Source organism: Allokutzneria sp. NRRL B-24872 (assembly GCF_002155965.1).
In the GTDB taxonomy this organism is placed as follows: Bacteria; Actinomycetota; Actinomycetes; order Mycobacteriales; family Pseudonocardiaceae; genus Allokutzneria.
The window spans coordinates 54,966-110,122 of the sequence record NZ_MUMH01000067.1; the positions used below are offsets into that span (position 1 = coordinate 54,966).

General features: G+C 70.4%; 51 protein-coding genes, 1 tRNA gene, 1 other RNA gene and 1 riboswitch (1 of these 54 only partly in view). Of the genes, 28 read left to right on the top strand and 25 right to left on the bottom strand.

The window, feature by feature from the left end; genetic code table 11:
- A protein-coding gene (locus tag CCN37_RS18720) for a glycosyltransferase (RefSeq protein WP_086822484.1) crosses the window boundary here: on the bottom strand, positions 1 to 458 show its start. 655 nt of this gene lie to the left of the window's left edge; only the first 458 of its 1,113 coding nucleotides appear in the window; the start codon lies at positions 456 to 458; its stop codon lies off the left edge, out of view.
- The gene (locus CCN37_RS18725; protein WP_086822487.1) at positions 455 to 1,213 is read right to left on the bottom strand and encodes a WecB/TagA/CpsF family glycosyltransferase; all 759 of its coding nucleotides are present in this window, start codon (positions 1,211 to 1,213) and stop codon (positions 455 to 457) included. The genes CCN37_RS18720 and CCN37_RS18725 overlap by 4 nt, the downstream gene beginning before the upstream one ends.
- Positions 1,214 to 1,299: 86 nt before the next feature.
- On the opposite strand from CCN37_RS18725, the gene CCN37_RS18730 reads away from it, so the two are divergent.
- Complete coding sequence (locus tag CCN37_RS18730; protein WP_168200734.1) at positions 1,300 to 1,953, top strand: GNAT family N-acetyltransferase; 654 nt, start codon at positions 1,300 to 1,302, stop codon at positions 1,951 to 1,953.
- A 32-nt stretch (positions 1,954 to 1,985) separates the two neighbouring features.
- Complete coding sequence (locus CCN37_RS18735; RefSeq protein WP_086822621.1) at positions 1,986 to 3,299, top strand: glutamate-1-semialdehyde 2,1-aminomutase; 1,314 nt, start codon at positions 1,986 to 1,988, stop codon at positions 3,297 to 3,299.
- Here CCN37_RS18735 and CCN37_RS18740 read toward each other — a convergent pair.
- On the bottom strand, positions 3,191 to 4,522 hold the full coding sequence (locus CCN37_RS18740) for an acyltransferase (protein WP_168200735.1): 1,332 nt from the start codon (positions 4,520 to 4,522) through the stop codon (positions 3,191 to 3,193). The two genes, CCN37_RS18735 and CCN37_RS18740, sit on opposite strands and share 109 nt — an antisense overlap.
- Before the next feature lie 154 nt (positions 4,523 to 4,676).
- Here CCN37_RS18740 and CCN37_RS18745 point away from each other — a divergent pair, with 154 nt between their 5' ends.
- Both CCN37_RS18745 and CCN37_RS18750 read left to right on the top strand, forming a co-directional pair.
- Positions 4,677 to 5,441, top strand: coding sequence for a thioredoxin domain-containing protein (locus CCN37_RS18745; RefSeq protein WP_168200736.1), 765 nt, complete (start codon positions 4,677 to 4,679; stop codon positions 5,439 to 5,441).
- On the top strand, positions 5,438 to 6,262 hold the full coding sequence (locus CCN37_RS18750) for a cytochrome c biogenesis CcdA family protein (protein WP_086822496.1): 825 nt from the start codon (positions 5,438 to 5,440) through the stop codon (positions 6,260 to 6,262). The genes CCN37_RS18745 and CCN37_RS18750 overlap by 4 nt, the downstream gene beginning before the upstream one ends.
- On the opposite strand, the gene CCN37_RS18755 is transcribed toward CCN37_RS18750, so the two are convergent.
- On the bottom strand, positions 6,251 to 7,516 hold the full coding sequence (locus tag CCN37_RS18755; RefSeq protein WP_086822499.1) for a hypothetical protein: 1,266 nt from the start codon (positions 7,514 to 7,516) through the stop codon (positions 6,251 to 6,253). The genes CCN37_RS18750 and CCN37_RS18755 overlap by 12 nt on opposite strands.
- A 311-nt stretch (positions 7,517 to 7,827) precedes the next feature.
- Here CCN37_RS18755 and CCN37_RS18760 point away from each other — a divergent pair, with 311 nt between their 5' ends.
- Both CCN37_RS18760 and CCN37_RS18765 read left to right on the top strand, forming a co-directional pair.
- A complete protein-coding gene (locus tag CCN37_RS18760; protein WP_086822502.1) occupies positions 7,828 to 8,328 on the top strand; it encodes a DUF3145 domain-containing protein in 501 nt (166 codons plus the stop codon).
- Between the two features lie 44 nt (positions 8,329 to 8,372).
- Positions 8,373 to 8,957, top strand: coding sequence for a hypothetical protein (locus CCN37_RS18765; protein WP_210408104.1), 585 nt, complete (start codon positions 8,373 to 8,375; stop codon positions 8,955 to 8,957).
- 552 nt (positions 8,958 to 9,509) lie between these two features.
- Here the strand turns inward: CCN37_RS18765 and CCN37_RS18770 are convergent.
- The 5 genes from CCN37_RS18770 to CCN37_RS18790 all read right to left on the bottom strand — a co-directional run bounded on the left by CCN37_RS18770 (position 9,510) and on the right by CCN37_RS18790 (position 14,407).
- The gene (locus CCN37_RS18770; protein WP_086822508.1) at positions 9,510 to 10,736 is read right to left on the bottom strand and encodes a beta-ketoacyl synthase; all 1,227 of its coding nucleotides are present in this window, start codon (positions 10,734 to 10,736) and stop codon (positions 9,510 to 9,512) included.
- Positions 10,733 to 10,975, bottom strand: coding sequence for an acyl carrier protein (locus CCN37_RS18775; protein ID WP_086822511.1), 243 nt, complete (start codon positions 10,973 to 10,975; stop codon positions 10,733 to 10,735). Before CCN37_RS18775 ends, CCN37_RS18770 begins: the two co-directional genes overlap by 4 nt.
- A gap of 76 nt (positions 10,976 to 11,051) precedes the next feature.
- The gene (locus CCN37_RS18780; protein WP_086822514.1) at positions 11,052 to 12,038 is read right to left on the bottom strand and encodes a beta-ketoacyl-ACP synthase III; all 987 of its coding nucleotides are present in this window, start codon (positions 12,036 to 12,038) and stop codon (positions 11,052 to 11,054) included.
- A complete protein-coding gene (locus CCN37_RS18785; RefSeq protein ID WP_305764715.1) occupies positions 12,035 to 12,970 on the bottom strand; it encodes an ACP S-malonyltransferase in 936 nt (311 codons plus the stop codon). The genes CCN37_RS18780 and CCN37_RS18785 overlap by 4 nt, the downstream gene beginning before the upstream one ends.
- A gap of 231 nt (positions 12,971 to 13,201) precedes the next feature.
- A complete protein-coding gene (locus tag CCN37_RS18790) occupies positions 13,202 to 14,407 on the bottom strand; it encodes a CdaR family transcriptional regulator (protein WP_246843129.1) in 1,206 nt (401 codons plus the stop codon).
- 283 nt (positions 14,408 to 14,690) lie between these two features.
- On the opposite strand from CCN37_RS18790, the gene CCN37_RS18795 reads away from it, so the two are divergent.
- The 4 genes from CCN37_RS18795 to aceB all read left to right on the top strand — a co-directional run bounded on the left by CCN37_RS18795 (position 14,691) and on the right by aceB (position 19,430).
- The gene (locus tag CCN37_RS18795; protein WP_086822517.1) at positions 14,691 to 15,491 is read left to right on the top strand and encodes a hypothetical protein; all 801 of its coding nucleotides are present in this window, start codon (positions 14,691 to 14,693) and stop codon (positions 15,489 to 15,491) included.
- A gap of 86 nt (positions 15,492 to 15,577) precedes the next feature.
- Positions 15,578 to 15,719: riboswitch (FMN riboswitch) on the top strand.
- An 81-nt stretch (positions 15,720 to 15,800) separates the two neighbouring features.
- A complete protein-coding gene (gene pnuC, locus CCN37_RS18800) occupies positions 15,801 to 16,436 on the top strand; it encodes a nicotinamide riboside transporter PnuC (RefSeq protein WP_086822520.1) in 636 nt (211 codons plus the stop codon).
- A gap of 47 nt (positions 16,437 to 16,483) precedes the next feature.
- Positions 16,484 to 17,767, top strand: a complete 1,284-nt coding sequence (locus CCN37_RS18805) for a M14 family metallocarboxypeptidase (RefSeq protein ID WP_086822522.1) — start codon at positions 16,484 to 16,486, stop codon at positions 17,765 to 17,767.
- Positions 17,768 to 17,834: 67 nt separating this feature from the next.
- Complete coding sequence (aceB, locus tag CCN37_RS18810; RefSeq protein WP_086822524.1) at positions 17,835 to 19,430, top strand: malate synthase A; 1,596 nt, start codon at positions 17,835 to 17,837, stop codon at positions 19,428 to 19,430.
- A 58-nt stretch (positions 19,431 to 19,488) separates the two neighbouring features.
- Here the strand turns inward: aceB and aceE are convergent, their stop codons facing one another.
- Entirely contained in the window at positions 19,489 to 22,260 is a 2,772-nt protein-coding gene (gene aceE, locus CCN37_RS18815; RefSeq protein ID WP_086822526.1) for a pyruvate dehydrogenase (acetyl-transferring), homodimeric type, read from the bottom strand.
- Between the two features lie 283 nt (positions 22,261 to 22,543).
- Here aceE and CCN37_RS18820 point away from each other — a divergent pair, with 283 nt between their 5' ends.
- The 3 genes from CCN37_RS18820 to CCN37_RS18830 all read left to right on the top strand — a co-directional run bounded on the left by CCN37_RS18820 (position 22,544) and on the right by CCN37_RS18830 (position 23,630).
- Positions 22,544 to 22,975 carry a DUF3052 domain-containing protein gene (locus CCN37_RS18820; protein ID WP_086822528.1) on the top strand — a complete coding sequence of 144 codons (432 nt, stop codon included), beginning with the start codon at positions 22,544 to 22,546 and terminating at the stop codon, positions 22,973 to 22,975.
- Positions 22,976 to 23,048: 73 nt separating this feature from the next.
- A complete protein-coding gene (locus tag CCN37_RS18825) occupies positions 23,049 to 23,516 on the top strand; it encodes a peroxiredoxin (RefSeq protein WP_086822530.1) in 468 nt (155 codons plus the stop codon).
- A 42-nt stretch (positions 23,517 to 23,558) separates the two neighbouring features.
- A tRNA-Val gene (locus CCN37_RS18830) sits at positions 23,559 to 23,630 on the top strand.
- Positions 23,631 to 23,680: 50 nt separating this feature from the next.
- Here CCN37_RS18830 and CCN37_RS18835 read toward each other — a convergent pair.
- Complete coding sequence (locus CCN37_RS18835) at positions 23,681 to 24,109, bottom strand: hypothetical protein (RefSeq protein WP_086822531.1); 429 nt, start codon at positions 24,107 to 24,109, stop codon at positions 23,681 to 23,683.
- Positions 24,110 to 24,317: 208 nt separating this feature from the next.
- Here CCN37_RS18835 and CCN37_RS18840 point away from each other — a divergent pair, with 208 nt between their 5' ends.
- Both CCN37_RS18840 and CCN37_RS18845 read left to right on the top strand, forming a co-directional pair.
- Complete coding sequence (locus CCN37_RS18840) at positions 24,318 to 24,851, top strand: GNAT family N-acetyltransferase (RefSeq protein ID WP_246843130.1); 534 nt, start codon at positions 24,318 to 24,320, stop codon at positions 24,849 to 24,851.
- Positions 24,852 to 25,071: 220 nt separating this feature from the next.
- On the top strand, positions 25,072 to 26,118 hold the full coding sequence (locus tag CCN37_RS18845; protein ID WP_086822533.1) for a trans-acting enoyl reductase family protein: 1,047 nt from the start codon (positions 25,072 to 25,074) through the stop codon (positions 26,116 to 26,118).
- Here the strand turns inward: CCN37_RS18845 and CCN37_RS18850 are convergent.
- The 5 genes from CCN37_RS18850 to CCN37_RS18870 all read right to left on the bottom strand — a co-directional run bounded on the left by CCN37_RS18850 (position 26,115) and on the right by CCN37_RS18870 (position 35,812).
- Positions 26,115 to 27,245: a sensor histidine kinase gene (locus CCN37_RS18850; RefSeq protein ID WP_086822536.1), complete on the bottom strand. Its 1,131-nt coding sequence runs from the start codon at positions 27,243 to 27,245 to the stop codon at positions 26,115 to 26,117. The genes CCN37_RS18845 and CCN37_RS18850 overlap by 4 nt on opposite strands.
- A gap of 122 nt (positions 27,246 to 27,367) precedes the next feature.
- Positions 27,368 to 28,765: a M14 family zinc carboxypeptidase gene (locus CCN37_RS18855; protein ID WP_086822539.1), complete on the bottom strand. Its 1,398-nt coding sequence runs from the start codon at positions 28,763 to 28,765 to the stop codon at positions 27,368 to 27,370.
- Positions 28,766 to 28,869: 104 nt separating this feature from the next.
- Positions 28,870 to 32,955, bottom strand: a complete 4,086-nt coding sequence (locus CCN37_RS18860) for a TIGR02680 family protein (RefSeq protein WP_086822542.1) — start codon at positions 32,953 to 32,955, stop codon at positions 28,870 to 28,872.
- Positions 32,952 to 34,208 carry a TIGR02678 family protein gene (locus tag CCN37_RS18865; protein WP_086822545.1) on the bottom strand — a complete coding sequence of 419 codons (1,257 nt, stop codon included), beginning with the start codon at positions 34,206 to 34,208 and terminating at the stop codon, positions 32,952 to 32,954. The genes CCN37_RS18860 and CCN37_RS18865 overlap by 4 nt, the downstream gene beginning before the upstream one ends.
- Positions 34,205 to 35,812, bottom strand: coding sequence for a DUF2397 domain-containing protein (locus CCN37_RS18870; RefSeq protein WP_246843131.1), 1,608 nt, complete (start codon positions 35,810 to 35,812; stop codon positions 34,205 to 34,207). Before CCN37_RS18870 ends, CCN37_RS18865 begins: the two co-directional genes overlap by 4 nt.
- A gap of 91 nt (positions 35,813 to 35,903) precedes the next feature.
- Between CCN37_RS18870 and CCN37_RS18875 the strand changes: the two genes are divergently transcribed.
- Complete coding sequence (locus CCN37_RS18875) at positions 35,904 to 36,854, top strand: cobalamin biosynthesis protein (protein WP_086822640.1); 951 nt, start codon at positions 35,904 to 35,906, stop codon at positions 36,852 to 36,854.
- Here CCN37_RS18875 and CCN37_RS18880 read toward each other — a convergent pair.
- From CCN37_RS18880 to CCN37_RS18910, 8 genes are all read right to left on the bottom strand, one after another.
- Entirely contained in the window at positions 36,807 to 37,607 is an 801-nt protein-coding gene (locus CCN37_RS18880; protein ID WP_086822643.1) for an SURF1 family protein, read from the bottom strand. The two genes, CCN37_RS18875 and CCN37_RS18880, sit on opposite strands and share 48 nt — an antisense overlap.
- A 21-nt stretch (positions 37,608 to 37,628) precedes the next feature.
- Entirely contained in the window at positions 37,629 to 38,399 is a 771-nt protein-coding gene (locus CCN37_RS18885; protein ID WP_246843132.1) for a fructosamine kinase family protein, read from the bottom strand.
- Positions 38,396 to 38,866, bottom strand: a complete 471-nt coding sequence (locus CCN37_RS18890; protein WP_210408108.1) for a low molecular weight protein-tyrosine-phosphatase — start codon at positions 38,864 to 38,866, stop codon at positions 38,396 to 38,398. The genes CCN37_RS18885 and CCN37_RS18890 overlap by 4 nt, the downstream gene beginning before the upstream one ends.
- 64 nt (positions 38,867 to 38,930) lie before the next feature.
- The gene (locus CCN37_RS18895) at positions 38,931 to 39,335 is read right to left on the bottom strand and encodes a hypothetical protein (protein ID WP_143261676.1); all 405 of its coding nucleotides are present in this window, start codon (positions 39,333 to 39,335) and stop codon (positions 38,931 to 38,933) included.
- Complete coding sequence (locus CCN37_RS18900; protein WP_168200737.1) at positions 39,328 to 39,732, bottom strand: helix-turn-helix transcriptional regulator; 405 nt, start codon at positions 39,730 to 39,732, stop codon at positions 39,328 to 39,330. The genes CCN37_RS18895 and CCN37_RS18900 overlap by 8 nt, the downstream gene beginning before the upstream one ends.
- A 35-nt stretch (positions 39,733 to 39,767) precedes the next feature.
- Positions 39,768 to 40,199 carry a hypothetical protein gene (locus tag CCN37_RS39980; protein WP_168200738.1) on the bottom strand — a complete coding sequence of 144 codons (432 nt, stop codon included), beginning with the start codon at positions 40,197 to 40,199 and terminating at the stop codon, positions 39,768 to 39,770.
- 10 nt (positions 40,200 to 40,209) lie between these two features.
- On the bottom strand, positions 40,210 to 41,397 hold the full coding sequence (locus tag CCN37_RS18905; RefSeq protein WP_086822565.1) for a glycosyltransferase 87 family protein: 1,188 nt from the start codon (positions 41,395 to 41,397) through the stop codon (positions 40,210 to 40,212).
- A gap of 115 nt (positions 41,398 to 41,512) precedes the next feature.
- The gene (locus CCN37_RS18910) at positions 41,513 to 42,265 is read right to left on the bottom strand and encodes a hypothetical protein (protein ID WP_086822568.1); all 753 of its coding nucleotides are present in this window, start codon (positions 42,263 to 42,265) and stop codon (positions 41,513 to 41,515) included.
- 51 nt (positions 42,266 to 42,316) lie between these two features.
- Between CCN37_RS18910 and cobC the strand changes: the two genes are divergently transcribed.
- The 6 genes from cobC (at position 42,317) to CCN37_RS18940 (ending at position 46,801) form a co-directional block, all read left to right on the top strand.
- The gene (gene cobC, locus CCN37_RS18915; protein WP_210408105.1) at positions 42,317 to 43,366 is read left to right on the top strand and encodes an Rv2231c family pyridoxal phosphate-dependent protein CobC; all 1,050 of its coding nucleotides are present in this window, start codon (positions 42,317 to 42,319) and stop codon (positions 43,364 to 43,366) included.
- The gene (locus CCN37_RS18920; RefSeq protein WP_086822575.1) at positions 43,363 to 44,178 is read left to right on the top strand and encodes a Nif3-like dinuclear metal center hexameric protein; all 816 of its coding nucleotides are present in this window, start codon (positions 43,363 to 43,365) and stop codon (positions 44,176 to 44,178) included. The genes cobC and CCN37_RS18920 overlap by 4 nt, the downstream gene beginning before the upstream one ends.
- A gap of 49 nt (positions 44,179 to 44,227) precedes the next feature.
- Complete coding sequence (locus CCN37_RS18925; RefSeq protein WP_086822578.1) at positions 44,228 to 44,962, top strand: zinc ribbon domain-containing protein; 735 nt, start codon at positions 44,228 to 44,230, stop codon at positions 44,960 to 44,962.
- Complete coding sequence (locus CCN37_RS18930; RefSeq protein WP_086822581.1) at positions 44,959 to 46,065, top strand: bifunctional RNase H/acid phosphatase; 1,107 nt, start codon at positions 44,959 to 44,961, stop codon at positions 46,063 to 46,065. Before CCN37_RS18925 ends, CCN37_RS18930 begins: the two co-directional genes overlap by 4 nt.
- Before the next feature lie 30 nt (positions 46,066 to 46,095).
- Positions 46,096 to 46,506, top strand: an RNA gene (gene rnpB / locus CCN37_RS18935) — RNase P RNA component class A.
- 40 nt (positions 46,507 to 46,546) lie between these two features.
- On the top strand, positions 46,547 to 46,801 hold the full coding sequence (locus CCN37_RS18940; protein ID WP_086822584.1) for a hypothetical protein: 255 nt from the start codon (positions 46,547 to 46,549) through the stop codon (positions 46,799 to 46,801).
- A gap of 77 nt (positions 46,802 to 46,878) precedes the next feature.
- Here the strand turns inward: CCN37_RS18940 and CCN37_RS18945 are convergent, their stop codons facing one another.
- On the bottom strand, positions 46,879 to 47,259 hold the full coding sequence (locus CCN37_RS18945) for a hypothetical protein (RefSeq protein WP_086822587.1): 381 nt from the start codon (positions 47,257 to 47,259) through the stop codon (positions 46,879 to 46,881).
- Positions 47,260 to 47,699: 440 nt separating this feature from the next.
- On the opposite strand from CCN37_RS18945, the gene CCN37_RS18950 reads away from it, so the two are divergent.
- From CCN37_RS18950 to CCN37_RS18975, 6 genes are read left to right on the top strand one after another with little or no spacing between them, the layout of a single operon-like run.
- The gene (locus CCN37_RS18950; RefSeq protein ID WP_086822590.1) at positions 47,700 to 47,972 is read left to right on the top strand and encodes a hypothetical protein; all 273 of its coding nucleotides are present in this window, start codon (positions 47,700 to 47,702) and stop codon (positions 47,970 to 47,972) included.
- Between the two features lie 6 nt (positions 47,973 to 47,978).
- Entirely contained in the window at positions 47,979 to 48,560 is a 582-nt protein-coding gene (locus CCN37_RS18955) for a hypothetical protein (RefSeq protein WP_086822592.1), read from the top strand.
- A gap of 19 nt (positions 48,561 to 48,579) precedes the next feature.
- Entirely contained in the window at positions 48,580 to 51,444 is a 2,865-nt protein-coding gene (locus CCN37_RS18960) for an ATP-binding protein (protein ID WP_086822595.1), read from the top strand.
- Positions 51,441 to 53,393: a hypothetical protein gene (locus CCN37_RS18965; protein ID WP_086822598.1), complete on the top strand. Its 1,953-nt coding sequence runs from the start codon at positions 51,441 to 51,443 to the stop codon at positions 53,391 to 53,393. Before CCN37_RS18960 ends, CCN37_RS18965 begins: the two co-directional genes overlap by 4 nt.
- 38 nt (positions 53,394 to 53,431) lie before the next feature.
- The gene (locus tag CCN37_RS18970; protein ID WP_086822601.1) at positions 53,432 to 54,022 is read left to right on the top strand and encodes a hypothetical protein; all 591 of its coding nucleotides are present in this window, start codon (positions 53,432 to 53,434) and stop codon (positions 54,020 to 54,022) included.
- A 2-nt stretch (positions 54,023 to 54,024) separates the two neighbouring features.
- The gene (locus tag CCN37_RS18975; protein ID WP_246843133.1) at positions 54,025 to 54,999 is read left to right on the top strand and encodes a C40 family peptidase; all 975 of its coding nucleotides are present in this window, start codon (positions 54,025 to 54,027) and stop codon (positions 54,997 to 54,999) included.
- Positions 55,000 to 55,157 lie beyond the last annotated feature (158 nt).

Consider the following 55,157-nt stretch of genomic DNA (forward strand, 5'->3'; position numbering starts at 1 on the left):
CGAAGCGGGCGCGGAGAGTGCTCCGCCGCGATCGTCGCCTCCACGTTGTGCGCGATGTGCGAGGCCACGGGCACTCCGGCCGCCTCGGCGAGCAGGAGGCCGGGCCAACCGCTGGTGATCACCTGACGGCCCACGGCGCGTTCCCGCAGCAGGGCCGCTGCCCGCCGCCATCCTGGGAAAACGGTGAACTTCCTGGCCAGGTAAGGCTCAGGGCTGGTCAGCATGCCCGCCGCGACGCGAAGCAGCCGAGCGCGGTCTCCGCGCACCTCCAACGGCACCGAGCCCGCGGAGTGGCACGGAACGCCCTCCTCGGTCCAGCTGCCCTCGTCGCCGGTCACGCACACCACGTCGACGTCGTGCTCCGCGCGCAGCACCGCGAGCAGGCGCCGGTCCACCCAGCCGCTGCCGCCGAGCGCGCGATTGCCCAACGGATACGTGGTCACAAAGCAGATCTTCACGCGCCCCTCCGAGGCCGAAGTCCGAGCCGCTGCGCCAGAACCCGGCCCAGGAACAGCGGGTTGCCCACGACGTAGCGCTGGAACAGCCGACGGGGTTCCCGCGAGAGCCGGTAGAGCCACTCGATCCCGGCGCGGCGCATCCACGCGGGAGCTCGCTCGACCTTGCCCGCGGTGAAGTCCAGGAAGGCGCCCACGGCAACACCCAACCTGGCGCCGGTCGCGGTGAGGTAGCGGTCCAGCCACAGTTCCTGCGCCGGGTTTCCCATCGCCACCACCAGGACCTCGGCGCCGCTGGCCCGGACGCGCCCGACGACGGCCTCCACGTCCTGCGAGAACCCGTGCTCCGCCCCCGCGATCTTCAGCCCGGGGATCGCCGCGGCCAGCTTCTCCCCGGCCGCATCCGCGATCCCGGCCTCGCCGCCGAGCAGGTACACCGAGACACCGCGATCGGCCGCCTCGCGCAGGATCTTCGGGGTGAAGTCGGTCCCGTTGAGATTGGCCGGGAAGGCATCGCCCAGCAGCTTCGCCGCGATGGCCAGGCCGGAACCGTCGTTGAGCACCAGCGCCGCGTCCTCCAGCACCCGCCGGTACCGGGCGTTCGCGCAGGCAACGTTCAGCGAGTGCGCGTTGGCGTAGGCGACGACCGAGGCCGATGGTCCCTCGAACAGCCGCTTGACTTCGGCGAGGGCCGCCTGCTCGGTCAGCTTGGCGACGCGCACACCGAGGATCGGCACGGTCGGGATGTCCGTTCGCATGTAACTATCTTGCCGCCCTCGCCGATGGGGTGAACGTCAGCACCGTCTTTGTACAACAACACATTCCGGTCTCGAGGAAGTCCTATGTGCACAGTTGGTCGACCGCGGTGAGGGCGCGCTCGCTCGTGGGTGCCGTCGCCCGCAGGCTCCGCCCCGACCACCCCGGCTGGCCCGCGGTGCTCGGCCCCGAGTTGGACCAGGGCAGGCGCCTGCGGCTGCGCCCGCCGCGCGCGGAGGACGCCGAGGAGTGGGCGCGCGTCGTCCGCGCCGACCAGGCCCTGCTGGAGCCGTGGTGGCCGAGCAGTGAGCAGCCGTGGACCGAGCGCTCCGCCGCGGCGCGCTGGCAGGAGCGCGTGTGGTCGGTCTCGCGCACCGCGCGCAAGGGGCACCTGGTGCCGATGGTGATCGAGGTGGACGGGCGCTTCGGCGGTGAGATGGTGCTGGACCGGGTCGACCGGGGGCACGGAACCGCCGAGCTGGGCGCCTGGGTGGCTTCGGACTTCCACGGGTCCAGCGTGGCGCGGCGGTCGCTGAGGCTCATGGTGCGGCACGCCTTCTCCGAGGTCGGGCTGCGGCGGATCGTCGCCCCGGTCGGCATCGGCAACCGCGCGGCGAAGCTCGTGCTGGCGCGCAACGGTTTTCGCAAGGAGGGCGTGCTGCGCGAGCACATGCACGTCGGCGGTAAGTTGCTTGACCACGAGTTGTGGTCGCTTCTGCCCGAGGACGTGGACTGGCTGTGAACCAGCACAACACCTTCGCCCGCTCGGCGAGCATGCAGGCGCGGTTGCACGAGCTGGTCCCCGGCGGGGCGCACACCTACGCGCGCGCCTCCGACCAGTACCCCGAGCACATGACACCGGTCCTGGAGCGCGGCAGCGGCGCGCACGTCTGGGACGTCGACGGCAACCGCTTCGTCGAGTACGGCATGGGGCTGCGCGCGGTGACGCTGGGGCACGGCTACGAGCCGGTGCTCGCCGCCGTCCGCGAGGCCATGGCCAACGGGATCAACTTCACCAGGCCGACCGCGTTCGAACTCGCCGCCGCCGAGGACTTCCTGGCCGGGGTGCCGGGCGCGGACATGGTGAAGTTCGCCAAGAACGGCTCCGACGCCACCACCGCGGCGCTGCGGCTGGCCCGCGCGGCGACCGGGCGGGACAAGGTCGCGATCTGCGCCGACCAGCCCTTCTTCTCCGTCGACGACTGGTTCATCGGCACCGCGGGCATGAACGCGGGCATCCCGGAGTCCACGCGCGAGCTGACGGTGTCCTTCCGCTACAACGACCTGGATTCGCTGCGCGCGCTCTTCGAGGTCCACAGTGGACAGATCGCGGCGGTGTTCCTCGAAGCCGCCACCGCGCTGCGCGAGCCCGAACCCGGCTTCCTCGAAGGCGTGCGCGAGATCTGCGACCGCGAGGGCGCGGTGCTGGTCTTCGACGAGATGATCACCGGCTTCCGCTGGTCGGCCGGTGGGGCGCAACAGGTCTACGGCGTGCGCCCGGACCTCTCCTGCTGGGGCAAGGCGATGGGCAACGGCTTCCCGATCGCAGCGCTGGCGGGCAAGCGGGAGCTGATGGAGCTGGGCGGGCTGCGCACCGACGCTGCGCGGGTCTTCCTGCTCTCCACCACGCACGGCCCGGAAACGGCTTCGCTGGCGGCTTTCCGCGCTGTCGTTCGCGCCTACCGCGAGACCGATCCGGTCGGCGCGATGGAGCGGCGGGGCGCCGTGCTGGCCAACGCGGTCAACGAGCTCTCCCGCGAGATGGGGACCTCCTCGGCGGTCTCCGTCCTCGGCAGGCCGTCGTGCCTGGTGTTCACCACGGCCGACGCCGAAGGCAAGCCCTCGCAGGAGTTCCGCACGCTGTTCCTCCAGGAGCTGCTGCGGCACGGCGTGCTCGGCCAGTCCTTCGTGATCTCCGCCGCGCACACCGACGCCGACGTGGAGCACACGGTCAACGCCGTCCGCGCCGCACTGGAGGTCTACCGCAAGGCGCTGGACGCGGGGAGCGTGGGCGGGCTGCTCGACGGCCGCCCGGTCGCTCCCGCGCTGCGCTCCCACGCGGAACCGAGGCGACTGCCCGACCGCTGAGCCTCCACCAGCAGCACGGCCACACCGATCGTCATCGCGAGCACGGCGTGCGAAGCGTGCGGGTTGGTCAGGTCGAGACCGTGGCGGGTGCCTTCGCGGACGCCATAGGCGCAGATCAGCATGCCCGCGAGCGGCCAGCGCGAGTCCACAGTGGGCAGTGCGCGGTCAACGCGCCGGACCACGCGCAGCACGCCGATCAGCGCGATCGTGCTGACCGCGAGCCACAACGGCCTGCTGAGCCACCAGCCGAGCCCGGGTGAGGGCAGCAGGATCTCCGGCGCCAGCAAAGCGAATCCGAGCAGCATCGCTCCGGCGGGCAGGTGCCACAGGTACACCGACATGGCGAGAGGGTTGGTGCGCTTGAGGAACCGCTGAGCCCGGACGCCGGACAGCTTGCGCGTGGCCCACGGCTCGATCAGCAGGAACACGCACACCTGCGCGAACGCCAGCACGATCATCGCCAGCGTCGGCGGGGACAGGTTGGAGACGGGAACACCCGGCAGGCCCAGCATGCTCGGCGGGTACGGCCCGGCGAACACCATCGTCACCATCGCACCGACTGCGGCGAGGACGAGTACGTACAGCCACGGTCGCGTGAGCTTCGCGAAAGAGCCTCGTGCGCAGGCGATTCCGAACTGGTGCGCGGTCAGCCAGACGAACAGGAAGTTGACGTCGCCGCCGATGCCGATGTCCGCGACCAGGCCCACGGTGGAGAACCGGATGAAGTCCACAGTAGACACAACGGCCGTCATGGCGAGCGGCACGGCCAGGCCGAACCTGTCGTGCAGCCGCACCATCAGCGGCGCGAGCGCGACAACGACGAGGTAGATCGCCAAGAACCACAAGGGTTTCATCATCTGGTGGCCGACCGTCGCGACCGGCTGGAGGCCGAGCGCGCCGCCCGCCGTGCTCGCCGCCGAGAACAACGCGATCAGCGGGATGGCCGGGATCATCAGGGCCATCGCGCGCTTCGCCAGGAAGGACTCCCCGCGCGCCCGCGCCGCGTCGACCCCGGCCGAGTTCGCGTAGCCGCCAGCGAAGAACACCAGCGGCATCACCTGCAGAACCCAGGTGAGCGCCCACACCACGGGTCCGCTGACGCCGATCCCCACGCGCACCGCGCCGTTCTCCACGCCGACGTGCGCGCCGAACCAGTGGGCGAACACGACCAGCGCCACCGATCCGACGCGCACGGCGTCGATCACCGGGTTGCGTTTCATCATGTCCGTCCCCTCACGTTCGCCGAACCGCTCTACCCAGGCTGACGACGGGAGCGCCCGAAACGGATCTGGCAGACCTCCGACCTGCACGGCGGCCCGCCCCAAGCTCGGGGTGGGGCCTACCCCACCCCCGGAGGCGCGTCGGTACGGTGAACGGGTGAGCGAGCAGCAGCAGGACTTCACCGCCTCCAAGCCCGACCAGCGCATTCCGGTGAGCCGCTGGCTGGTCCCCGCTCTGGTGGTGGTCGCTCTCGTGGCCCTGGTCTTCGTCTCGACCGGCAGGGGCGGGGGCGAGAAGCCCGTCGCAGCGCCGCCGTCGGCCTCCCAGTCGAGCGCTCCCGCCGTCGACGACGGCACGACGGGCAACATCGACGTCTCCGTCGGCCGCCGCAAGGCCGGTGACCCCTACGCGATGGGCAAGGTCGACGCGCCGGTCGTGCTCGTCGAGTTCGCCGACTACCGCTGCCCGTACTGCGTGAAGTTCGCCACTGACACCAAGCCCGAGCTGATCCGCCGCTACGTCGACACCGGCGTGCTGCGCATCGAGTGGCGCGACTACCCGATGTTCGGCGAGGAGTCCGAGTACGCCGCGCTCGCCGCCCGCGCCGCCGGGCGCCAGGGCAAGTTCTGGCCGTATCACGAGCTCGCCTTCGCCGAGGCCCCGCGCCAGGGCAGGGCGTCCTTCCCGCGCGAGCGCCTGGTCGAGATCGCCAAGCGCGTCGGCGTCGCCGACCTCAAGCGCTTCGAGGCCGACCTGGCCGACCCGAAGATCGCCGAGGAGATCAAGGCCGACATCGACGAGGGCCGCAGGCTCGGTGTGAGCGGAACGCCCGCGTTCGTCCTCAATGGACGGCCGATGGTCGGTGCCCGCCCGCTCGAGGAGTTCGTCGCGGCGATCGAGCGCCTCAAGAACCAGCGATGAGCTCGGAGGTCGGCTACCTCGGCGCGCTGCTCGGCGGGGTGCTCGCGCTGGCGAGCCCGTGTTCGGCGTTGCTGCTGCCCGCTTTCTTCGCCTATGCCTTCGAGAACCCGAAGCGCCTGCTCGCCCGCACCTCGGTGTTCTACTGTGGACTGATCACCACGCTCGTCCCGCTCGGCGTGGCCTCGGCGGCGCTCGGCGCGCTGTTCACCCAGCACCGCTCCACGGTCACGCTCATCTCCGGCATCGTGCTGATCGTCCTTGGCACAGCACAGATCCTGGGCAAGGGCTTCGGTTCGCGGCGCGCTCAGGAAGCCGCCGCGCGCATCACGGTCGGCTCGGCCGCGTCCGTCTTCGCGCTCGGTGCCGTGTACGGCTTGGCGGGCTTCTGCTCCGGCCCGATCCTCGGCGCGGTCCTCACCGTCGCCGCCGCGGGCGGAGATCCCGTGTACGGCGGAGTGCTGCTCGCGGTCTACGGGCTCGGCATGGTGCTGCCGCTGTTCGCGCTGGCGTTGTTGTGGGAGCGCCTGAAGCTCGGCCAGCGGGCGTGGCTGCGTGGCCGCGAGGTGAAGCTCGGTCCGCTGCGCGTGCACAGCACGACCTTGATCTCCGGCCTGCTGTTCATCGCGATCGGCCTGCTGTTCGTGTTCACCGAGGGCACCGCTGGCTTGAGCGGACTCCTCGACGTGGACACGGAGTTCTCGCTCGAAGTCTGGGTTCGCGGTCTCGCGCAGTCCGTTCCCGACCTCGCGGTGATCGGAGTGATCGCGCTGGTGCTCGCCGCCGTGTTCGTCGTGCGGCGCCGCCGTCGATCAGCCCGGTAGCGGCAACCGCAACGCCCGCGCGGCGATCCCGCGCAGCGACACGTCGTCCGGAGTGGACGGTGCGCCGATCCACACCGCCTGGACGACGCGGACGCGCTTGGTGTCGCGCGAGGACGCGAACGCGGCTCCCTCGAAGGAGTTCGGCCCGTTGGTCCAGCCCTTGCCCGATGTCACCAGGTCGCTGACCGCGCCGGTGCCCGGGGTGTCGGCGAGCTTCTGGAAGTCCTCGGCGTCCTCGGCGTCGGCGAAGCTCACCACCGCGATCGACACGGCGGCCCTGCGCGGCTCCGTGACCTCGAACAGCGTCCGGATCAGCCCCGCGCACGGGTGCGCGTCGAACCACGTCTGAACGTCCCCGTAGGACTCGCGCGCGCAGTTCGTGGCCTTCTCGTTGCCCCTCGGCGTGAAGTCCAGATCGTCCACAGTGGACCGTGTGCTGGTCGGAGCCGGGGGCTGCGCGGCGGGCTGCTCTCCGCCGCCGCCGGCGCTGATCAGCACGACCACGAGCGCCACCACGGCGAGCAGCAGCGCCCCGATGAGCACCGGCCCACGTTTCCGCTTGGGCGGCAAGGAAACCTGAACCGTGTCAGCGACATCCCGGTAGCGGGGGATGAGCGCGGTGCTGGCGCTGGCGAGGTCCGCGGTGACCGCGTTCGGGAAACCCTCGGCGATCAGATCGCCCGAGTGCATCTTGCCCGTTTCCTCGTGCAGGCCCGCGAGCACCTTGCACGCCTGCTCGGCGGTGCACGGGCGGTCGCTGGTCGCCAGCTCGCGCACGGCGCTGAGCAGAGTGGACGGTTTCGGGTGCAGCACGCGGACTCCGCGATGGATGTCCGAAGTGGGCTGGATGACCCGTTCGACGTACGGCCCCACCGCGATCACCGTGCACACCGGCAGCGGCTCGGCCCGGACCTCCTGCAACCGCGCGGAGACCGCCCGCGTCGCCGCCAGCGCCTCGTCGGCCGGACTGCTCGCGCCGTCGTGGCGGGTCAGCGGCCAGCCGTCGACCTTCCACTGCCCCTGCAACGGAGCTTCCACGCGCAGCGCCGGGCTCGGCAGGTCGATCCCGACCACCACGAGCACCACGCGCGGTAAGAGGATCAGCGCGTCCAGCGGTCGCGTGCAGCCGGGCGGGGTGACTCCGAGCAGCGCGACACCGCCGAGCACCGAGGTGCCGTCGCCCCACGCGGCCAGGGCAGCTCGCACGTCGGCACCGACCTTGGTCGGCTCACCACCGAGCCGAACCAGCCGCACGGCCCACCTCCTGCACACGACGAACTTCGGGGAGACTCTTCGCGGCACACACGGTAGCCTCGGTCACCCCGACCGGTGACCGCGGCCATCCGATCACGGTGCGCGGTCGGTGGCCGATCGTCGCAGGCGGTGTCGTGGAGGCGGTACTCCGTTCGCGTCGAAGGTCTCGGGTGGATGTCGCCGCATTGGTTCTTATGGCGCACCACCGCGGTTAGGGGCAAAATGACGCCATGTGATCGCCGGAAGATCACCTGCTGGAGCACTGACAGGGCGTAGGGGAAGACGTCCCTCGTCAGCAGCGGAGGTCAGCAGTGAGCAACCGGGGCATCACCAGTGGGGTCGTGTACGTCCACTCATCGCCGTCAGCGGTCTGTCCGCACGTCGAGTGGGCGATTTCGGGCACCCTGGGCGTCCGCGCTGACCTGAAGTGGACAGCACAGCCCGCGGCGCCGGGGCAGCTCCGTACGGAGTGCTCCTGGACCGGCGACGCCGGCACGGGAGGCAAGCTCTCCTCAGCGCTGCGCGCGTGGCCGATGCTGCGCTTCGAGGTCACCGAGGAACCCAGTCCCGGAGTGGACGGCGAACGCTTCTGCTACGCGCCCGGGCTCGGCCTGTGGCGTGCGCGCACCAGCGCCAACGGCGACATCGTGGTCAACGAGGACCAGCTGCGCTCCCTCGTCGGCAACCGCGGCGTCGAGGCCATCGCGCACCGCGTCTCCGAGCTCGTCGGCTCCGCGTGGGACGACGCCCTCGAACCGTTCCGCAGAGCCGGCGACGGCGCTCCGGTGACCTGGCTGCACCGGGTGGGCTGAGCCGGGCTACGCGGCGGTTGTGGCACGCTGGTGCCGTGGTGCCGGTGAGGACGTCGAAGCGCGCCGGGCAACGCTGGTTGCTTCCGGTGGTGTTGGTGGCTGCCGTGTTCGCGGTGGGGGTCGGGCTCGGGGTCCGCGAGCTGTCCGCCCGCGTCGAGACACCCGTGGTGCCCGCCGTCGTGCTGCCCGAGACCACCTCGCGCAACCCCGTGAACCAGCCGGGGCCCGACACCGTCCAGCTCACCAAGGACGCGGCGGGCCACCCGCACGCCGAGGAGATCCGCGAGCTGTTGCAGCGCCACTTCAGCGCCATCAACCGCGGTGACTACGAGGTCTGGAAGACCACCGTCGTCCAGGCTCGCGTGCAGGAGATGTCCCTCGCCAAGTGGCGCGCCGAGTACGAGTCCACACAGGACGGCACCATCTACGTGCACCGCGTGGACGTCGCCCCCGGTGGCGCGCTGCGCGTCATGCTGACCCTCGTCAGCGTGCAGGACCCCAGCAAGGCCCCACCCGAGATGCGCGCGAGCTGCGTCCAGTGGCGCGTCGTCTACCCCCTCGTGCCCGAGAACGGCAACTGGAAGATCAACCACGGCCTGTACAACAGCGCCCGCACCGCCCGCTGCTGACTCCCCCCCCCCGCCGGTTCTCCGCGCAGCTCCACTGGCTCTCCGAGAACGCAGCTCTCCGTCACCTCGCTCCGCTCCCGCCGCTCTCCGGCAGCCGCCGGGTTCCCGCGTCTTCAATCAAGACCCTCGAATCCCCGCTCCACGTGTCTCAAACCGCCCCAAACCTCCGCGCGCCCGCGGTCCGGACGTAACCAATGCGGCATTGGTTACGTCTGACGAAACAAATGCCACATCGGGTACAACCCGGCGGCTGAGCGAGGGAGTGCTGCGGCGGGGGCGAGGCGTCGGTGCCCGAGACGAAGTGCTGGCCAGCCACCGAAGTTCCCCCGCGCGCCTCGACGTGGGCTGCACACCAACGCCTCGTTTGGTGCGTTGAACGCACTGAACGGGTCGTTCAGGTACTTCAACGCACTGAAAGGGTCATTCGGGGAGTTGAGGTACCTGAAGGGGTCCTTCAGGGCTTCGACGACGGCGCGAGCGGGGCGACGGCTAGTGCGGACAAAGGAACGACCCGGTGAGCGTGGAGGCTCACCGGGTCGCGGAGGGTGGTGCCTACGCCTTGGTGAAGGCGAGTGCGACGTTGTGCCCGCCGAAGCCGAAGGAGTCGTTGACGGCGGCGTCGAGCTTGATGTCGCGGGCCTCTCCGGCCACGATGTCCAGCTCCACGCGGGGGTCGACGTTCTCCAGGTTCAGGGTGGGCGGGACCACGCCGTGGTACAGCGAGAGCACGGTCGCCATGGACTCCACCGCGCCGGAGCCGCCGAGCAGGTGGCCGAGCGCGGACTTCGGAGCGGTGACGACCGGGTGCGAGCCGACGGAGCTCTGGATGGCCATCGCCTCGGCGACGTCCCCGACCGGGGTGGACGTGGCGTGCGCGTTGACGTGACCGATGTCGGCGGGAGAGAGCCCGCCCGTGGTCAGCGCCTTGGTGATGGCCCTCGCCGCGCCCTTGCCCTCGGGGTCGGGCGCGGTGATGTGGTGCGCGTCGGCGCTGGTGCCGACACCGGCGAGCTTCGCGTAGACGCGGGCGCCGCGTGCCTTGGCGTGGTCCTCGCGCTCCAGCACCAGCAGGCCGGCGCCCTCGCCGAGCACGAACCCGTCGCGTCCGGCGTCGAAGGGCCGCGAGGCGCGCTCGGGCTCGTCGTTGCGCGTGCTCATGGCCCGCATCTGGCTGAACCCGGCGACCGGGAGGCTGGTGATGCACGCCTCCGCGCCCCCGGCGACGACGATGTCGACCTCGCCGGAGCGCAGCATCCGCCACGCCCAGGCCATGGCCTCCGCGCCGGAGGCGCACGCCGAGACCGGCGCGTGCACCCCGCCGCGGGAACCGAGGTCGAGACCGACCCAGGCGGCCGGGCCGTTGGGCATCAGCATCGGCACCGTGAGCGGTGAGACCTTGCGCTTGCCGTACTGCTCCAGGAGGTCGTCCTGGTGCAGGATGGTCAGCGCCCCGCCGATCCCGGTGCCCACCACGACGGCGAGCCGCTCGGGATCGATCTCGGGCCGACCGGCGTCGGCCCAGGCCTCGCGGGCGGCGACGAGCGCCACCTGCTCACAGCGGTCGAGACGCCGCGCCTCCACGCGGGGCAGGACCTCTGTCGGCTCGACCGCGAGGTGCGCGGCGATGCGCACGTCGAGCTCGAACCGCTCGGCCCAGTCGCCCTGCATCTTGGTCACGCCGCTGCGGCCGGCGACCAGTCCGTCCCAGGTGGACTTCGCGTCACCGCCCAGCGGGGTCGTCGCCCCGATGCCGGTGACGACCACGTCGGTCAAACTCATGCGTTCGAGGCGATGTAGTTCACCGCGTCGCCGACGGTCTTCAGGTTGACCAGCTCGTCGTCCGGGATCTTCACGCCGAACTTGTCCTCGGCCTGCACCGCGACCTCGACCATGGACAGCGAGTCGATGTCCAGGTCGTCCACGAAGGACTTCTCCAGCTTGACGTCGTCCTGGTCGACACCCGCGACCTCTTCGACGATCTCGGACAGGCCCTGCAGGATCTCTTCGTTGCTCGCCACGTGCGTGTTCCTCTCTTGACTTCCCACCGACCGGAAGAGCGGAGCCGCGCTCCCGGAGTTCTTGGTTTCGCCCCCGTCAGGGGCAGATGACGACCTGGCCGGCCGAGACCAGGCCCGCGCCGAAGCCGACCAGCAGCAGCACCTCGCCCGAGGACAGCTCCCCGGCCCTGCGCATGTGGTCGATGGCGATCGGGATCGAGGCCGCCGAGGTGTTGCCGCTGTGCACGATGTCCCTGGCGACCTTCATGTCCTCGCGCGCGCCGCGCCCGCGCAGGCTCCGCGCGATGGTCTCGATGATGCGCAGGTTGGCCTGGTGCGGGATGAGCGCGTCGATGTCGGAGAGCTTGACCCCGGCCCGCTCGCAGGCGCGCTCCGCGGTCGGCCACACCTCGGTGGTCGCCCAGCGGAAGACCGACTGGCCCTCCTGGAAGACGAAGTTGCGCTCGGTGATGCCGATCGTGCTCGACAGGTCACCCCGGCTGGTCCAGGAGACCGGGCCGATCGCGGGCTCGTCGGCGGGACCGACCACCGCGGCGCCCGCGCCGTCGGCGAAGATGATCGCGGTCGACCGGTCCTCCCAGTCCACCCAGTTGGAGAAGCGCTCCGCGCCGATCACCAGCACGTGCCGTGCGGTGCCGGAGCGGATCAGATCGGTCGCGTTGCCCAGCGCGTAGCAGAAGCCCGCGCACGCGGCGTTGACGTCGAAGGCGCCCGCGCCGGTGATGCCGAGCGCGTCGGCGACCCGGGCGGCGACGTTGGGGATCGGCACGGACATCGTGCAGGTCGCCACGATCACGGTGTCCACATCGGACGGTGAGATACCGGAGTCGGCCAGCGCCGCCCTGCCCGCCTCGGTGGCCAGCACGTGCAGCGACTGCTCCTCGGTGGCCAGCCTGCGCTCGGCGATGCCGACGCGGGAGCGGATCCACTCGTCGGAGGTCTCGATGACCTTGGCCATGTCGTCGTTGGTGACGACGCGATCGCCCTGCGCGGAGCCGAAGCCCAGCAGCCTGCTGCCGCGCGAGCCTGCGGGCAGCTGGATCAGCGGTCGGGACTCGCTCACACGGCACCAACGATCAGTTCGGCGGCCTTGTCCAGGTCCGCGGGGCTCTTCAGGGGGAGGCGGTCGACCTGCGGCAGCTCGCGCTTCACCAGGTTGACCAGGGTGCCCGCCGGCGGCAGCTCGATCACGGTGGTCACGCCGCGCGCGGCCAGCGTCGCCATGCAGGCGTCCCAGCGCACCGGCAGCGTCACCTGGGCGACCAGCCTGCGCAGGGCGTCGTCGCCGTCGGAGACGACCGCGCCCTCGGCGTTGGACAGCAGCGGGCGCACCGGCGCGGCCGGGGTGATGCTGGTGACGCGCTTGCCGAGGGCCTGCTCGGCGGGCGCCATGAAGCGGGTGTGGAAGGCGCCGGCGACGGCCAGCGAGCGGATGCGCGCGGACGCGGGCGGCTCAGCGGTCAGCTTCTCCAGCATGGCAACCGATCCGGCGGCCACGACCTGGCCCTTGGCGTTGCGGTTGGCCGGGTCCAGGCCCAGCTCCGCCAGCCGCGACAGCACCTCGTCCTCGTCCCCGCCGAGCACCGCGCTCATCCCGGTCGGCTCCAGCGCGCACGCCGCGGCCATCTCGGCACCGCGCACGGCAGCCAGTTCGACGGCCTCGTCGGCGGTGAGCACGCCGCTCACCGCGGCGGCGGCGAGCTCACCGACCGAGTGGCCGGCCACCGGGACGTCGGTGGGAACCTCGACCCGGCGGGCCAACTCCTCGAACACCAGCACCGACAGCGCCACCACGAGGGGCTGCGTGACGGCGGTGTCCTTGATCTCGTCAGCGCTCGCGGTGGTGCCGAGCCGGACCAGGTCCAGCCCGATCGTCTCCGACCACCGCGCCAGCCGCCGCTCGGCGCCGTCCAACTCCATCCACGGAGTGAGCATGCCGGGCGACTGGGAGCCCTGTCCTGGGGCGAGCAGCGCGATCACGTGCTCACTGAACACGGTCAGCGTCCTCGGCCGGGATGCCGTCACTGACGAAGTACGGCCACCGATTCTGTGGGGTGTCTACAAAGGGTCGCGTGCCGCGCGGGTTTGCCCACCCCACGACGCCCAGCATGCGGGAGCGTTCACCCGCGATTAACCCCCGGCGGACGTGCTAGCTGCGTCACAGTGTTGTGCCCGAAGGGCAGGGCGTTTGTTGAATGCACACGAAAAGACAGTCAGCTGTGACCGTCACCAGTGACCGCGGGCACGGGCGAGCCTGCCGACGGCGAGCGACATCCGCAGCACCAGGCCGTCACGCGGGTCGGAAGCGGTGTAGCCGGTCAGCTCGGTGACGCGGCGCAGGCGGTACCGCACGGTGTTGGGGTGCACGAACAGCCGCTTCGCGCAGCTCTCCAGCACTCCGCCGACCTCCAGGTAGGCCTCGACGGTCTCCAGCAGCGAGCCGCCGACGTCCACCAGCGGCCGGACCACCTTGTCGATCATCTGGCGCTCCGCCTCGGGATCACCGGCGAGCGCGCGCTCCGGCAGCAGGTCCGTCGAGCGCACGGGGCGCGGCGCGTCCGGCCACGCCACCACGGCGCGCAGGCCGGAGAGCGCGTCGGCCGCGCTGCGGTAGGCATCGGCAAGCGCGGCGACGGTGGGACCGGCGACGACGGGTCCCTTGTCGAAGGCGTCGGCCATCCTGGTCAGCACCTCGTGCCCGGACGGGCTGTCCACCGGACCGGCGAGCACCACGACCAGGCGGGAGCCCTGCACGCTCAACAGCACCGGACGCCCTATCCGCGCCGCGCGGCTGCGCACCTCGTAGACCACGGCGGGCGGGTCGTCGGAGGGGGAGGCGCCGACCAGCACGGTGGCCTCGGCGGCCGGGTCCCAGCCGAGCGCGGCCGCGCGCGAGAGCAGCGACTCCTCGGCGTCGCCGCGGACGATGCCGTCGACCATCAGCGCTTCGAGGCGGGCGTCCCACGCGCCGCGCGCCTCGGCCGCGGCGGCGTAGGAGGTGGCCGCCGCGAAGGCGATCTCCCTGCCGTAGCGCAGCACCGCCTCGGTGAGCACCGCCCGCTCGACGTCGTCCTCGGCGAGCACGGGCAGTTCGCGCTCCAGGATGTTGATCGCGATCCGGACCAGTTCCACGGTCTGGCGCAGGCTCACCCAGCGGGAGAAGTCCTTGGGAGCGGCGCGAAAAGCCTCTGCGGTGAGCCGGATCGCCTGGGTCGGGTCGCGCAGCCACTCCACGAAGTTGGCCGCGCCGGTCTGGATCACCAGCAGCACGCTGGCCCGCTGGTCGGCCGGCAGCCTGCGGAACCAGGGCAGCAGCTGGTCCATCTCGCCGATGCTGGAGGAGGCCAGCCCGCCGGACGCGCGTTCCAGGGTGCGCAGGGTGCTGGAGGACATCCCTCGCAGCGGCGGCACGTCGTCGGCGGATGCGGTCATGGGCTACACGATCGCACGTCGCCGACCGGCGCGACGCCAGGTGTGACGGACTGGTGCGACGGGCTGGTGCGGGGGACCGGCCCCGGAACGCCGAAACCGCTCGGCGCGTGCGCCGAGCGGTTTCGGGGTCCCCGGTCCCCACCGGTGTGTCCACTCTGGACGGACGACGGCGCGGGGGCCAGTTCTCTGACCCGATCGAGCTAATGTCGCCGCCGCCGGTTTGCCGGGAGCGGGGCGGGGAGCACACCCGGGGCGGACAACCGCCTCGATCCCAGGAGGAACCATGGGAGCCGAACTGCGCAGTGGCCTCGCCGACGCGTGGTCGATGATCGCCACCTTCCTGCCCAAGCTGCTGGGCTTCCTGCTGGTGCTGCTGGTCGGCTGGCTGATCGCCAAAGGACTGTCCAAAGTGGTCGGTCTGGTGCTCGGCAAGGCCGGGTTCGGCAGGCTGGTGGAGAAGGCGGGCATCGGCCACGTGCTGGCCCGCTCCCGGCTGGACGTGGGCGAGCTGATCGTCAAGCTCGTCTACTACTTCGTGCTGCTGATCGCGCTGCAGCTGGCCTTCGGCGCGTTCGGGCCGGGCAACTCGGTGAGCCTGCTGCTCAACGACGTCATCGCCTACCTGCCGAGGATCGTCGTCGCGATCGTGCTCGTGCTCGTCGCCGCGGCGATCGCCAGGGTGCTGCGCGACCTGCTCACCTCCGCGCTCGGGCCGCGCCCCTTCACCCGCCCGCTGAGCACGCTCGCCTACGTGTTCGTGCTGGCGCTCGGCGTGATCGCCGCGCTCAACCAGCTGGGCATCGCGACCACGGTGACCCTGCCGGTGCTGATCACCGTCCTGGCCACGGTCGGCGGCATCCTCGTCGTCGGTGTCGGCGGTGGTCTGATCCGGCCGATGCAGCAGCGGTGGGAGGGCTGGCTGGACCGGCTCCAGACCGAGGCGAGCACCCCGCGCACCACGACCGCCATGCAGGACATGCCCACCCCGGCCGCCGGAACCCCGATGCCCGGAGCGCCCGGTGGCACCATGCCGCCCGGCACCCCTCCGCCGTACGGCGACCAGCAGCCGCCCAAGGACGCATAAGGGCGTCGGAAGTCACTGCTGAGGAATAGCCCCGGTGCGCGAGACTGTTGGACTGAGTCACTGAGAAGCTCAGTCACGAAGAAGTCGTGCGCTACCGGGGTCGGTGGAAGTCCGAACCGGCGGTGACGGGGGAGACCCCGAAGCCCGCGACCCGCTGGCAGCCAGCTAGCGGTTGACCTGGTGCAAGTCCAGGGCCGACGGTGAAAGTCCGGATGGTAGGCAGCGCACGCGCGTGTTGACGGTGTGCGCTGCCCGCACGCCGTCTGCCGCGTTGTGCCGCCCCGGGACCGCAGGGGAGAGGAGAACGCGGTGGACGTGCTGGTCACAGAGGGCCTCACGCTGTTCGGGCAGAAGATCTCCTACGCCGAGCTGTTCGGTCAGCTGTGCGCGCTCGCGGTGGTGTTCCTCGCCCAGCGCCGCACGCTGTGGACCTGGCCTGTGCAGGTGGGCGCGACCGTGTTGCTGTTCGCGGTCTACATCTCCGCTGATCTCGGGGGCCTCGCGACGCGGCAGGTGGTCATCTTCGCGATCTCGCTCTACGGCTGGTGGGCGTGGTCGCGCAAGCAGGACCCGGTGTACGGCGTCGTGGTGCGCAAGGCGACCGGCGTCGAACGGCTCGCGCTGCTCGGTGCGATGGTCGTGGGCACCGTCGGGGTCGCGCTCATCCTGAAAGCGCTGGACGCGTCGTGGGCGCCGTGGCCGGACGCGTGGATCTTCGTCGGCACGGTGGTCGCGTTCGCCGCGCAGGGCAGGGGCCTCGTGGAGTTCTGGTTGGTGTGGCTGGCCGTCGACGCGGTCGGAGTGCCGTTGCAGTTCGCTTCGGGCCTGTACTTCTCCGCCGCCGTGTACATCGTGTTCTCGGTGCTCGTGGTGCGCGGCCTGCTCGACTGGCTGCGAACGGCTGACCGCCACCGAGCGGCCGACACTGCTCTGAAAGGTGCTTGACCTGCTTGAAGCCGCGCGTGAGAGTCCATTTCGTGACTTTTCGCCGGATGACCGCCGCTGCCGCGCTCGTCGTCGGCCTCGGCGCCTCGCTCGCCGTGCCCGCCGCCGCTGCCGCTCCTGCCTTGAAGACGCCCTTCGAAGCGTCCAACGGCAAGGCGTGGACGACCTTGCCCGAAGAAGCCGCCTTCCTCGGGAAGGTCGCGGCGGGCTCGCGCCGCGTCAAGATCGGCCAGATCGGCTCGACCGTGCAGGGCCGCCCGATCCAGCTCGTGCAGATCGCCGAGCCGGGTCCTCGGCCCGCACCGGCGGTCGCGGCGGGCTCCGTCGTGCTGTTCATCTGCTCGCAGCACGGTGACGAGCCCGCCGGGCGCGAGGGCTGCCTGAGTCGCATCCGCGACCTCGCGTTCTCCCGGGACGCCGAGATCGTCCGGATGCTGCGCGCCACCACGGTGTTGTTCGTGCCGACCGCCAACCCCGACGGCCGCGTCGCGGACACCAGGGGCAACGCGAACGGTGTGGACATCAACCGCGACCACATCGCGCTGGAGACCCCGGAGGCGCGCGCGACGGCGAAGGTCTTCAAGGACTACAAGCCCGATATCGTCCACGACCTGCACGAGTACAGCACCACGCCGCCGTACTACGAGAAGGACGTGACGTGGTTGTGGCCGCGCAACCTCAACGTCGCCGACCGCGTGCACGACGAGTCGGAGAAGCTGTCGCGCGACTACGCCAAGGTCGCGGTGGAGGACGCCGGGCACACGAGCGGTGTCTACGGCATCTGGACCGACCCCAACACCGGCGCTCCGATCAAGCAGACCGCGGGTGACGGCCAGGAACGCATCCTGCGCAACACCTCCGGGCTCAAGCACGCCGTGGGCATGCTGCTCGAATCGGCCGTGGACCCGAAGAACGCCGCCGAGAAGGCCGATCCGGCGCTCAACGCGCGTCGCCGCGTGCACTCGCACCTGGTCTCGGTGGACAGCACGCTGAAGATGGCGCGCGAGCGCCGTGTGCAGATCGAGCTGGCCACGACCTTCAGCCGCACTCTGGAGCCCTTGAAGCGCAAGCCGGTGTACTTCGGCGGAGCGGACAACCAGGCGCCGAAGCCGGAGGAAGTGCTCAACCAGCCGCCGTGCGGATACCGGCTCACCACCGCGCAGTTCGACCAGGTCCGGCAGAAGTTGGAGCTGCACGACGTGCACAGCTGGCCGACGGGCGGCGGGCGCTTCGTGCCACTGGCGCAACAGGCTCGCGGACTGATCCCGCTGCTGCTCGACGCGAAGGGCCAGTACAAGATCACCACCGCCGAGCGCGTGAGCACCTGCTGATGTGCTTGTGCCGCAACGGTCATCTCGCCGTGTTTCTGGGGCTTGAAGGTCCGGGCATCATGGAGACATGGCAGACACTCAGGTTTTAGGCCGTTCGGTCGAGCGCGCTGAGGAGATCCTCACCCCGCAGGCGCTCGCCTTCGTCGCAGACCTGAACCGCCGGTTCCGGCCGATCCGAGACCGACTGCTCGCCCAGCGGGCCGAGCGGCGCGCGGAGATCGGCCGGACCGGCAGCCTCGACTTCCCCTCCGAGACGGCCTCACTGCGCTCCGCGTCCTGGAAGGTGGCGCCCGCGCCCGCCGACCTGGTCGACCGACGGGTGGAGATCACCGGGCCGACCGAGCGGAAGATGACCATCAACGCGCTCAACTCCGGGGCGCGGGTGTGGCTGGCCGATCTGGAGGACGCCAACACCCCGCACTGGGAGAACGTGATCTCCGGGCAGGTCAACCTGGCCGACGCGGTGCGCAGGAAGATCAGCTACCGGGCGCCGGGCGGCAAGGAGTACCGGCTGCGCGGCGACCGCGTCCCGCTGCCCGCGATCGTCGTCCGCCCGCGCGGCTGGCACCTCGACGAGCCGAACCTGCTCGTCGACGGCCGCCCCGCCGTGGGCGCGCTGGTGGACTTCGGCCTGTACTTCTTCCACAACGCGCACGAGCTGCTGCGCCGTGACAGCGGGCCGTACTTCTACCTGCCGAAGATGGAGAACCACTACGAAGCGCGGCTGTGGAACCAGGTCTTCGCGCACGCGCAGGAATCGCTCGGCATCGCGCACGGGACCATCCGCGCGACCGTGCTGATCGAGACGATCACCGCCGCGTTCGAGATGGAGGAGATCCTCTACGAGCTGCGCGAGCACGCGTCCGGGCTCAACGCGGGCCGGTGGGACTACCTGTTCAGCGTGATCAAGAACTTCCGCGACGCGGGCGAGAAGTTCGTGCTCCCGGACCGCGCCGCGGTCGGCATGACGGCTCCGTTCATGAGCGCCTACGCCGAACTGCTCGTCGCCACGTGCCACCGCAGGGGCGCGCACGCGATCGGTGGCATGGCCGCGTTCATCCCCAATCGGAGGGACTCCGAGGTCACCTCGCAGGCGCTGGCCAAGGTGCACGAGGACAAGCAGCGCGAGGCGGCGCTGGGCTACGACGGCTCGTGGGTCGCCCACCCCGACCTCGTGCGAGTGTGCCGCACGGTGTTCGACCCCGTGCTCGGCGACGAGCCCAACCAGCTCGCGAAGCGCCCCCGGCTGCGCGCCGACGCCTCGCGGTTGCTCGATATCGCCGCGACGCCGGGCCGCGTCACCGAGGCCGGTGTGCGCACCAACCTCAGCGTCGGAGTGCGTTATGTGGCTTCGTGGCTGCGCGGCACGGGTGCTGCGGCCATCGACAACCTGATGGAGGACGCGGCCACGGCGGAGATCTCGCGATCCCAGTTGTGGCAGTGGCTGCGCTACGCCGTGCGCCTCAGCGACGGGCGGCGCGTGACGCCTGAGCTGATCCACTCGCTGCTGTCCGAACAGCGCGCCGCCATGCGCGCCGAGCTGGGCGACAAGGCCTACGTGTCGGAGCGCTTCGCCGAGGCCGAAGAGCTCTTCGCGCGCCTGGTGCTCGACTCCGAGTTCGCCGACTTCCTCACCATCCCCGCCCAGGCCCTGATCCGCTGAGCTGGCAACGAAAAGGCGCCCCACCGATCGGTGGGGCGCCTTCGCGTGCGTGCGAACGTCAGGCGACGCCGGAGTCCGAGGTCTGCGGACCCGCTGCCTGGACGTCGTCGATGCGGTACTTGCGCGCCGCCTCGACGACCTTCGACTGCTCGACCTCACCGCGCTTGGCCAGTGCGGCCAGCGTGGCGACCACGATCGACTCGGCGTCCACCAGGAAGTGGCGACGGGCCGCCGGGCGGGTGTCGGAGAACCCGAAACCGTCGGTGCCGAGGGTGACCATGTCACTGGACACGTACGGCCGGATCAGGTCCGGGACCGCGCGCATCCAGTCCGACACCGCGACGACGGGGCCGGGCGCGTCCGCGAGCACGCGGCTCACGTACGGCACGCGCGGCGGCACGTCGGGCTGCAGCAGGTTCTGCTTGTCGATCTCCACGGCCTCGCGGCGCAGCTCCGACCAGGAGGTCGCGGACCAGACGTCGGCCTGCACACCCCACTCCTCGTTGAGCAGCTCCTGCGCCTTGAGGGCCCACGGCATCGCCACACCGGAGGTGAGCACCTGCGCCTTGGGGCCGGAGCCCTCGGGCGCGTCGCGGAACTTGTAGAGGCCCTTCAGCAGGCCGTCCACGTCCAGGTTCTCCGGCTCGGCCAGCTGCACGTAGGGGTCGTTGTAGATCGTCAGGTAGTACATGACGGACTCGGCGTTCTCGCCGTACATCCGGCGGAGACCGTCCTTGACGATGTGCGCCACCTCGAACGACCACGCCGGGTCGTAGGCGATGACCGCGGGGTTGGTGTGCGCCAACAGGATCGAGTGGCCGTCGTTGTGCTGGAGGCCCTCACCGGTCAGCGTGGTGCGACCCGCGGTGGCGCCCAGCACGAAGCCGCGCGCCATCTGGTCCGCTGCGGCCCAGAACGCGTCGCCGGTCCGCTGGAACCCGAACATCGAGTAGAAGATGTAGATCGGGATCATCGGCTCGCCGTGCGTGGCGTAGGAGGTGCCCGCCGCCGTGAACGACGCGACCGAACCGGCCTCGTTGATGCCCTCGTGCAGGATCTGGCCCTGCTCGCTCTCCTTGTAGGACAGCATCAGCTTGGCGTCGACCGAGGTGTAGAGCTGGCCGTTCGGGTTGTAGATCTTCTGCGTGGGGAACATCGAGTCCACGCCGAAGGTCCGCGCCTCGTCCGGGATGATCGGCACCAGGCGGTGGCCGATCTCCGGGTCCTTGGCCAGGTCCTTGAGCAGCCGGACGAACGCCATCGTGGTGGCGACCTCCTGCTTGCCCGAACCGCGCTTGAGCACGTCGTAGACCTTGTCGCCGGGCAGCACCAGCGGCGTGCTCTTGACCCGGCGCTCCGGCGAGTACCCGCCCAGCTGGCGGCGGCGCTCCTGGAGGTACTGGATCTCCGGGGCGTCGTTGCCGGGGTGGTAGTACGGCGGCAGGTACGGGTCGCGCTCCAGCTCCTCGTCGGTGATCGGGATGCGCTGGAGGTCGCGGAAGAGCTTGAGGTCGTTGAGCTTCTTCATCTGGTGCGTGGCGTTGCGCGCCTCGAACTGCGGGCCGAGCCCGTAGCCCTTGATCGTCTTCGCCAGGATCACCGTGGGCTGGCCGTTGCCCTCGGTGGCCGCCTTGTAGGCCGCGTAGACCTTGCGGTAGTCGTGGCCGCCGCGCTTGAGGTTCCAGATCTCCTCATCGCTCAGCGGCAGCGCCAGCTCCTTGGTGCGCGGGTCGCGCCCGAAGAAGTGCTCGCGCACGTAGGCGCCGTCGTTGGCCTTGTAGGTCTGGTAGTCGCCGTCCGGGGTGCTGTTCATCAGGTTGACCAGCGCGCCCTGCTTGTCGGCGTGCAGCAGCGAGTCCCACTCGCGGCCCCAGATCACCTTGATGACGTTCCAGCCCGCGCCGCGGAAGAACGACTCCAGCTCCTGGATGATCTTGCCGTTGCCGCGCACCGGACCGTCGAGCCGCTGCAGGTTGCAGTTGATCACGAAGGTCAGGTTGTCCAGGCCCTCGGCCGCCGCGACGTGCACCAGGCCGCGCGACTCCGGCTCGTCCATCTCGCCGTCGCCGAGGAAGGCCCACACCCGCTGCTGCGAGGTGTCCTTGATGCCCCGGTTGTGCAGGTAGCGGTTGAACCGCGCCTGGTAGATGGCGTTCATCGGGCCCAGGCCCATGGACACCGTCGGGAACTCCCAGAAGTCCTGCATCAGCCGCGGGTGCGGGTAGGACGGCAGCCCGTGGCCCGCCCCGCCGTGGGAGTACTCCTGCCGGAAGCCGTCCAGCTGCTCCGCGGACAGGCGGCCCTCCAGGAACGCCCTGGCGTAGATGCCGGGGGAGGCGTGACCCTGGATGAAGATCTGGTCGCCGCCACCCGGGTGATCCTTGCCACGGAAGAACCAGTTGAAGCCGACCTCGTAGAGCGCGGCCGACGACCCGTAGGTGGAGATGTGCCCGCCGACGCCGACGCCGGGGCGCTGCGCGCGGTGCACCATGATCGCGGCGTTCCAGCGGATCCACGCCCGGTAGCGCCGCTCGGTCTCCTCGTCACCGGGGAACCAGGGCTCGCGCTCGGTCGGGATGGTGTTGACGTAGTCGGTGCTGGTCAGCGACGGGATGCCGACGTGGTTCTCCCGCGCCCGCTCCAGCAGGCGCAGCATCAGGTACCGCGCACGCTGCTGACCTGCGCCTTCGAGGACTGAGTCGAAGGACTCAAGCCACTCGGCGGTCTCCTCCGGGTCGATGTCCGGGAGGTGTGCGGCCAGTCCGTCGCGGATGACGCGCACCCGCTCGGGGGCGCCCACGCCGGGGGCGCCGGTGTTGTGCGGGGCCAAGGGTTCTCCTCGCCTGCTGCTCGTGTGTTCACTCGATCCTGGTGGTTACCCGCCCATCCTCCCCCACGCTCGCGTGTGCGCGCACGCGTGGGAGTGCTACTCGTCGGTAACTGTCAATCAACCGATCGAGGCATGCCTGTGCACAACCGTTACGGCGTGTCCCGGTGTGGGCGGTTGCGGAACCGGGCATCTCCAGTGTTCGCTAACCGCGACCGATTTCACATCGAGGAGCGGCGGTCCACCAGGGGTCGCCGCCTCGGCGTAGTTGGAGGAGTGAGAAGCCGTGGTCGCCGCGGAAGACGCCGGCAAGGTCGGCGTCGCCGAGAAGCTCGGGATCGAACCGAGCACTGTCGTCCAGGAGTTCGGCTGGGACGAGGACGTCGACGACGACCTCAGGGCCGCCGTCGAGGAGCGTTGCGGGAGCGAGCTGCTCGACGAGGACGCGCAGGAGGTGGTCGATGTCGTGTTGCTGTGGTGGCGAGAGGACGACGGCGACCTCACCGACGATCTGGTCGACGCGATGAGCCCCCTGGCAGACGAGGGCGTGATCTGGCTGCTCACACCGAAGCAGGGCAGGGACGGCCACGTCGAGCCCGCCGACATCGCGGAGGCGGCGCGCACGGCCGGGCTCTCGCAGACCTCGAACATCAGCGCGGCCGAGGACTGGCTGGGCACCCGCCTGGTCACCTCGCGCTCGGTCAAGCCCAAGCGCTGAGACGGATCTCCGCCGGGGTCTAGGCTGCACGTAGCAGTAGAGCGCGCAGCCTAGACCCTGGAGAGTGCCCGAGATGTCGCTTGAGGTCGGTACCGAGGCCCCGGACTTCACGCTGCCCGACGTGAACAAGGAGCAGGTCAGCCTGTCCTCGTTCCGCGGTGCGAAGAACGTCCTGCTCGTCTTCTACCCGTTCGCTTTCAGCGGGATCTGCACCGGCGAGCTGTGCCAGGTGCGCGACGAGCTCGCCGACTACCAGAACGACGACGTGCAGGTCCTCGGCGTGTCCGTGGACACCCCGTTCTCGCTGAAGGCGTGGGCGGAGAAGGAGGGCTACACCTTCCCGCTGCTGTCGGACTTCTGGCCGCACGGCGAGGTCGCCAAGGCCTACGGCGTGTTCAACGAGGGCGCCGGTTTCGCGGTGCGCGGCACGTTCCTGATCGACAAGCAGGGCGTCGTCCGCTTCGCCGAGGTCAACGCGCCCGGCGAGGCCCGCGACCAGTCCGGCTGGAAGCAGGCCGTCAAGGCCGTTGTCACCGCCTAGTACTCTCGCTCGCGGCGGCTCTTCTGGGCCGTCGCGGGTTCGGGGCGCATAGCTCAGTGGTAGAGCACTCGCTTTACACGCGAGTGGTCGTAGGTTCGAAACCTACTGCGCCCACCGGATTCACCGACGCGGCCCGTGTTGTCACGGGCCGCGTCTTTGTTTGGTCACTGCTTGGTGAACGTGCAGCCCGAGATCTTGACGTACTCACCCTTTTTGGTGGTGAATCGGGCCTTTCCCTGGCTGATGTCGTTCGCGATGATCGAGCCGAGTTCTTCGGAATCGTTGCGCATTCGTCCCCAGTAGCACATCGTCCCGCCTTCGGAGACGTAGGTGCCCGCGTCGATGTCCTCGCCGACCTTGTAGGTGCCCGGCCCCCACGTCTTCTGCTGCGCCGGTGCTTCCGTTGTGGTGACAGGAGGCTGAGTGGTCGTCGGGGTGACGGTGACGTACTGGGTCTGCGTCTGCGTGTACGTCGTGACCGAGGTCGTCGGTGCCGCGACGGGCTCCTGGTTCTGCTTTCCGATGGCCGATCCCATTCCGATCAGCAGCAGCCCCGCGAGCACGCCTCCGCCGATCTTCATCGCCTTGTTCATCGCGACCCCCTCGAAGAAAATGTTGAATTGTCTACTTCTTCGCTGGGGTGGGTCGATGTGTTTCCCGTTCTTCGTGTGACCACCTTTTCGGAGGACAAGTGCCTTTTGAGATGTTCTTGGATGTCGAATCGCGATCTGCGCCGTCTACGGCGGGGCCGTCGCCGCCGGGGTAGGTTTCTGGGCAACCGGAAACAGGGGAAGTGAGATCGTGGTCCACCTCGTGCTGATGCGCCTGGACCATCTGGCCGGAGTCCTGGCCCTGGGCAACAGAGTCTTCGATGTCACGGCGATGCCCTACACGTCGTGGTCGCTGTCGAGCGTGGCCGTTCACCTCGACGCGCAGCCGCTCGCGTGCTGGGTGGCGGAGAGCGACGACGACGTCGTCGGCTTCGTGCTCGGCTCGATGTCCTACGACGAGCGCGAGGACTGGGGCTACCTGGAGTGGATCGCGGTCGATCCGGCGCACCAGGGGCAGGGCCTGGCGGGGAAGCTGCTCGACGCGTGCTGCGGGGCGCTGTTCGCGGAGGGGGCGACGCGCATCGTGACGGACGTGGAGGCGAGCAACGTGGCCTCGGCGACCTTGATGCAGCGCAACGGTTTCAGCGATCGGGTGACGGTGACGCTGTTCGTCCGGCACGCCGAGCCGACGGGCGTGGTGCCGGGCAAAGCGCACCGCACGACGAAGCAGCCGAGCGATCCGGCCAAGGCCCGATTGCGGCGCGCGGCCCGTTCTGACCCCTGAGGCTCACCGCGCTTCAAGTGCCCCAACCCACCAGACCCGTGGCGGGGTGAAACCAATGCGGCATTGGTTACGTCTGGCGAAACAAATGTCACATTGGGTACGTCGGAGCGCCAGGCGCGGAGCGGGGGCGGAGTGACGCGGAGGTGGTGGGGGACTTCGGCGTGAGCGGCGGCGAGGTGGGGTGTTGGCGGTTCGGGGGCGTGGGCGGCATTGTGGGGCCATGACGTGGATGCTGTACGGCGCCAACGGGTACACGGGTCGCCTCGTCGCGAAGCTGGCGGTGGAGCGCGGAGAGCGGCCGACGCTGGCGGGGCGTTCGCGTGAGCGGGTGGCGCCGTTGGCGGCGGAGCTGGACCTGCCGTACCGGATCTTCGACTTGGCGGACGAAGCAGCGACGCGCGCGGCGTTGAGCCGGGTGGACACGGTGGCGCACTGCGCGGGGCCGTTCACGGCGACGGCGGTGCCGATGGTGGCGGCGTGCGTGGACGCGCGGACGAACTACCTGGACGTCACGGGTGAGATCGCGGTCTTCGAAGACGTCTTCGGCTACCACGGAGCGGCGGCGGACGCGGGGATCGTGCTGTTGCCGGGCAGCGGGTTCGACGTGGTGCCGACGGACTGCCTGGCGGCGCTGCTGGCGGCGGAGATGCCGGGAGCACGGCGGCTGGAGCTGGCGTTGTCGATCACCGGAGGCGCGAGCCCGGGCACGCTGAAGTCGGCGATCGGCTCGGCGGGGCAGGGCACGTTCGTGCGCGCGGCGGGCGGACTGCGGCGCATCCGCTCGGGACACCACGTCGAGGTGCCGTTCCCGTCGGGGACCGCGTCGGCGATGCCGATCCCGTGGGGCGACCTGGTGACGGCGCACCGCTCGACGGGGATCGAGGAGATCGCGACGTACTTCCGCGTGCCGAAGATGCCCGCGCTCGCACAGGATCTGGGCACCGCGATGCTGAAACTCCCTATGGCACAACAGATCGCGAGCGCGCTGGTGGAGCGGTTCGTGCCAGGTCCTTCGGAGAAGACGTTGGGGCGCAGTCGTTCCGAGCTGTGGGGGCGCGTCACGGGCGCTGACGGAGAGACGGTCTCGGCCACGCTGACCGGGCCAGGGCCGTACCCGATGACGGCCGACGCGGTCGTGCGCGCGGTGCACCGCCTGGAATCCGGCGTCGTGCGGCCTGGAGCGCACACGCCCTCATCGGCCTTCGGAGCCGACTTCGTCCGCGAACTCGACGGAGTCCAGGTGAGCGTCGCGCCGAGCTTTCTCTAGGGCTCGCGGAGCACGGGGACGCGGGCGGTGGTGAGCCAACCACCGTTCTCGCGGGGCCCGGCGGAGAACGAGCCGCCGAACACGGCGACGCGTTCGCGCATGCCGACCAGGCCGTGACCGCTGCCGGGCTGGCGCGGAGCGAGATCGACGCCGCCGGTGTCGGACACGACGACCTCGGCGCCGGAGTCGTCGAGCCGGACCTCCACGCGCACCGCCGAACAGCCATCGGCGTGCTTCATGGTGTTGGTCAGCGCCTCCTGGACGATGCGGTACACCGCCACCTGAGCGCTCGCGGGCATGCGGTCGGGGTGACCCTCCAGCGCGTAGGTCACGGGCAGGCCCGCCGCCCGCGTCTGCTCCACCAGCTCGCCGAGCGTGGAGATCCCGGGCTGCGGGAAATGCTCGTCCAGCTGGTGCTCCGCGCGCAGCACGCCGAGCACCCGCCGGAGCTCGCCGAGCGCGCCGCGACCGGTGCTGGACACGGCTTCCATCGCGCCGAGCGCCTTCTGCGGGTCGACGCGCGCCACGCTCGTCGCGCCATCGGCGAGGGAGATCATCACGCCGAGGCTGTGCGCGACGATGTCGTGGATCTCCCGCGCGATGCGGGTCCGCTCGGCCGCAACGGCGAGCTCGGCCTGGCGCGCTTCGCGCTCGCGCGTCGAAGCCCGGTACGCGCGCTGGTTGCGCAGGGTCAGCCCGATCAGCCCAGCCATCGTGGCCATGCCCACCGGGGGGATGCCCACGAAACGTGGGACAACGACGCCGAAGAGCGACTGCACCAGAATCCCGACGACGACCACCGCGGTCGCCGCGTAAGCCTCGCGAGCGGGGCGGCGCAGCATGACGCTGTAGTACGCGAAGTAGACCGCCAGCTCGCCGACGACGCTGACACCGAGCGCCCACTGCGAGCCCACGAGCACGACGAGCGTCGCGAAGACGGCGACCGGGGCCTTGCGCCACCACAGCAGCGGCAACACCAGGACGAACTGGAAGATCCACGGCAGCGCCGCCATGCCGTACTTCGCCGCGGTCATCGGGACGCCGATCGCGGTGAGCAGCACGGGCGCCAGCACGTCCAGCGCGAGCGGGTGACGCGCGACGACGCGCCGCGCACGATTCACGAGCACCTGGCCTCCCCTGTCCCCGTACGTGTTACCAGAAGATCATTTCGGGGAAGCGCGTCGGCGCGCCGGGAGAACCCGACGCGCCGACGACGAACCAGAAGTCAGTCCACAGGGGACAGACCTGCCTACTTGTACGGGGCCGCGGCCTTGCCCGCCGCGTACATCAGCGCGGGCTTGATCTTCGGCCAGTGCGTGCTGTCCTGGCAGGAGTACTGCGGCAGGAAGCCGCTGCACGCACCGGAGCGCGCGCCGATCTCGAAGGTGTAGCCGGGGACGCCGAGCTTGTCGTACACCCAGTCGTCGGTGCCGCCGGAGGCCGCGTAGCCGACGACCTCGGGCGCGGTGCCGTAGGTGTAGCCGGTGATGCCCGCCATGTCCTTGGCCATCGCGCGGAGCTTGGCGTCGTTGCCGGTCTTGGCGCCCGACTTGTGGCTCCACGGGAAGATGATCCCGTTGGTGTAGCTGTGCAGGGTGATCATCATGCCCTTGGTGTCCGCCGACGCCGCGGTGCTGTCACCGTCGCCGCGGGTGTCCGGGAAGATCTTGCCGAGCAGACCCTCCAGCGCCTTCGTCTCCACCTCGGAGGACGCGCCGGGGCCGCGGTAGATCTCGCTGCACGGGTCGGTGGAGGTGCCGCTGCCGCCGAAGTGCGTGTTGGAGTTGCGGTTCAGGTCGACGCCGATCTGCCCGCCCCAGCCGCACGACGCGCCGTTGGAGTCGTTGCCGTTCTTGCGGTGCAGCTTCGGCGAGTTCCCGCCCTGCTGCACGATCTCCACGCCGTCCGGGTTGGTGATCGGCACGACCCACATCTCGGTGGAGTCCATCAGCTTGGTGACTTCGGCGTCCTTGCCGTAGTTCGCCGTCAGGTGGTCGATCCAGCGCCACGCCATGTCACCGGTGGTGATCTCGCGGGCGTGGATCTGCGCCATCAGGAAGAAGCGCGGCTTGGCGGAGTTCGGCTTCTGCTCGCAGTCGCCCGCGTTCTTCTTGGTCAGGCAGATCGCACGCAGGTCGTAGCCGCCCTTGCCGGTGGACTTGCGCCACGACTGCCCGTAGGTCACCAGGCTGCCCAGCGCGGGGAAGTCCGTCGCGACCTTGTCCAGGTGCGCGTGCTGGGCGCGCACCGTGCGGTAGCCGCCGTAGAAGGTCTCGTCCGCGTCGGCGCGCGTGATCGGACCGGCGTCGCGCTGGGCCTTCGGCGGCGCCCACTTCGGCGCGGGCATCACGGACTCGACCGTCGTGGCGAAGCCGGCAGCGCGGATGCGCTCGCCCTCGGCCTTGTCGCCGAGCACGAACAGGTCGTCCCCGTCGCGCTCCTCCAGCACGTCGGAGCCGAGGCCGAGCAGCCGCTCGGAGTCCTTGACCGCCTGCTTCACGCGGTAGACGTACTGCTCCTGTGGCTGTTGGGCCACCTGGGTCTGCGCGTCGGTCTGCGCGACCGGCACGGTTCCGGTGTTCTGCGCCAGCAGCGCGCCGGTGACGGCGAGCGCGACGGCTATGCCCAGGATCGGGACACGGGACATGGTCTGTCCTTCCGCAGGGGGTAAAGCTTGAAACGACGTTAAGCCGAACGGCGCACCGCCGCTAACCCTCCGAAAGAACCCTCTGTTTCACGGTTTTTGTGAAATCACACGTCCTCGCGGTCGAGCGAACTCCCGTCCCAGGTGGTGTGCGTGCACGCGACACCGCCGCCGTTCTTCGGCCGCAGCACGTCGAAGATGTGCATGCGAGGGATCTTCGGAGAAACGCCCCAACCGCTGGGCCAGGTGATGATCCAGTCCATGTCCAGGTCGACCAGCAGCCCCAGCATCCTGGCGATCGTCGGATCGTCCAGCCGCTCGAAAGCCTCGTCCAGCAACACAAGGCGAAGCGGTGCCAGCGCGCCCTCTCCCGGGTCCGTGCCAACCGCGTCGTAGAAAGACGCAGCGGCGGCGAAAAGGGTCACATAGGACACGAGGCGCGTTTCGCCCGAAGACAGCTGGCGAAGCCGACGCACGCGCGGCTTGCTGTCCGGACCGTTGTCGCGGACCCGCACGGTGAAGGAGTACCAGGTGCGGTAGTCCAGCGCCCGAGCCAAGATCTCCGCGTAGCCACTGGAGTGCGCGTCCCGCTCGGACTCGATGCGCTCGGTGAAAGCCCTGCGCAGCAACGCGTCCTGCTCCTGGTCGCGGTCGGCGAACGGGGTGCGGACCAGCTCCAGCGCGTCCTTGGTGTCGGGGTCGAGAGCCGCCGACGGACGCCATTCGAGTTGCACGTGCACGCCCTGGCTGGAGCGCGCCTGGTCGAGCACCTCGTTCATCCTCTTGCACAGGTCTTCGGCGACACCGATCTGCGTGCGCAGCCGCTCCGCGAGGTCGCGCATCAGGTAGTCGGAGAAGATGTCCTGGTAGCGCTCGCCGAGGTAGCCGCGCTGCTCCCCGAGCTTGGACGCCACGCGCGCCGCCGCGTCGGCGACCGGGCGCGGGCCCTCCTCGGAGGTCACGGTCACGGTGAGCACGTCAGCGACGGTCTCGGCGGTGATGTTGTGGCTGCCGGCCAAAGACGACTGGAGCGCCTGGAGCTTGCCGATCACGGTGCCTTCGCTGACCGGCCGCTTGTCCGGGGCTTCGCGCAGCGCCTCGAACGCGGCGCTCAAGTCCTCCAGCGACGGCTCTTCGGCATCGGGCAGCGCGGCGGCCCACACACCCGGCGCGGTGAGCAGCGCGCGGAACGCCTCGTTGGAGCGCTCGCGCTCCGCTTCGACGCCGGATCGTTGCTGCTGTTTGGTTTCCAGCAGCGTCTCGACCTTCGTGGCCTCCTCGCGCACCGCGATCACCCGCTCGCGCGCGGCCGGGAGGTCCTTGCGCGCCTGGCGGTGCTCGCGCTCGACCTCGGTCAGCTGCGCGGCGATCTGCTGCGCCTCACCGCCGATCGAGCTGGTCAGCTCTTCGAGCGCCCTGGCCTGCTCGCCGTACTCGGTGCAGCGCAGCTCCGCCTCGGCCTCGGCCTCCTCGCGGTCGCTGAGCGCGGCGTGGTGGTTGTGCAGCGCGTCGGCCAGCTGGTTCACCGTGCCCGCGCACCGCTCGACCAGCGATTCCCGAAGCTGCTCAACGGTTCCGCGCGCCTGCTCGGCTGCTCGGTAAGCCTGCTCCAGCGCGGCGGTCTCGTCGGAGAGTCCCGCCTCGGTCGCGGCCTGCGTCAGCTCAGTTCTCGTTGCCTGCCAACGGAGATCGGCTTCCTGGTGCTGCTCGCGCAGAGCCCGCGCGCGCTGCTCGGCCTCCGCCGACGCCTCCTGCGCGCTGGCCAGCCGCGCGTGCGCGGTGATCAGGTCGCCGTCGTCGGGGAAGGCCGCGAGGTGCTTTTCCCACGCCTTCACGTGCTGGCGCGCGGTTTCCACGGCCTGCTGAGCTTCGGCACGCAGTCCCCGGAGCTGGTCGAGCTCTTCCTCCAGCTCGGCGATTCGCCTGCCCTGCGCGGCCTTGCGGGCTCCTGCGCCCAGGTACTCCGCGGCTTCCTTCTGCCAGGAGCCGGAAAGCGTTCCCGCGCGCCAGGTTCCGTCCGTGGACACCGCTGTCGCGGCGGTGCCAGAGGGCTCGATCGACACCGACTCCAGCAGGCGCTCGATCATCTCGGTCGGCACCGGGCAACCCGGCTCCGGCGCGGGCGTCAGTACCTCTGCGAGGGTACGGCCGGGGAGCTGTTCTCCAGGACTGGCAATGACATCCGCCTCGCCCGCGCCCGCGATCCGACCGTCGGCGTGCACCCACGCGGCGAGCAATCCGCTGGACTGCAAGGCGGCTTCGAGGCCCGCGCGCTCGGCGGGGGAGAGGACCTGGCGGAAGTCGACCAGGCGGTAGAACTCCGCGCCGGCACCGGAATCGCGCTCGGTCAGCGTGCTTCGCGGCGGCACCGGCTCCTGGCCTTGGCGCAGGCCGCGAAGTTCGGTGTCGCGCTCGCCGATCGAGCCGCGCAGTTCGCTCAGCCGCTGTTCGGCGTTGAGCACCTGCTGGCTCGCGGTGTGCAGGTGCGGACCCGCCCACTTGCGGATCTCCTGCGCCGCCCGGCGCCCGGCCGCGCTCTCCGCGACGAGCAGTTCGGGGCGCGGCAGGTGCGGAAGCTCGGTGATGTCCAAAGTGGACAGAGGGCCGTCCTGGGACCACCGCTGTGCGGCCTCGGACCAGTCCTGCGCGGCCACCTCGACCCGCTGACCGGCTTCGTTGCGCCGCCCAGCGGACTCGGTCGCCGCGATCATCGCGTCCCGGGCCGTGCGGTGCAGCTGCTCCACGCGGTCCCGCGCGCGGTCAGACTCCATGGCGCGCTGGTGCAGCGTCAGTGTGAGCGCACTCCGTTGCCGCACGACGGCTGCGGCCTCCTCAGCGCGCTCACCGGCTTCGCGCAGCCCCGTCAGCAACGCGTCCGGGCTCAGCGAAGGCAGTTCCCTGCGCTCGATCGGCAGCGCCTCAGCGTCGGGGTCCGGCTTCGCTCGAACGCGCGCCGTGACGACCTCGACGGTCGCGGGCGGAGCCTCGGGCGCCTGCACGGTCAGCGTGCGCTCCAGGCCCGCCGACGCCAGCAGCTGACCCGCCTGCTCGGCGAGCCCACCGGCCGCTGCGGTGTCCCGCTCCAGGCGCTCCAGGCTGCCCAGCACGGCGTCCACGGCGCGATCCTCTTGCGCGCGTTGACGATTCGCGACCTCAAGCGCGCTCTCCGCACCCTTGCGCGAGGTCGCGACCAGCCGCTCGCGGTCCTGGAGATCGCGCAGCCCCTGGTAGGCGGGCAGCGCCTTCAGCGCCTCGATGCGGACTTCGAGCTCGCTCTCGGTCTCCTCCAGCTCGGCGACCTTGGCCTCGGCCTCGGAGCGGTCCTCGGCGGAGGAGATCTTCCTGCGCTCCAGGCGGTTCAGCTCGGACAGCAGCGAGGTGAGCTTGCGCTGCGCGGCTTCGGCCTGCTCAGCGGCCTTGCGGACCTCGGTCAGCGCGTAGCCGGAGTAGGAGTTGAGGAAGGTGCCGAGCGCGGAGTCCGCGGTGCTCAGCCGGACGATGTTCTCCCGGATCGACTCCAGGTCGTCGAAGGAGGTCGCCAGCCGCTCGATCAGCGCGGTCTCCAACGGCGGCAACGCATCGGAGAGGATCTGTTCGAGCTGGCCCTCCAGCACCTTCAGGCCGACGTCGGGGTTGCGCAGCGTCCGCTGGAGGTGCAGCAGGTCGGAGTAGCGGTCGGCGGGCACGCCGTACACGGTCTCGGCGATCTTCGCGCGGAAGGACGCCTCCTCCAGCACGCAGTCCGCGCCGATCACCTCGCGCAGCTGCGCCGGGCCGAGCGGAACCCGTTCCGCGCCAACGAGTTGCAGGTTGCGGCCGACGCGCGCGGAGGTGATGAAGCGCCACGAGTCGGTGACCTGCTGCGAGGTCTTCGACGCCTTCACGCCGATGCCGCAGGTCAGGTACTCGCCCTCCCCGCGCTCCAGCTCCACCCAGGCGTAGCCGATCCGGTTGGGGCCGCCGGTGTAGTCGTCGAGCATCAGGCGCCGGATGCTGACCGTGTCGAAGCCCTTGGAGCCCATCTGCCGCAGCTCGCCGTCCAGGCACAGCGGCAGCAGCAGCTCCAGCGTCCGGGACTTGCCGGAACCGTTGGTGCCCTGGAAGATCACCCGGCCGCCGGAGAAGTCGAACTCCTGCTCGGCGTACTGCCAGATGTTGACGATGCCACCACGGTTGAGCCGCCAGCGGTTCACGTGCTCTCCTCATCAAAAAGCGACCAGCTTGGCGTCTGGACAACGGGTTCGGGGGTTTCTTCGACGCTCTCCCGGCCAGGGGAGGCGTCGGGGTCGGGGACCCAGCGGTGCGCGGCCGGACTGAGCAGCCACGTGCCCTCGTCCTGCTGCACGGCCAGGCTGAGCGCCGCCAGCAGCTCCAGGACGCCGTCGACCAGCTCGTCCACGTCCTCGGTGGCCTGCTTGGACCACGCGGACGGGTAGGACTCGACCAGTTCGGCGCAGACCTCGCGCACGCGCAGCCTGCTCACCTCGGTGCGGCCGTCCGCGCGAGGTTCTTCTTCCTGTGTCAGAAGCTCGGGCAGGGACAGCAGCGCCACGCGGGCGACCGTGCCCATGCCGGGGAAGCCGAGGTCGGTCAGGTACTCCTCGGGATCGGTCACCGCGACGCCTTCGAGGCGGACTTCGGCGACCAGCCCGAAACAGCGCTCCAGCAACAGCGACTCGCGCTTGTGGTTGCGCTGCAACCAAACCCGCTGCGCCTCCGGCAGGTCTGCGTGCAGCACAACGGGGTCTTCGACGAGCCTGCGCCGCACCGCGTGCTCGACACCGCGCTCCCCGCCGACCATGCCGGTGACCGCCGACGCGGTGATCAGCTCCTCCGGCGTCTCGACCTCGCCGATCGGCCCGGCGAGCAGGTGCCCGAGCAGATCGGTGTCCACGGTGATCAACGCTTCGCTCGGCGCCTCGCCGGTCCACGGCGCCACCGAACCCTCGGTCTCGGTGATCACGCCGAGCGCGACGAGGTGGCGGAGTGCGGCGGTCAAAGCTCGACGGTCGGGAAGGCCGTCGGAGACCTCGATCCCGGCCTCCACGGCCGCCGCGCGGACCTCGGCGACGAGCCGCGACAGCAGCACCTGGCGGCCGACACCGATCAGCGCGGCCATGCTCAGCGCGAGGTAGGCGTAGCCGCGCGGGGTCAGTGACTGCTCGCCGCGCGTGACCTGCGGGCCGGGGCCCGACTTGTACAGGCGAGCGAATTTCCGTTGCACCACAAGGCGATAGCCCAGCAGCGACGAGAACAACTCCTGCAAGGCGACTCGATGCCGGAAGACCAGCGGGAGGAGGTCGCCGTCGTGACTGTCCACTCGCAACAGTGGGCGGCGGAGCAGAGTTCGGGCGCAGCGCACGACGTTCGCCGCGTCGATGTCCGACAGCCCGTCGAGCACCGCGACGGCTGCCGCAGAGCCTCGTTGTCTGGTCGCAGTACTCATGAGGAGCGCACCTCGGGCTGTTCGGTGGTGAGGGCGACTCGCGCGCCGTGCAGCGTGAGGACTCCGCTCACCGTCTTGATGCGGGTCGGCTCCTCCTCGGTGGGCTGGAGCGTCAGGCGCAACCCGCGCACGGGATCGGCCGCCGAGCCCTGGTCGGTGTCGCGCTCGCGCTGTGCCATGGCCAGCGTCAACAGCTCGCAGAAGACGCCGAGCGCGTCCGAGGACAGCTCCGTCTCCTCCAGCTTCGGTGCCGCCGCCGCGAGTTCGAAGACCGCCGCAGCGCGCCGCTGATCGGCCTTTCGCGCTTCTGCCAGAAGGGTTTCCTGGGTGAACGGGTCGTCCAGGATGCGCGACGCGCGACCGCGGGCACCACGGTCACCACGACTCCGAACGCTCACGGTCACGTCCACCACCGGGCCGTCGCGCCAAGGCGTGTGCTCGTCGTCGCCGTCGTGCTCCGGTGCTGGCAGGAGGTGCCGCGAGGAGTACAGCCCAAAAGCCGCCGCGTAGATCGAATGCGCCTCGGTGGGCTCAGCCTTGTCGAACCAGGACGCCAGCTCCAGCAGCTCCGAGCGCCTGCCCGGCAGCAGTCCGCCACCGGCCGTCGCGCGCTTGACGCTGGCCAGCAACGAGCCGATCGCGCGCGCAGTGGCCTCGCGCAGCGCCGTGACCTGGCTGGGCCGCCCCGGGCGGTCCACGAACCAGTCCGTCAGCTCCTGCCAGTCCGTCCGCGACCGGCCCCGCGCGCGCTCGACAGCGCCGCCGAGCTGGTCGTTCGGGCCGAGCAGCCGCAGCAGCTCACTCCGCCCGCGCGCCAGGGCCTTCAGCGAGTCCGCGATGGTCGGGGTGTGCCGGAGCACGTCCTCGACGACCATCTGGATGTACTCGACGAGCAGGTTGCGGAAGCCGGAGATCTCGTCCGGCTCCAGGTTGTGCCTGGTCACGACCTGGCCGAGGTAGGCGTAGAAGTCGCGGACCGTCACCGCCAGCTCGGCGTGCTGGAGGAACAGCGTGGTGACCTGCTCGGCCAGCTCCTCGCGCGCCCGCTTGGCCACCGAGCCGCCCTGGCGCTCCGCCGTGATCGCCTTCGACAGCGTGCCGCCGAGCTGCGTGAGACCGCGCTCGATCGCGGGCAGCAGCTCGCGGGAGACCTCACGAGCGCCCTCGGGCACCCGCAGCAGCTCGTCCACGTCGCGCTGCACGCGCACGGCGAGTTTGTTCACCTGGTAGCGGAACGCGCCGCGGACGAACTCCGCGATGCTGGAGGCGATGGTCTCCCGCCGCCCCTTGACCAGATTCCCCCAGTCGTGGAGCCGCTTGAGCCGGTCGGCGATCACCTCGGGATCGGACTCGCCCGGGTCGATCGCGCCCTCGCGCTCCAGCGGGGCCAGCGCGGCGGCGACCTCGTTCGGCGAGAGGTCCGGCAGCAGCGTCGCGGTGAACAACCGCATGATGGCCAGGTAGCTGCGGCGATGCTCGGCCGTCAGGTAGGCGTACAGGGCCAGTCGGGGCTCGGCCTCGTGGTCCGCCCCGGTCGCCTCGCCCGCCCGTTGCGGCAAGCTGGTCTCGGTGTCGATCGTTCGCCCCTCGTGCCCGGCACTCACTTCATCGCCACCTTAACCCGCTCCCCGACAGCGCTCGCACGAGCGCTAACGTGCTCGCACTCGTCACGCAGTGCACTACCGGGAGGCCCAGTTGAGCGCGGCTCGCGCGATCGGTCTGTTGCTCGGCGTCGCCGCCGACGCCGCGCTCGGCGATCCCCGCCGGGGACACCCCGTCGCCGCGTTCGGCCGCGCCGCGCAGTCCCTTGAGCGCGTCGTCTACCGAGACAGCCGCGAAGCCGGAGTCCTCTACAACGCCGTGCTGACCGGCGGCGTCGTCGCGCTCGGCGTCGGCGTGGAGCGGCTCGGCCGGGGGCGGCCCCTGGTGCAGGCGCTCGGCACGGCCGCCGCGACGTGGGCGGTGCTCGGCGGGACCTCGCTCGGCGCGGAGGGCACCGCGATGGCGCAGTCCCTCGACGGCGGCCGGCTCGACGAGGCCCGCGCCCGCCTGCCCAACCTGTGCGGGCGTGAGCCCGATCTGCTGGACAACCAGGGCCTTTCGCGCGCCACCGTGGAGTCCGTCGCGGAGAACACCTCCGATGCCGTCGTGGCTCCGCTGCTGTGGGGCGCGGTGGCCGGAGTGCCCGGTCTGCTGGGCTACCGCGCGATCAACACCCTCGACGCGATGGTCGGCCACCGCTCTCCGCGCTACACCAACTTCGGCTGGGCCTCGGCGCGGATCGACGATGTGGCCAACCTGGTGCCCGCCCGCGTCGCGGCCATGCTCACGTCGTTGTGCGCGCCCGTCGTCGGCGGCTCCGCGCGCGGGGCGTGGCGGACCTGGCGGCAGGACGCCTCGGCCCACCCCAGCCCCAACGCCGGGCAGATCGAATCCGCCTTCGCGGGCGCGCTCGGCGTGCGGCTGGGCGGACAGACGATCTACGGCTACGGCGCCGAGGAGCGGCCCGTTCTCGGCGAGGGCCGCACTCCGGACTCCGGTGACGTCACGCGCAGCGTCGAGCTGTCGCGGGTGATCGGCACGGCGACCGCGGCGGTGTCAGCGGTGGCTTCCGTAGCGATCAGCTGGCTTCGTCGCCGTCGCTGATCCTTTTTCTGCCGCAAGCATTTCCTGGACCGTCATCTTGCGCGGCTGATCGGGGTTCGCCTCGCGGTAAGCGAAGTAGCAGAGGCCGAGCAGCGCCATCACGCCGAAGCCGTACCACTGCAAGGCGTAGGAGAAGTGCGGCCCTGCGTCCAGGTTGGGCAGCGGCAGCGGCCCACGCACTCCGGGCTGTCCCGGATTGAGCTGCACGAAGCCCGGCTCCAACTGCACTCCGGTCGCGGCTGTCACCGCTGCGGTGCTGACCGAGTAGACCTGCTTGTGCTTGCCGACGTTGACCATCTCGCGGGTCTCCCCGCCGCCGCCGTCGACCCGCAGCCTGCCCACGACCGTCACCTCACCGCTGGGCGGAGCGTCGTAGTCGGGGATCTGCACGCTGTTCACCGGCCGCTCGAAACCGCGGTTGACCAGCACCGTTCTGCCATCGCTGAGGCGCATTGGCGTCAGCACCTCGAACGCGGCTTCGCCGAGCACCGTGCGCAGCCGCGCCACCGTCTCCGCTTCGGGGAGGTAGGTGCCCGTGAGCCGCACCTGGCGCCACTCGTTCGTCGGCGCCGGGCGCTCGTAGTCGATCACCGGGGCCGACTCCGAGCTGGTCACGTTGGTGATCAGCAGCTGCTTGCGGTCGTGCTGGTCGAACTGCCAGGGGCCGAGCAGCAGGAAGCACGCCGCGGAGAACATCAGCACTCCGGCGATCAACGCCAGCCATCCCGGCCGCAGCAGAAACTTCCAACGCACGGACACCACGGTATGCGCAGCTCAGCTACGAGCCGCCGCCAGGGCTCGCTCGGTGTAGGAACGGCCGAACGCCGCGACGTGCACGAGCAGCGGAAACACCTGGTGCAGCGCAACACGATCACGCCAACCGCCCGCGAACGGCGCCACCTCCAGGTAGGCCCCGCGCACCCGCTCCAGATGTGGGCAACCGAACAGTTCGAGCATCGCCAGGTCGCTCTCCCGGTGCCCTCCGTGCGCCGCCGGATCGATCAGCCAGGCCCGGTCGCGCCCCCAGTGCACGTTCCCGTTCCACAGGTCGCCGTGCACCCGCGCGGGCGGTTCGTCCGGTGCTTCCCAAGCCCGGTCGAAGATCTTCGCCTCTGCTCTGGTGAGGTGCCCTCGGTCCACCGCCATGCGCACGTAGGGCTCAACGCGGTGGCTCGCGTAGAACTCCGCCCAGCTGTCGCACTCCTCGTTCCGCATCGGCACCGGTCCGATCCACGCGTCACGCGGTCCGTCGTCCGGGGGCGACCCGTGCTTCGCCGCCCCCTTCGCGTGGATCTCCGCCAGCGCCCGCCCCAGCTCTTCGGCCGCGTGCTCCGTCGGCTCACCCGGCTCGATGTACTGCATGACGATCCGGTCCTCGTCCCATTCGAAGACCTCCGGCACCGCCGTGCCCAGCCACCTCAGCGAGGCCGCTTCCGCCCAGGCCCCGTTGCGCTCCGGCGTGGTTCGTTCCTTGACCGCCACCGTGCGGTTGTTCCTCGTCGTCCGGTAGACCGTTCCACTCGCCCCCGACCCGATCGGGATCACAGGCGCTCCTTCACCCACCGCATCAACCCCGGCGAGGCCGCTTCGATCATGCCCAGCACCTCGGTGAAGCCCTCGTCACCGCCGTAGTACGGGTCCGGCACGTCCAGATCCGTGCCCCCTGCGCTTTCCGGCGCGAACGACCTCAGCAGCCGGATGCGCTCTGTGTCATCCACCAACCGCCTCAGCTCGCGCGCGTGCCCCGCGTCCAAGGCCACCAACAGATCCGCGTCCAGGTGCTCCGCGCCCATCTGCGCCGCCCGGTGCGCCGTCGGATACCCGTTGTCCCGCAACGTCGCCCCCGCCCGCGAGTCGATCTTCTCGCCCACGTGCCACGACCCCGTGCCCGAACTGCTCACCCGCACCCGGTCGTCCAGCCCCTCGCGCCGCAGGTGCTCCGCGAAGACCAGCGCCGCCATCGGGGACCGGCAGATGTTCCCCGTGCAGACGAAGCAAACGTGCAGTCCCATCTCATCAGCGCTCACCGCCCTAGTCTCCCCGAATGAGCGTGGCCGACCGGCCTGAGCCTGCGAGTCAGTCTTTCGCGGACGTCTTCACCAGTTCCAGCGGTTCGTCGTAGTTCCACTTGAGCAGCAGAGGCCGCTTCGGTCGCACTCGTGCGGCAGCCGATGCCGCGCCTTCCTGGATGTAGGGGAAGACCGCAGGTACGACCGACTCGTCGATGAAGCCGCCAATCGCGTGCTCGCTCGCGTCGTCGGGTAGCGGTGCCACGGCAAATTTCGCGATGTGTGTCATGAGGACGAGGAGATCGTCGTCGTAGACCTCGGAGAGGACGCGGAAGAGCCCGGCTTCGCCATCGACCCTGTATTGGAAGCTCAGTTGAAGGGGATTGCCGGGTGCGGGAGAATCCAGCGGTTCGATGGTGGCCTGAAAAGACACGCATCGCACGTATTCCGGCCATGCGTTCGGCTTATTCACCCTGCGCTCCCAGCAATACCGGCTCCGACGACCATGCCGCGTTCTTGATCGGAAGTTTTCTGACACGCGGTTGCTCGGCGCGAACGTGCGCCACCGTCACCGGGACGTTCACCGGCTTGGACGTGTCCCGCACGACGTGCTCCACCGAAGCGCCGACAGCGATGGCGTAGCGCCGCAGTGTGGAAAGTCGTGGGTCGGTGCTCATCGACTCGATGTCGGAGACCACGCTCTGTGCGCGACCCATCAATTCCCCGAGTTGCGTCTGTGTCAAACCGCGCCGCTTGCGCAGCGCCACCAGGGCCGACACCCAGTCGTAGTCGGCCTCGACGAGTTCGGCGGCGAGGCGCTGCTGGTCGTCCTCCTCGTCGAACCCGAGGAGCAGATCAAGCTCGTCCACGGCCCCTCCCCTGCGAGTATCGGTTATGACCGATACTACCTCGGAGTGTTGGCATGCCACCACACGTTCCGCTGCGACGCCTCGTCGATGTCCCGGTTCTGCTGCTCCACGCTCGCCTTGTGGTTGAACCGCAGTCCGAGCATGACGCGCTCGGTGTGCAGCCTCAGCGGTTCGCTGTAGTACAGGCGCCAGTGCGTGCCCTCGATCAGCCAGCGCAGTTCGTTGATGTCAGGACGACGCGCCATCCGGGTCTTCGCGTCTGCCGGTGGGACCAGCTTGCCCAGCGCGGCTCTCTTGATCTTCAGACGGATCGTGGCGATGAAGTCGTTGCGTGCGGCAATGCCCTCAACCGCCGCGATGACGCTCGCGTGCTCGCGGATCTCGGCCATCGGGATGTTGACTCCCTCGCGCTCGTAGAAGCGCCAGTCGCCACCGCCGTTGTACGCGAAGGAAGACCTGGCCGACACCGATTCCTCCTCAGAAATGCGTGCGATTCGTGCTCGCTGCCGAGGGTTCCAGTGTCTCGTAAGTCGCATCTCCGGGTTTGTCTAGACGAGTTGGCGGCGTGCGCATCAGATAGACGACGGAAAATGTTGCGGCGGTGGCAAAAATGATCACGTAGATGTTGCCGAGGAGGAATGCGGCGGGGCTGTCGGTGAGCACCGGGGGCGCGGTGACGCTGGGGTCGGGGGCGGCGAGCGCGTGCAGCTTCGGGAACGTGAGCACGAACAGCGGCGCCAACGCCCACCACGACTTCCGCACGGCGATCACGGCGAGCGGCACGATCCACACCCAGTGGTGCCCCCACGACCACGGCGACACGGTCGCGGCGCACAGGCCGCACAACGTCACGGCGAGCAGTTCCTCGTCGCGCTGGCTGGCCCACGCGGCGAGGGCGAGCGTGCCGATGGTGACGACGGCGGCGAGCACGATCCACAAGCCCGAGGAACCGAAGGCCCGCAGCACCATTCCGCGCAGGGACTGGTTGTGCACGGCAGCGGGGTTGGGGAAAACGCGCGCGGCGTCGGTGAAGGTGCCGCCGAACCAGAAGCGCAGAGAATCCTTCGGCAGGAACACAAAGCCGAGAGCGATGGTGCCCGCGAATCCGGCCATCGCGGTGGCGGCGGCGCGGAATCGGCGGGTGATCACGAGGTAGGCAACGAAGAACAGCGGCGTGAGCTTGATGCCCGCGGCGATGCCGACGCCGATTCCCTTGGTGTGCTTGGAATCGTCGCGGAGCAGATCCCACAGCACGAGCGCGAGGAGTGCGAGGTTCACCTGGCCGATCGAGTGCGTCAGGCGAACGGATTCGGTGAGCAGCAGGGGAGCGGCCATCAGCAGCGTGAGCGCGACGGCTTTCCGCTTGTCCACCGCTTCCCACGACCGCCACAACGAGTACGTCAGCAGCGCGTAGTTCCCCAGCGCCGCAAGCGACTGCGCGGCGATCATCGGCATCAGCGCGAGCGGCACGAAGATCAGCGCGGCGAACGGCGTGTAGGTGAACAACAGGCCCGCGAACAGCTCGTTCTGGTACACGGGAGCCCCGTCGAGCACTGCCTGACCGCCCGCGCGGTACACGCCGAGGTCGATGGCGAAGCCGGAGATGGTCCTGACCGCAATGGCAAGTCCGGCGAGGTAGACGAGGATCGTGAACACGCGCGACATGAGGTGGTATTTGCCTTCGAATGGGGGCTGTTCCGGCGAAAACCAGCTTTGAGCAGTCGCGCGTTCGAGTGCTCCGGGAAAGCCCGGATATCTCAGCGCGCGCGACCCTGAGAAATTATTTCCACCACCCCGGCCGCCGGAGCGCCCTTTCGGCGCGGACCGAACCGATCACGCCCGCGAACGGAATGACCTCGCCCGCGATCCGTTCGGCTTCGCTGGATCGAGCGCGCGCCAGCGCTTCCGCCAGGTGCGCGCCGTAGACGAACCGCGAGCGCGGATCGGTGCCGCACGACTCGTAGGACTCGGCCAGCTCTTCGATTCCGCGACCCCATTCGGCGCGCATCATGCCCTCGTGCCAGGAAAGCTCGCGTTCGTTGATCCACCACGTCCACGACGGGTCCCGCGAGCCGATGCCGTCGAGGAACGCGGCCCGCGCGCGGCCGAACTCGCGCTCCGCCTCGCCCGATGCGCCGAGCGCCGCGAGAGCCCTGGCCCGGCGCACCCGGAACAGCGCGGCGACGCGAGGCGGCAGGTCGGTGCAGAGCATGTCGTCAGCGATCCGCAGCCCTTCGCGATCGAGTCCGATGTGGACAGACGCCTGGGCCTGGTTGGAGAGGATGAACCACCGCATCGGCAGGTCAGCCAGCGAGAGCGCGGCGCGGTTGGCCCTGCGGGCCTCGCGGTGCCGCTCGGAGTCGAAGAGCAGCCATCCGCACAGCTCGCCCAGCTCCGCCGTCGCCGCACGGGACTCCCGCGTGACCGTCCGCCGCGCCTCGGCGAAACGCCGTAGCGCGAGGTCCGCGATCCCAGCCGCTCCGTGCGCGCAGTCCAGCGCGACCAGCTCGCGCACCGTCTCCTGCAAGTCCACGCCGCCCAGTCTCCGAGGCACCCCGGGCGCAGTGCATAGACTTTCGCGCTGATGAGCGGAAACGTGGATCGGGCGGCCCTGCGCCACCACGGCGATGTCGAAGCCCTGCCGGGGCTCGTCGACTTCGCCGTGAACGTGCGCGCTGACCGGCCGCCGAGGTGGCTGCGCGAACGCCTCTCCGTCGCACTCGACAAGCTCGGCCGTTACCCCAGCGCACAGGACGACGCTGCCGCGCGAGCGAGCGCCGCCGCGCGTCACGGCCGCCGACCCGACGAGGTCTTGGTGCTCAACGGGGCGGCCGAAGGATTCGCTCTGCTGCCCGCGTTGAAACCGCGCCTGGCCGCCTTGATCCACCCGTCCTTCACCGAGCCCGAGGTCGCGTTGACCGACGCGGGCGTGCCGGTCGCGCGCGTCGTGCTGGGCGACGATCACCAGCTCGCCTCCGCGCGAGTCCCCGACGAAGCCGACCTCGTCGTGCTCGGCAACCCGACCAACCCGACGTCCGTGCTGCACCCCGCCGAAGCGGTGCGCGCGCTCGCCCGCCCCGGCCGCGTTCTCGTGGTGGACGAGGCGTTCGCCGACACGATCCCCGGCGAGCCCGAGTCGCTCGCCGGAGAAACCACGCCCGGTGTGCTCGTCCTGCGCAGCCTGACCAAGACGTGGTCCTTGCCCGGACTGCGCGCCGGATACGCGTTGGGCGACAAGGAACTGCTCGCGAAGCTCGGGCTGCACCGTCCACAGTGGCCGGTCAACGCGCTCGTGCTGGAAGCGGTTCGCGCGTGCTGCGAGCCGGGAGCCGTCGCCGAGGCCGAGGCCGTCGCGCGCGAGCTGGCCGATCACCGCGTGCAGTTCGCCAAGGCGCTCGCCGAACTCCCCGGTGTCACCGTGGCCGAGCCCGCTCGCGCGCCCTTCTTGCTGCTCCACGTGGCCGGAGCCGTTGCCTTGCGAGAACGCTTGCGCGACAAGGGTTTCGCAGTGCGACGCGCGGACACCTTCCCGGGGTTGACCCCGGACCACCTGCGCGTCGCCGTGCGCGCACCTGACCAGACCGCCCCGTTGCTCGCCGCGCTGCGCGAACTACTAGAGGAGCCCGTTCAGTGAGTCCCACCCTCGCCGAGGTGATCACCGCGCTGGAGCGGGCCTACCCGCCTGCGCTCGCCGAGTCCTGGGACGCGGTCGGGCTCGTCTGCGGAGACCCGGCCGAGCCGGTGCGCTCGGTGCTCATCTGCGTCGACCCCGTTGAGTCCACTGTGGATGAAGCGCTGGAGCTGGGCGCCGACCTGGTGCTGGCCCACCACCCGCTGCTGCTGCGCGGGGTGAACGGGGTGCCCGCCAGCGACCCCAAGGGCAGGCTCGTCCACCGCCTGATCCGCGCGGGCGCGGCCCTGTACTGCGCCCACACCAACGCCGACTCGGCAGACCCCGGGGTCTCCGACGCGCTGGCCGAGGCGATCGGCATCGTCGGCACCGTCCCGCTCGAACCGAAGCCGGACGCGCCGAACCTGGGCCTCGGCCGCGTGGGCGAGCTGCCCGAGGCGGAGCCGTTCGCCGCGTTCGTCGACCGCGTCGCCAAGGCGCTCCCGGCCACCGCGTGGGGAGTCCGGGCCGCCGGTGACGCCGAGCGGATGATCAAGCGGGTCGCGGTCTGCGGCGGCGCGGGCGACTCGATGCTCGGCGCGGCGACGAGGTCGGGGGCGGATGCCTATGTGACGGCCGATCTACGCCACCACCCGGCGGGCGAGCACCTCGAGAAGGGCGCGCACCTGCCCGCTCTGGTCGACGTCGCGCACTGGGCGAGCGAGTGGCCGTGGTGCGAGCAGGCGGCGCGCGTCATCCGCGAGACCTTCGGCGGTAACGTCGCAGTCCGCGTCTCCGAGCGCCTTACCGATCCTTGGACGCTCGCGTCCAGTTAGACACAGCCGCTCGACCTCTTGATCACAACTCCATTTGGGGGAGCACTCCGTGAAAGCAGCACCCGCCGTCCAGCGCCGCCTGCTCGACCTGGCCGAGGTCGACACCGAGCTCGACCGCGTCACCCACCGCAGGCGGACCCTGCCGGAGCTGGCCGAGATCGTCGAGGCGGAGCAGGTGCTGCGGGCCAAGCGGGACGCGGTGGTCGCCGCCGAGACCGCGCTCGGCGACCTGGACCGCGACGTGAAGCGCCTGGAGACCGAGATCGACCAGGTCCGCGCGCGGGCCGACCGCGACCGCAAGCTGCTCGACGACGGCGTGCCCGCCAAGCAGGCGGAGAACCTCAACCACGAGCTGGACACGCTCAAGCGGCGCCAGGGCGTGCTGGAGGACGAGTCGCTGGAGCTGATGGAGCGGCGCGAGGCCGTCGAGCAGGACGTGACCTTCGCCAAGGGCGAGCTGAGCACCGCCGAGGACAAGCTCTCGGACGCGCAGGGCCGCCGCGACCAGGTGTTCGCCGACCTGGAGACCACCGAGGCGCGCTCCGGTGACCGCCGCAAGACCGTGCTCGCGGAGCTGCCGACGGAGCTGGTGACCCTCTACGAGCGCATCCGCTCCAACAAGGGCACCGGCGCGGCGCTGCTGCGCGCCCGTCGCTGCGGGGCCTGCCGCCTGGAGCTCGACCGGACCGCGATCAGCGACCTGCGCACGGCCGCCGCCGACGAGGTCGTCCGGTGCGAGGAGTGCGGCGCGATCCTGGTCAGGACCGCGGAGTCCGGTCTGTGACCACGCGCGTCATCGTCGAGGCGGACGGCGGCTCGCGGGGCAACCCCGGGCCCGCCGGGTACGGCGCCGTCGTCCTCGACACGGCGACGGGGGAGGTGCTGGCCGAGCGCTCCGAAGGCATTGGCGTCGCCACCAACAACGTCGCCGAGTACCAGGGCCTGATCGCCGGGCTCGCCGCCGCCGTCGAGCTGGGGGCGGAGTCCGTCGAGGTGCGGATGGACTCCAAGCTCGTCATCGAGCAGATGGCCGGGCGCTGGAAGATCAAGCACCCCGCCATGCAGCCGCTCGCCGCCGAGGCGAAACAGCTGGTCGCGAGCCTGGGCCGGGTCACGTGGAGCTGGATTCCGCGCGAGCGCAACAAGCGCGCCGACCGGCTGGCCAACCTCGCGATGGACGCTCAGGCGGGCAAGCCCGCCCCGCAGGCACAGGCCCAGACACAGGCCAAGGCCAAGCCCGTCGCGCCGCCGTCGTGGACCGGCGCGACCGGCGTCCCGACCAGGCTGATCCTGCTCCGGCACGGCCAGACCCCGCTGTCGGTGGAGCGCCGCTACTCCGGGCGCGGCGACGCCCAGCTGACCGAGGAAGGCCGCCGTCAGGCCGCCGCGGCCGCTCAGCGGCTGGGCAAGCTCACCGATGTGGCCGCCGTGGTCAGCTCGCCGCTGTCCAGGGCCGTGGACACCGCGCGGGGCGTCGCCGACGCGCTCGGCCTGGAGCCGGTCGTGCTCGACGGGCTGACCGAGACGGATTTCGGCTCCTGGGAGGGCCTGACCTTCGCCGAGGCCGCCGAACGCGACCCCGAGGCGCACCGCGCCTGGCAGGCCGACACCTCGCTCTCCCCTCCGGACGGCGGGGAGAGCTTCGACGCCGTGCACCGCCGGGTGCGCCGCTGCCGCGACGACCTGATCGCCAAGCACGGCGGCTCGACGATCGTGGTGGTCAGCCACGTGACGCCGATCAAGACACTGCTGCGGATGGCGCTGGACGTCGGCCCGTCGCTGCTGTTCCGGCTGCACCTGGACCTGGCGTCGGTCTCGGTCGCGGAGTTCTACTCCGACGGGCACGCCTCGGTGCGGCTGGTCAACGACACCTCGCACCTCGGGTGATCGCCCCGGGTGCGTAGGCTGGTGCCCGGATGAGCCGGCCGGGCGGCCGCGTCGGCGGGGGCGACCCCGCCGCCGAGGAAAGTCCGGACTCCGCAGGGCAGGGTGGTTGTCAACGGCAACCTGGGGCGACCCACGGGACAGTGCCACAGAGAACAGACCGCCCGGACGCGCGAGCGGACCGGGTAAGGGTGAAACGGTGGTGTAAGAGACCACCAGCACCCCGGGTGACCGGGGTGGCTCGGTAAACCCCACCTGGAGCAAGGCCAAGAAGGTCCGGGTCCTCGTGATCCGGACCAGCGCGAGTGCTTGAGGGCTGCCCGCCCGAGCTCGCGGGTAGGCCGCACGAGCCCGTCGGCGACGGCGGGCCTAGATGGATGGCCGCCGAAGGGAACGCCGCGAGGCGTCCCGGAACAGGATCCGGCTTACAGGCCGGCTCATCCCCCGTACTGGTGAAACGCGCGAGCGGGAGGGTCCGAGCGAGATGGACTGGGTGCTGACCCTGCTCGGCCAGATGCTGATCACCCTCGCATTCCTGCTCCCGCTGGTCAGGGCGATGCCGAAGGCGCCGTTCGTGCCGATCGCGTTCTCCATCGGCGCGGGCCTGCTGCTGGTCGACGAGTTCGTCGCGGCCTTCGGGCAGCCGGGTCAGCTCGTGGCCTCGGCGCTGCTCGCCGGGCTCGGCTGGGTGCTCTCGACGCTCGTCGGCCGACTCCGGGACCAGGCGGACAATCACTGACAGTGAAGCGGGTGCGGGGGCCGTTCGGGGGAATCCCGCGGATTCGGCCGCATCGCGCCGCCACTCGCCAGGCGTGGCTACTCGTGCTCCAGTTCCTCCGGTCGGGGGACGTTGCGCGCGGGCCGTCCCGCGGGCATCCGGTAGACCGGGCGGAACGGTTTGCCGTCGTTGAACTCGGCCTCTAACTCCGCGACCCGGGCCTCGACGGCCGGGTTGACGATGTCGGCGAGGCTGCGCACCCCCGCCTGCGGTTCGTAGGCGGCGAGGTAGGTCGCCGCCGCTCTGGCCCGCTCCAGCACGGTCCGCTCGAAGTTGACGGTGCGCTGAACCCTGCGCGGCCCCGCCTGGACAGGGCCGGTAGCCTGATCATCACCACGCCCGGTTGCGCCGCGGTCGGCCTCGCGCTCAGCGATGTCCTGCTCGGCAACGCCGGTCGAGGGCTCGGTGGACTGGGTCATCGGCGGACTCCTTCGAGTTCGCTTGCTGGTCTCCGCGCCGCACTCCGCCAGATCGACGCCCCATGGGCTTCAACCCCGAGGACAGGCTTGCGGGTACGCGTTCCACAGACTTCCGCACACCGTGAAGTGTGCGCAAGCAAATCCTTACCCCGTCCGGTCCGCGCACGATCCGTCACCGCTGTGTTCGCAGCCGGGTGAATCGTTGCGGCAAGTGGGACAGAGCCGCGTCGGTTGTTCACCGCCGGGAGCCTCCACACGATGATGTGTGTGGTCGGATTGGACGTATTTCGGGCTCGTCAACCTGTTCGTGCTCGACGCACGGCACTCTAGCCAGTACACCTCGTCATGGCGGCATGTTGTACTCGTAGGACTCGCCGGGACCGCGAAGCCGGCCCGGACTCGTGATCGAGCAGAGCTCCTCGCACTCGGGAGTAGGGACAATGAACACCACAACGACCTTGGAACTGCTGGCCCAGGGGTCGCAGCAGATCCAGACCTCCGGCCTCCAGAGCTGGATCCAGAGCAACCTCCTCCCTCTGCTCCTGCTCGTCGTCGCCATCCTGCTGCTCTGGCTGGGCGGCGGTCGAGGGGACAACGCGGGCGTGATGCGCCGCCTCGGCGGCGTGATCGTGGCGCTGGCCATCGTCGGTCTTGCGGTCAGCGGCGCCGGTGTGAACATCGGCAAGTGGATCGCCCAGCTGTTCACCGGGTGATCGGGAGTGCGCATCCGCACCGACGACGAGGTCTACCGCATCGACGCCGTCTGGCTCGGGCCGCCGCGCGCCACCTTCCCGTGGCGCGCCCGGTACGTGGCCTGGGGCGTCGGCATCACCGTGTTCCTGCTGGTGACGCTCATCGAGCGGCGGATCGGCTTCGGCTTCAGCTTCTTCTCCACCGCGTGGGCGGTGATCATCACGATCGTCGTCACCAAGATGATCTGCTCGCGGATCAACCAGGAGCGGCCGCTCGGCGCGGTCGCGGCGATGTGGGTGCGCGAGCTCACCGCCCCCCGGCAGAGCGGTTCCGGGAAGGGCGGCGCGGCCAGCGCGGCGCGCATCCGGGTGCGCTCGGAACGCCCGCGCCCGAAGAGCAAACGAGCGGCGAAGAAGGCCGCGAAGAAGTCCAAGAAGGCTGCCGCCAGGAACGGCTCCACCCGGCGCTCCGCCGCCGGGACCCGCTCCTCCTCCCGCACCGCGGGACCGCAGCAGGCACAGCAGCAGCCAGAGCAGAACTCGGGGGGCCGCAGGAGGCCGCGCCGAACCCGCAGCAAGGAGGCACCCGGTGTTTCGTCGCCGGCGTAACCACGACCGCAGCTCCGGCATGGACGGCTCGACCCGTCACAACCGCCAGGGCACGCGCGGCAAAGCCGACCAGCGGGCGCACAGCAAGAGAGGGCGCAGACTGCCCGGTGAGCAGTCGGTGCCGACCTACACGCCGTCCATCTCGGCGCGCAGCATCGACGGCCACCTGCTGCGCACCAGCCAGGACGTCTACGCCTGGTACCGGCTCTCGCCGCAGCGCTGGTCCTTCCGCTCGGACTCGCAGCGCCAGGACCTGATCCACGCGATCGCCGGGCAGTACGCCGAGCTCCAGGGCCGCTGGCTGCACCTGCGCGTGACCAACCGGCCCTACCCGATCCGGATGTGGGCCGAGGCCCACGTGCACAACGCGGTCGGCAGGCTCCCGGACACCGGCGGCGCGCTGTCCTTCGACGACTACATGGTCGGCGAGCAGCAGCAGCTGATGGGCCGCTCCATGGCGGAGAAGGAGGTCTACCTCGGCGTCCAGGTCCAGACCCGCAACGTGATGGACCGCGCCGTCGAGCGCGCCGCGCCGGTGCTGCGCAAGATCTTCCCGGAGGCCGTCGACGCCGAGCTGGTCGCGCTGGACAGCGAGGTCGAGCACCTGGACCAGGTGATCGGCTCCGCCGGCCTGGAGGGCCGCCCGGTCACGGCCGAGGAGATGTCCTGGCTGATGCACCGCTCGTGCTCGCTGGGCCTGCCCGCGCCGCGCAACCTGCCAGCGGTCCCGGCCGCCGAGTGGGAGCCGGAGGACCTCGCGTCCTTCACCGACGCCGCCGACTTCCACCAGGAGCCCTACGCGCCCACGGTCACCGTGCGCGGCCGCACCGGCTCCAACGCGGGCACCAGCAAGAACGTCGTGGTGCTCACCGTCGGCATGATGCACGGCCTGCAGATCCCGGAGATCGACGACCCGTGGGTGCAGCGCGCCGACCGGCTGCCCGCCTCCGTGGAGTGGTCTGCCCGCATCTACGTGCGCAAACCCGAGGACGTCACGGGCGAGCTGCAGCGGCAGATGAACAAGGTCCGCTCGCAGGTACGGCACTACACCGACGAGCACGAGCTGGAACCGCCCCAGTCGCTGTCCCGGCAGGCCGCGCGCGTGCTGGAGATCGACGACGAGATGACCTCCGGCTTCACCGCGCTGGCCACCCGGGTCCGCTCGTGGTGGCGGCTGGCCGTCTCCGGCAACACCGAGCGCGACGCGCTGCGGCTGGCCCAGCAGCTGGTCGAGCTGTACAAGCCGAAGATCGCCGTCGAGCACCCCGAGGCCCAGTACTCGATGGCCAGGGAGTTCGTTCCAGGCGAGCCGCTGGCCTCCGCCGCCTACCTGCGCAGGGGCTCGGTCATCTGGGCCGCCTCCGCAGTGCCCACCGCGACCGCCGAGGTCGGTGACCGGCGCGGCATCCTGCTCGGCGAGACCTGCACCGCGACCCGGCGCCCCGTGGCGTGGGACCCGTGGATGGCGCAGGAGATCCGCGATGCCTCCGGCCTGACCGCGATGGTCGCGGGCCTCGGTGGCGGAAAGTCCTTCCTCGGTGGCGGCATCGTCTACAAGACGCTGCGCTCCGGGGCGTACTGGACCGTGCTCGACCCCTCCGGTCCGCTGGCGAAGCTGTGCGAGCTGCCCGAGCTGCGGCCGTACGCGCGCCCGATCAACCTGCTCAACGCCCAGCCCGGCATCCTCAACCCCTACCGGGTGGTCGCCGAGCCGCAGCTGGAGCACTTCCTCGACGAGGAGGACCCCGAGCGCTCGTGGCGCAGGGAGAAGGCGCTCGCCGCCGCCACCCGCCGCCGCCTCGTGCTGGACGTGCTGACCGGTCTGCTGCCCTACGAGGTCTCGCGGATGCCGCAGACCAGGATCGTGCTGCTGCGCGCGGTCCGCACCGTCGGCGGCCGGCCCAACGCCAACCCCAGCATGGTCTTCGACGCGCTGCGCCGCGACGCCTCCGAACACCACGAGCACGCCACCGTGGTCGCTGACTTCCTCGACGAGATGCGGGAACGCATGTCGCTGCTCATCCCCGAGCACGACGCCGACCCGTACTCCGAGACCCGCGACGACCGCTTCACCGTGCTCACCATGGCCGGGCTGACCCTGCCCAAGGAGTCCGTCGGCCGCGAGCACTGGACCGACGCGGAGTCCCTCGGCGTGGAGATGCTCAACCTCGCCGCGTGGCTCACCCAGCGCTCCATCTACGAGCGGCCCAAGGACCAGCGCAAGGGCGTCTGGATCGACGAGGCGTTCTTCCTCTCCGAGGTGCCGACCGGCCGCGTGCTGATGAACCGCTTCGCCCGCGACTCCCGCAAGTGGAACGTCCGGGTGCTGCTGTCCTCCCAGATCCCCGCCGACTTCCTGAAGATCCAGGGCTTCGTCTCGCTGCTGGACTCGGTGTTCGTCGGCCGCCTCGACGACGAGAACGCCCAGGCCGACGCGCTGCGGCTGCTCAAGGTGCCCGTCGGCGCCGGCTACGAGCAGGTCGTCGCCAGCCTCGGGCGGCGCCCCGGCGGTGTGCGCACCGCGACCGAACGCGACCAGTCCCCGCGCCAGTTCATCTTCGGTGACGGCGCGGGCGGGGTCGAGCGCATCCGGATCGACTTCGGCGGTCCCCACCTCGCGCACCTGCGCGGGGCCATGGACACCACGCCGGATGCGATCCGAGGCGACGCGGTGAAGTCCGCGGCGGCCGTGCGGGCCCAGGACGCGGCCCAGGCACGGATCGACGCGGCCGTTCCGGACCTGGCCGGGGAGGACTACTTGGACGCCGAACTGGAAGCCGCCCTCGACGAGGTCGGCCTGGACTCCGACGACTTCGACCCACGACCGGACGGGACCGACGACAGGGGCGGCAGGAGCCGTGTTGGGCGGGACAGCGCCGCATGACCACGCTGGTGGTGCTGGCGTGCGCCGTCGCGCTCTTCGTGGCGCGCCGGCGTGCCCGACGCAGGCGGCTCGACACCGCCCCCCGCTCCGGCTCCGCCGCGCGTCGACGGGCACTGCTCCTCGTCTTCGCCATCGTCGGCATGCAGGCCGCCTTCGGCGCCCCCGCCCTGGCCCAGACCTCCAGCTGCGCCCAGGCCCCCAACCCCGACCGTCCCCGCACGGGCATGGTCGGGGCCATCGATCCGACCCCGATCGACCCGGAACAGCCGCCGAGCGTCTACGCCGAGTACGGCTACGCGGGGCAGATCTGGCACACCTATGACCTGGGATGTGGGCCGGAGGGGATCCAGAACCCGCAGGCCGTGATCGACACGTGGGCGGGCAACCAGCTCTTCAACCTCGGCAAGAACATGGTCGCCGCCACCAACGCGCTCCACTACGCGTTGCTCGACGGCAAGCTGATGAAGCCGCTGGACGACCTGGTGCAAAGCGGAACCAAGGCGCTTTACGACTCGGTGTTCGCTCCGTTGTTCGGCCTTGCCGCGTTGATTCTCGCGGTGTTCCTGTTCCGATACATCTGGAACGGGGACTTGGCGACGATCGGCAAGCGCGGGTTGTGGGCGCTGGCAGGTATCTGGCTGGCAGCGGCGACTTACCTCACACCGCTGCTGTACACCCAGGTGCTCGACGGCGTGCTCATCACCGGAACGTCACAGGTCCAAGCCGGGTTCTTGCGGCAGGTGGGGATCGACGAGCGACATGCCCTTCCCACGGTGCTGCATGACCAGGTCATCCTCAGGAACTGGAAACGTGGGGAGTTCGGTTCGCCCGACGCGCCGCAGGCCAACCAGTTCTCCAACGAGCTACTGGCTGCTCAGGCGTGGACCAAGCGGGACATCGACGAGCAGAAGGACGCCGGTTCACCCGATCAGAAGAAGGCCGCGTTCAAGGAGATCGCGACCAAGCTCGGCAGCGCATACGGATATTTCCAGGGTGTCGACGGCAGCCGCATGGGCGCGGGCTTCCTCGCGTTCTTGCAAGGAATCTGCTACTCGCTCTTCCAGTTGTTGGCGAAGGCCACGATCCTGCTCGGCCAAGTTCTGCTGCGAATGATCATCCTGGCCGGCCCGATCATCGGCCTGATCGCGATCATCTACCACAGCGTGCTGCGCCAAATCGGTCGAGTCGCGGGCGCGGCCCTGCTCAACGTCATCATCATCGCCGCCCTCGCTGGTCTGCACACGATGCTGTTGACGTGGATCTTCGCTCCGGAACGAGCGCTGAGCCTGCTCACGCAGATGGTGCTCGCCGGGCTTGTCACCTTGATCTTCTTCATGATCGGCAAGCCCATGCGGAGAATGTGGCAGATGGTCGACCTCGCGGTCGGCGCGGTCGGGAGCACGTTGCCGGCTTCTCCGCCGGGGTTCCTGTCGCGGTTCCGGGGCAGGCGCGGCGGGCAGCGGACGCCGCAGGACGACTTCTGGGACGAGGTCCGCGGCATGGACCCCGACCAGAACGTGGAGGGGCGCCGCAAGGGGTTCCGGGACCGGCCGGAAGCGACCTACGCGGGCGGGCGCGGAGCACGGGGTGCGCTGGCGGCGACGGTGCAGGGCACGGTGGTCGGAGCGGACGGCCGGGTGCTGCCCGCGGCGGCGGCGCAGCGGCTGCACGAGGCGGGAGGCGGGGCGCTCAGCGCGAACAGGGCCGCCCTGCCAGCGGCGCGGAGCCGGGTGGTGGACACGGCATCGGTGTTCGACCGGAGCTGGGACCGCACGGGAGAGGACGCGGTCGTGGTGCCGTCGAGGTTGGACACGACGCCGAGCACGGTCTCGACCGGAGCGGTGTCGAGCCCGCGCCGAGCCGACATGGAGACGGTGGCGGGGCGCTCGGTGTGGGTGGTCTACCGGCCCTCGCGGGGGCTGGAGCTGCGCGACGGTGAGACCCGATGAGCACAACGAGCCCGAGAGCTGAGAGGAGGTAGTCGCCGATGCCGATCCGCACCAACCGGGGCCGCACCGCGGTCTACCGCCGGCTGTGGGGCTGGCCCCTGCGTTCGCCGACGCACTTCGTCATTTCCCTGGTCATCGTGGTGGCCGCCGCGACCGGGGTCGGTCTGCTGTTACCGGACCCGCCTCCGGAGCGGGAGTTTCCGCAGGCCCAGACGAGCACCTCGCGCCAGCCGGTCGGGAGCGGGACCCCGGGGTCCACGACGACCGCGGCGCCGAGGATCACCACGAACCCGCTCGCGGCGCCTGTGCCCGCAGCACCCGCCGCAGAGGCGCTGACCGTGGCTGAGGCGTGGGCGAAGGCCTTCGTCGCGCACCCGGACGGCATCTCCGACCAGCAGTGGCTGTCGGGGCTGCGTCCGCACAGCACCGAGGAGCAGATGGCGGTGCTCGGCACGGTCGACCCGGCCAACGTGGCGCCCAGCTCGGTGACGGGCAAGGCGACGGCGGCCAACGCGACGACCAGCTCGGTGGAGGTGACGGTGCCCACCGACAAGGGCTCGATCAAGCTCTACGTCATCCGCGTCCCCGACCAGGGCTGGCGGGTGTCCTACTACACACCCGTGGAGTAGTCATGAGACGTGTCGTTCCCGTGTTTCTGGCGATCACGGCCATCGGCACGATCATGGTGATCGCCGTGGTCTCCGCGCTGCTCGGCGGCGCGGGCAAGCAGCAGAGCGGGCTGTCCTACTGCGCGCCGACGGAGTTCGGCGGCAACTGGTCGGCCACCGGCGCCGCGCAGGGCGAGGCCGACGCGGCCAAGCTCGCGGAGGAGTCCCGGCAGATCGTCGCGATGATCATTTCCATGGGCAAGCAGCGCAACCTGCCGCCCAAGGCGTGGCAGATCGCCATCCAGGCGGGGCGCACGGAGTCGAACCTGCGCAACCTCAACTACGGCGACCGGGACTCGGTCGGGATCTTCCAGATCCGGGGGATGCACGGGCCGCTGTCGGACCGGATGAACATCGCGTGGCAGATCAACTGGTTCTACGACACGCTCGAACGCGTCCCGAACTGGGAGGACATGCGGCCGGGCGACGCGGCGCAGAAGGTCGAGCGCTCCGGTTTCCCGCTGCGCTACCACCGCTGGGAGTCGATGGCGATCTTCCTGATCAGCCAGCTCGCCGGGGACGTCCAGCCTGCGGCCAGCTGCGAGACCCTGCCCGCGCCGTCGCAGGTGGCGCAGGCGGCGATCGCCTTCGCGCTCGGCGAGATCGGCAAGCCGTACGTGTGGGGCGCGACGGGGCCCAGCTCCTACGACTGTTCGGGGCTGATGCTGCGCGCCTACCGCGCGGCCGGGGTGAACCTGCCCCGGGTCTCGCGCGACCAGTGGAAGGCGGGCGCCTACATCCCCCGGTCCCAGGCCCAGCCGGGTGATCTGTTGTTCTGGGCCTACGACACGCGCAATCCGGCGACGATCCATCACGTGGCGATGTACCTCGGCAACGATGAGATGGTGGAGGCGCCGTACAGCGGCAAGGATGTCCGCAGGGTCAGCGTCGACCGCTATCCGGGACTGCTGGAGTACGTGGTCAGGCCCACCGCCTGACGCGAGCTGGGGGAGCTGGGGACTTGGGAGGGGCAGGGATGTACAACAACGAGCCGATTCCGCGGCCCGCGGGACCACCGGCGTCCTCGACGCCGCTGCGCGACTACCTCAACGGCGCCCGGCACGGGGTGGACCCCGGCTACGCCGTCCTGCCGCGC

Bases quoted from the DNA above. Each gene is read 5' to 3' on its own strand.
- CCN37_RS18725 (WP_086822487.1), bottom strand. From the start codon at position 1,213: ATGCGAACGGACATCCCGACCGTGCCGATCCTCGGTGTGCGCGTCGCC.
- CCN37_RS18735 (WP_086822621.1), top strand. From the start codon at position 1,986: ATGCAGGCGCGGTTGCACGAGCTGGTCCCCGGCGGGGCGCACACCTAC.
- CCN37_RS18740 (WP_168200735.1), bottom strand. From the start codon at position 4,522: ATGATGAAACGCAACCCGGTGATCGACGCCGTGCGCGTCGGATCGGTG.
- CCN37_RS18750 (WP_086822496.1), top strand. From the start codon at position 5,438: ATGAGCTCGGAGGTCGGCTACCTCGGCGCGCTGCTCGGCGGGGTGCTC.
- CCN37_RS18770 (WP_086822508.1), bottom strand. From the start codon at position 10,736: ATGAGTTTGACCGACGTGGTCGTCACCGGCATCGGGGCGACGACCCCG.
- CCN37_RS18790 (WP_246843129.1), bottom strand. From the start codon at position 14,407: ATGACCGCATCCGCCGACGACGTGCCGCCGCTGCGAGGGATGTCCTCC.
- CCN37_RS18795 (WP_086822517.1), top strand. From the start codon at position 14,691: ATGGGAGCCGAACTGCGCAGTGGCCTCGCCGACGCGTGGTCGATGATC.
- CCN37_RS18805 (WP_086822522.1), top strand. From the start codon at position 16,484: ATGACCGCCGCTGCCGCGCTCGTCGTCGGCCTCGGCGCCTCGCTCGCC.
- aceB (WP_086822524.1), top strand. From the start codon at position 17,835: ATGGCAGACACTCAGGTTTTAGGCCGTTCGGTCGAGCGCGCTGAGGAG.
- CCN37_RS18825 (WP_086822530.1), top strand. From the start codon at position 23,049: ATGTCGCTTGAGGTCGGTACCGAGGCCCCGGACTTCACGCTGCCCGAC.
- CCN37_RS18835 (WP_086822531.1), bottom strand. From the start codon at position 24,109: ATGAACAAGGCGATGAAGATCGGCGGAGGCGTGCTCGCGGGGCTGCTG.
- CCN37_RS18845 (WP_086822533.1), top strand. From the start codon at position 25,072: ATGACGTGGATGCTGTACGGCGCCAACGGGTACACGGGTCGCCTCGTC.
- CCN37_RS18855 (WP_086822539.1), bottom strand. From the start codon at position 28,765: ATGTCCCGTGTCCCGATCCTGGGCATAGCCGTCGCGCTCGCCGTCACC.
- CCN37_RS18865 (WP_086822545.1), bottom strand. From the start codon at position 34,208: ATGAGTACTGCGACCAGACAACGAGGCTCTGCGGCAGCCGTCGCGGTG.
- CCN37_RS18890 (WP_210408108.1), bottom strand. From the start codon at position 38,866: ATGGGACTGCACGTTTGCTTCGTCTGCACGGGGAACATCTGCCGGTCC.
- CCN37_RS18905 (WP_086822565.1), bottom strand. From the start codon at position 41,397: ATGTCGCGCGTGTTCACGATCCTCGTCTACCTCGCCGGACTTGCCATT.
- cobC (WP_210408105.1), top strand. From the start codon at position 42,317: ATGAGCGGAAACGTGGATCGGGCGGCCCTGCGCCACCACGGCGATGTC.
- CCN37_RS18940 (WP_086822584.1), top strand. From the start codon at position 46,547: ATGGACTGGGTGCTGACCCTGCTCGGCCAGATGCTGATCACCCTCGCA.
- CCN37_RS18945 (WP_086822587.1), bottom strand. From the start codon at position 47,259: ATGACCCAGTCCACCGAGCCCTCGACCGGCGTTGCCGAGCAGGACATC.
- CCN37_RS18950 (WP_086822590.1), top strand. From the start codon at position 47,700: ATGAACACCACAACGACCTTGGAACTGCTGGCCCAGGGGTCGCAGCAG.
- CCN37_RS18960 (WP_086822595.1), top strand. From the start codon at position 48,580: ATGGACGGCTCGACCCGTCACAACCGCCAGGGCACGCGCGGCAAAGCC.
- CCN37_RS18965 (WP_086822598.1), top strand. From the start codon at position 51,441: ATGACCACGCTGGTGGTGCTGGCGTGCGCCGTCGCGCTCTTCGTGGCG.
- CCN37_RS18970 (WP_086822601.1), top strand. From the start codon at position 53,432: ATGCCGATCCGCACCAACCGGGGCCGCACCGCGGTCTACCGCCGGCTG.
- CCN37_RS18975 (WP_246843133.1), top strand. From the start codon at position 54,025: ATGAGACGTGTCGTTCCCGTGTTTCTGGCGATCACGGCCATCGGCACG.